Origin of the sequence: Virgibacillus sp. DJP39 (assembly GCF_049310925.1) — a bacterium.
GTDB lineage: Bacteria > Bacillota > Bacilli > Bacillales > Amphibacillaceae > Virgibacillus_F.
The window spans coordinates 1-57,671 of the sequence record NZ_JBMERP010000013.1 but is presented as its reverse complement, the minus strand read 5'-3'; the positions used below and the strand labels follow the sequence as shown (position 1 = coordinate 57,671).

Sequence of the window (57,671 nt, the reverse complement as noted above, 5' to 3'; positions counted from 1 at the left end):
TAAAAATCTCACAATAGATGTAAACATTGATAAGCAGAAATTTAATGTTGTAAATAAAATAAATTTGTCAGTTAAAAAGAAACAAAAGTACGGCATAGTTGGTGAGTCGGGAAGTGGCAAGAGTTTAACAGCCTTGTCCATCCTAGATTTACTCCCTGATGCATTAAGTGTTGGGAATGGAGAAATTTTTCTTAATGGCACGACTAATCTAACAAAGCTCTCAAAAAAGGAGATGCTAAAAATCAGAGGGAATGAAGTATCTATGATATTTCAAGAACCAATGACTGCGTTAGATCCCCTGTTTACAATTGAACACCAAATTGCAGAAGTATTGAAATTTCATGGACAATATACTAAGAAACAGACTCAGGGTCTGATAATTGATATGTTAGATAAGGTCGGCTTCGCTAGGCCTGAGAAATTATTAAAAAACTACCCACACGAACTATCGGGTGGAATGAGACAAAGAGTAATGATTGCAATGGCGCTTATCTGTAAACCAAAACTAATAATAGCAGATGAACCAACAACAGCTTTGGATGTAACTATTCAAGCACAAATTCTGGAACTAATGAATTCGTTAACCGAGGATTTTGACACTTCTATACTAATGATCACACACGATTTAGGGGTAATTGCGGACACCTGTGAGCGAGTAGCAGTAATGTACGCTGGGGAATTAGTAGAGGAAGCTTCAGTTATAGAATTATTCAAAAACCCGACTCACCCTTATTCAAAGGGGTTGTTAGATTCTGTAAAATCATTAGGCGATAGAACGACTAAGCTATACTCTATTCCGGGCAATGTTCCGACGCCAAAACAATTGAATAAGTCTGGTTGTCGTTTTGCTTCTCGATGTCCACATGTAATGGATATTTGTCACCAGGAAGACCCTCCATTATTCCCGATAGATGAAGACCATACAAGTAAATGTTGGCTTTATGCAACGGAGAGGCAGGTTAACACATATGAGTACAAGTAACGCAATACTAAAAGTAAAAGACTTAAAAAAACACTTTCCAAAAAAAGAAGGAATATTTAACAGAACTAAAAACTATGTTCGTGCGGTGGATGGCGTAAGCTTCGAAATAAATGAGGAGGAAACATTTTCACTAGTAGGTGAAAGTGGTTGTGGTAAATCTACAACTGGCCGTTCTATTCTAAGGCTACACGAACCTACATCAGGTGAAATTCTATATAGCGGGAAAAATATATTGGATTATACTAAAAGAGATTTCCGAAAGGTTAGAAAAGATCTCCAGATGATATTCCAGGATCCATATAGTTCATTAAATCCTAGAATGACGGTTAAAAATCTTTTGCTTGAACCGCTTCTAACTCATAATATTTGTTCGAAGAAGGAAGCAACAGAGAGAATTATAGATATTGCAGATAAAGTAGGGTTATCGAAAGAGCAAATTAACCGCCATCCTCATGAATTTAGTGGCGGCCAGCGTCAACGGATAGGAATTGCCAGAGCACTGATTTTAAAACCAAAGATTGTAATCCTTGATGAAGCTGTATCTGCTTTAGATGTTTCCATACAAGCGCAAATACTAAACCTCTTAATTGATCTTCAAAAGGATTTAAAGTTAACTTACGTGTTTATATCTCATGACTTAAATGTAGTAAAGCATGTGAGTGACCGTGTGGGGGTAATGTATCTTGGACAAATGATGGAGATGGCCAGCACGGCATCACTTTACAGTAATCCTTTACATCCGTATACAAAGTCACTTCTATCAGCAATACCATCAATAGATCCTACAGATAAAAGAGAACGAATTATTTTGCAAGGCGATGTTCCTGATCCATCTAACCCACCATCTGGCTGTCCGTTTAGACTTAGATGTCCAAACGCTTATGACCATTGTGCAATAGAGAAGCCAATTTACCGGGAAGTTGAATCAAATCATTGGGTGGCATGTCACTTATATAATTAAACCTAATATAGTTAAGTCATTTCAGGAATATTACGTAAATACTAAGCAATTTAGAATAAGTTATTTTAACTCCAATTATTTCATATGGAAACAAAGGAAATATGAGTAAATAAACTAATTAAAAGAGGTTTTATTAAAGGATAAATCAATAAAGGGTTAGTTGATGGTAATCCTTTTTAGAACGTTATTTAGCTTTCATTGTAGAACATTATCATTTTTGCAATGCAAATAAGTATTATGACGATAGACGATATATATAATTTTAAGTAAGGGGATTAACATGCTATGGAACTTTCGAGTTTAACTACTGAAAAGCGTAACGTTAATAGTATGGCATTGGATACAATGTCAACAATAGAGATTTTAACCACTATAAATCAGGAAGATAAAAAAGTAGCTGAGGCTGTAGAAAAAGTTCTCCCTAATATAAATGAATCTGTTGAACAAATTTGTAAAGCATTGAAAAAAGGAGGACGCCTTTTCTATGTAGGGGCTGGGACAAGTGGTCGACTTGGTGTAATTGATGCATCTGAATGCCCCCCTACTTTCATGACACCACCAGAGATGGTACAAACTGTTATGGCCGGGGGAAATGAAGCATTTTTCAATGCTGTTGAGGGATCGGAGGACGATGAAACTCAAGGCGCTAATGATATAAAAGCCAAAAACCTTTCTGACAAAGACGTTGTAATTGGTATTACCGCTAGCGGTCGAACACCATACCCGATTGGTGCATTGAAATACGCTAGTGAAATTGGCGCATACACAGTATCACTATCATGTAATGAAAATTCATTGATTAGTCAATTTGCCAATAGCGTAGTAGAAGTTGTGGTTGGCCCTGAAGTTCTAACAGGATCAACCCGGATGAAGGCAGCAACAGCTCATAAAATGATTTTGAATATGATTAGTACAACAACCATGATAAAGCTGGGCAAGGTTCATGAAAATTTGATGGTTGACGTACATGCTAGCAACTATAAACTTAAGGAGCGAGCAAAGAGTACTATCATTGACATCACTGGAGTTTCGTACGCTGAAGCTGAAAATACACTAAAATTAACAAATAACGAGGTTAAACCAGCAATTGTAATGATTAAAGGAGGCGTTACATACCAGGAGGCATTGGACGCAATTAGTTATAGTAATGGATATGTCCGGGAAGCTATTTACTATGCGATGAAACAATGTTTGAAGTAATCTCAATAATTTAATGATCTAATAAGCGTACTTTTGATTGAAGCACTACATAAGAAATGCCGGGAACATTAACTGACCCAATGATACGAGACAAAAAAAGGAAATAAGCTGCTTTCATCCTAAAATGTATAGGACAAAGGCAGCTTACTTTTTATAAGTATAATGAAAGTGTACGTACTATATTTTCTAGAACAATAGAATTTTTTAAACGTCCCCCGTTTGAGAGGAATTCTTTTGGCTCTACGTTGAAGAGTGGAAGAATTTGGTGACTGCATCTCTTTACGGGACATGCTTGTGATAATGCCTTATTCATCAGTTAACTGTTAATCATCGCCAGGAAGAAAAAGTCCCCTCATTCCACGTTCGCCATTCACCAATAATTCTGTATATTGTTGACTTTATTGGCGACTTCCCCAATGATTCTAAAAGACTATTATAGCTGACAAATCCTAAAACTAAGCCCCATTATTGATTCGGGTGAACAGCTTTGAAGCGCTATTCTATGTGGTCTTCTTAAGACTGCATTACACATACCTGTTTTACAACAGCCAAAGTCGGGAATAATAAAAGGAAAATAGGGTAAAGGAGAATGTTGTGATGCCACACGGAATTCATAAGCAGGAACTTGCTATCCCGATTGAAAATGTCTGGTCATTCGTCAGTGATATGAACAACTGGGCTCCCTTGGTTCCGGGCTATATAGACCATTCCATTTTAAATGAGAAACAATCGACGTGGAAATTCAAAGGGGAAATTGGAGTAATCCAGAAAACCATTAGTTTGAAAATTGATATCACGAAATGGCAGAAACCTAATCTGGTAACGTTTGATTTAACCGGCTTGAACGAAAATTTTAAAGGGGAAGGTTATTTCGAAGCCGAATCACTCGCAAACAGGCAATCTAACATCACAGGCTATCTGGACATCAAAGCAAGAGGAATGAAAGGTCCAATGATTAACCCTTTACTAAAATCATTCGTCCCAAAAACCACAACAGACTTAACGGCAGCCATTGCAGAAAAACTAAACCAATCAACTATACAGCAGGTAAATACAGATTAAAAAGAAGCGTCCAGAAGCATAACGGGTTCCGTTTCCTATCACTAAACTCAGATTTACACTTTAAAATGCATAACTAATTGTGCCGAATTTGTAGTGATATATGTAATTTAACATAAAAAATCTCAGTCCAGTGAACTGAGATTTTTCTTTTATTTATTTTCAATTGCCTCTTCAAATAATGGTCCGATTGTTTAAGTACATCCATCACAAACTCATTTAAATAATTGCAATAGCACTAAAGGTTTATAATTTTATTTTGTTCTTTCATTAAGAATTGACATATCGAGAAAAGTAGATATAATATAACTTATGGAACCTATCGATGTATTTAAAGTGTTATCTAACGAAACTCGACTCAACATTTTACAGTGGTTAAAAGAACCAGAGAAGCACTTCCCTAAACAAGGTGCTCACCTACCAAAGGAGGTTAGTTATAAAGGCGGAGTATGTGTTGGGGACATACATGAAAAAGCTAAGGCTTCTCAATCTACGGTATCTCACTACTTAAATTTGATGCAGAAAGCAGGTTTGCTCGAATCTGTTCGGTATGGTCAGTGGACTTATTATAGAAGAGATGAGGAAGCCATTCGTCAGTTTTCTGAATACTTTAGAACGGAAATCTAAGATATTCTGATTTCCGTTACTTTTTTCATAACTATATCGATATATCTAGATATATATATATAAAGGGTTGTTAGGAGGAGTTAAATCATGCGTTATATTGCATATATATTTGCATTATTAGCAGGAGTAGCCCTTAGTTTTGAAGGAGCTATTTATGGTGAACTAGGTAAGACAATAGGTCAGCTCGAAACCAGTTTTTATAATTTTTTTGTAGGTGCAATTATTCTTGGATTACTATGGTTATTTTTTGGTAAAGGCAAGATTTCACATGTGGTTGAAGCACCAAAGTGGACTCTCCTTGGAGGTGCTTTAGGAGTTGTATATTTAACAGCAATAGTTATTAGTGTTCCATTTGTCGGTGTTGGCATAACTATGGTTGCTGTAATTATTGGTCAACTAATAATGAGTATGGTTATTGAGCATTTTGGTTGGCTCGGAAGTAAGAAATCCAGAATCAATAAGGAAAAACTATTTGCTGTTATTTCAATGATAATGGCGCTTATTTTAGTTAACTAGGAGGGAAAACATGGGTATAATTATGATTTTATTCACTTTACTGGGTGGTATCGCATTAAGTACACAATCAGCTATAAATGGTACATTTAGTCGTAAGGCAGGAACAATTGAAACTACATTTTTAACCTTTATGACTGGCTCTATGTTTTTAGCTATAGTTATTCTCTTCTTTGGTCAAGGAGATATATTTGCCATCTTCAAAGTACCCGTTTGGCAATTAAGTGCGGTATTTTTAGGAGTACTATTTTTACTTTTTAACGTCTTTGCAGTTCCAAGAATTGGTGTTATTGCAACTAGTATTGCTGTTATCATTGGACAACTAGTTATTGGAGTGGTAATTGATCACTTTGGTTGGTTTAATAGTTTGGTTATCCCACTTGATGCCCAACGTTGGTTTGCTTTGCTTTTTATGATCATTGCTCTTTATTTTATCTATAAAGGAAATAAACGCTCTAATGAAGAAACATATGCAAACATAATTCACTAATTTAAAGTGCTCCAACTATTACTAACGTTGGAGCACTTTTTTAGTTGTATCCTTATCTAGCTAACGTCAGCAATAGGTAAGCATTTGAAGTTATCTCAAGCCTTTTGTCGGGTAGGTCATATCCCCTCCCCCCCTACGAACCGCAGTGTGCCTTTTGTACGTTTTTACCGTATAACTGCCGTGCTTTTCCGCTGATTTCCCTCTTCGAATCTTTACTGCTATCCTTTGAAATTGATTCAGGTAAAATTAGTATTAAATATAACATTCCATACCAAAACTAGTGACCAATTTAGATTTAGCATTCTTCTTATGTGATATAATAGATTTAAAATATAAACTATTTATGGGGTGCGGTTGTGACTATTCAAGAAGAGAGTAAAAAAATTAAAGAATCATTGGCAGAAGAACAACAAGATAAGTTGAAAATTGCTTTATTTGGACAACCTGGTGCAGGGAAATCGTCCATTATTAACAAACTTGTTGGAAAAAATGTAGCAGAAATTGGAGCTTCTACTGATGTAACAAAGGAAGCAAAAATACATGAATATAATGAGCTTTTGCTAGTGGATTTACCAGGATATGGTACATCGCAATTTCCTCCTAATGAATGGATGGAAAGTTTCAAACCAGAAGAATTTGACTTGTTTCTATGTGTTTTTTCAGGTAAGTTTCATGATTCTGATACTACCTTTTTTAAAGAATTGAAATCAAAAGGAAGAGTTTGTCTATTTGTGCGAAATAAATATGACGATATATGGGATCCCGCTAAATCTACAGAAGAATTACAAGAAGAAATTCTGGAAGATGTGCAAAAGCAGGTAGGTTCTCAAGAAAAGGTTTACTTTACAAGCTGCAGAAATTCTTTTGGATTCGACTTACTTCAAGAGGGAATTCGCAATGTGCTGGAACCTGCAAAGAAAGATAAATATATACGTGCAGCTAAAGCTTACACGATAAAACACCTTGAACAAAAAAGGCAAGAGTGTGAAGGGCTCGTTACCAGGTATGCGGGGTTAGCCGCTGCAAATGGAATTAACCCGGTTCCAGGTCTTGATGTAGGGGTAGATGTCTCGCTTATGTTAAAAATGTTTAAGGAAATTAGAGAGATTTACGGTATAGAACATAAAAAGTTTAAGAATCTTGGTCCAGCTTTACTGCCAGTTGCCAATAAAGTAATTGATTACGCTACAAAAGAAGGTGCGTTACTTTTGTTAAAGCATTATGCCACAAGAATTTCCGTTTCAAAGTTATCAAAATATGTTCCAATAGTAGGTCAGGCTATTGCAGCAACTGTTGGTTTTGCAATAACTAAATCTGCTGGTGATGCTTACCTGAAAGACTGTCATACTTTGGCAGAAGCAATCTTAAAGGAAGAACTCAATACTTACGATAGTGTTAGTCTTTAAAGGAGTGCTGTTAGATGTGGTGGGTCCCCGCAGTTGTTGTAAGTAGTTACATAGTTAAGAAAGTGGTAGACGCTAAGACTAGAAAGTCGTTCATACCTCCTAAAAGTACAGTAGAGAAAAACTTCGAGCGGTTGCATGAGAAACTATCTACTGACAGCTACAAAAAAATTACGATTATAGGCCAACCAGGAGCTGGTAAATCAACTTTAATTCACAAGGTCACCAATGGTAAGTGTATTCCTAAACCTACTATAGGGATAGGAACAGATGCTACAGATTGGAGTGATAATTTAGATGTCCCTTTGTATCATACTTATAAAGGTGTACGTTTTATCGATACTCCAGGATACAATACAGCAAAACACCCGGTAGCCAGTTTTGCCATCTTCTATCCGTTTGAAATGATGGACTATACTGTATTAGTGATAAATGGCAAAATCCATCAGGCAGATCAAGATATCTTTCAATCCTGTTATCATTCCATGTCCCAGGGTAAGCTGATTGTAATTCGTAGTTTTGTAGACAGCATGGAAGAAAGTGACCGGAAAACTATTAAAAAAGACTTTGAAGATAAATTTTCGTTAGCAGCATATAATATACCTTTGTTATTCATAAGCAACCGAACTAACGAAGGGATTGAACAGGTAAGGAAAGTACTGAAGTTGAACTGAAAACACCACTGATCAAAAGTTACTGGTCAGTGGTGTTTTCTAATGTCTGTATTAATCACGTTCAGGGGCTTTTAATAGATGATGCAGCTCGGCCGGTAAAGGTTTGCTAAAATGATAACCCTGGCCTTCATCACAAAATTCATCTTTAAGAAAAGATAATTGAACATCATCTTCTATCCCCTCAGCTATTACTCCCATTTTTAATTTATGGGCTAGTGAGATAATAGTTGATGTGATTGCCTTTCCATTTAGATCGCTACTAATATCGTTAATGAAACTTCTGTCAATTTTAACCCTATCAAATGAAAATTGTCTCAAGTAACTCAAGGAAGTATAACCAGTACCAAAGTCATCAATTGATATAGAAACGCCAATTGCTTTTAATCTATATAAACTGTCTTTGAGAGTTTCACTATTTTCCATAAGGATACTTTCCGTTACTTCCAGTTCTAACCACTTTGGATCAAGTCCTGTCTCTTGCAGTATGTCTCCCACTGTTTGAACAAAATTTTGGTGTTGCAGCTGAATAGTAGAAATGTTTACTGCTATTTTAAAAGGAGAATAACCTGAATCCTGCTAATATCGCAATGAGGGACATTATTCTGCCGCAAGCATTCCGTCGGATGATCCCGCCTTTGGGTAATGAATTGATTGCATTACTGAAAGACTCATCACTTGTCACTGTCATAGCAGCAAATGATTTGCTGTATGCAGGAAAAGTTGTTGCAGGTGCTTACTCACGGTTTTGGGAACCGTATATTACGGTTGCCATTTTATATCTGATTCTTACTTATTTATTTTCAAAAGTTATTAAGTACGCGGAAAATCGTTTCAGCAATAGTTATGTTCCATCGCCCAGAAAACGATTTCCCCCCGATGGCTCACGGTCGACAGGAAGGTGAATGAATGATTAAAATCCAAGGATTACACAAATCGTTTGGTGAACTGGAAGTATTAAAAGGGATTACCTATGAAATCAAAGAGAAGGAAGTCATTTGTGTCATCGGCCCAAGTGCCTCTGGTAAAAGTACATTACTCCGTTGCATTAACCTTCTGGAAGAAATTACAGCTGGGGAAGTTTTCATTGATGGTGTAAAAGTAAATGATGAAAAAACCGACATTAATGAAATTCGTACAGAAGTAGGCATGGTGTTTCAACAGTTTAATCTTTTTCCGCATAAACGCGTGCTGGCAAATATTACACACGCTCCAAGAAGGGTTCGAAAAATGACTGCTGCGGATGCCAACAAACTGGCCTATCATTTGCTGGATAAGGTCGGACTCAGTGATAAGGCCAATGCATTTCCTGAACAATTATCTGGTGGACAACAACAACGCGTCGCTATCGCCAGAGCACTTGCTATGCAACCGAAAATCATGCTATTTGATGAACCAACCTCAGCACTTGACCCGGAAATGGTAAAAGAAGTGCTCGATGTCATGAAACAACTCGTTGATGAGGGAATGACGATGGTCGTTGTCACACACGAGATGGGATTCGCCAGAGAAATGGGCGACCGCGTATTATTTATGGATGAAGGAGCTCTTGTTGAGGAAGGGCCACCAGAACAACTATTCAATAATCCCAGAAGTGAACGTACAAAAGCATTTTTAAGTCAGATACTATAGCTGGAAAATAAATACCATCCTAAAGTTGTGCCCTGGATGGTATTTATTTTGATTACTACTCAGTTTTTATTGTTTTATGGTAGGCTAATTGAACAGATACGTCCTTGCTATCCTCTGAGCTAGGAGGCGTCAGAGTAACAAAAATAAATACACTCTCTTCGGTTTTTTGCATTTTCAGTACAGTGGAGCCCATTGCTTTCTCTACAGAAATTTGTTCATACGCATTATCCTCCATGAAACCTTTGTACATTTCCAGTAGTTCTTCTGTGTTCGCTGTTTCAGTTAAAAATGAGACAGTAGACATCTCAATATCATTATCATTAATGTTTGTTGTATTGAGAATGAGATATTCTTCAGGTAGTGGAATTTCGTCAGGGAATTCCTCGGGTATATTTTGGGTTGTACCTATTGAGATCCCCTCCCCATCTTCATTTTTAGCATCTACTGTAACGCCTTCCTCTTCGTTCCCATCAATATCAACAGATATACTTTCTCCATTTTCTCCAACTGGAACGTTAATACCCTCATCCTCAGAGCAAGCAGTTAATAAAAGGATGGAAAAGAACAAACCAGTGAACAACAATACTTTATTTTTCATCATGTACTAGTCCTCCATTTTTGTATATATTTCTATTTATTGTATCGGATAGGACTAGCTGGCCGATATTATACCTAGGGATACACTTGAAAAAAGCTTCTGGAATTTGCGAATCGTAGTCTCTTCTGTTTACACATTTACGGGCCTGCTTGTATCTGGACTGGCCGTGCCGATCGTCCCTTCTCTCAACCGAGCGAAACTATCACCTATCCGATCCAACGACACTCCCAAGCGATCGCCTTTCCCATACAACCGAGCGAAACTCACGCCTATCCGATCCAACAAAACTCTCAACCGATCGCCCTCCCCATACAAACGATCCATCCCCACTGTTGACAGGCCCCAAATCCACCTAGAATCACAAAAAAAGCCGTCAGCTTCGGCAGCACATCAAAGTGCAACTAAAACTAACAGCCAGCAGTAACCTATTCAACTTTAACTTCTTATAATTCCAGCAATACACCTGTCTTATCATCTTTCTCCTTTAACCTTGGATAGATCTGACAGTCTGGATCTTCTGCTTCCCTCTTTTCAACTTCTTCTAGCAGACCATTCAAGCCCTGATTGAAGGCTATACGAGCCGATACATCCCATGCATTATCTTCTTCTCCATGTTTAGTGGGGAGAAGTAGTCCATCACTCAATAAAAGTATTTTCTTTACTCTTTTCAATGCTACTCTTCCAGATTCCAGGTGAAATAACGCTTCTTCACTGCCGTCGATAATCCCGTATCCTTTATTCGTGTTTAGTTTCCCACGGTTTTCCACCAAAATATGTTTTACTTTTTCTCTCAGTTCCTCTGCTCCCAGATTATAATTTCCATCTTGTTCTCTTAATCTAACCATTTCATTAATAGCCTCTTGGTCAAGATACTGAATAAGGTCATACGTTATAGTTCGAATATCGCTGTTTTCATATTGTAAAAAAAGCATGCAATCACCAGCATGAATATATTCAAAAAATAACTTTGCTTCATCTATTTGGATCGCAGACATTCCACTTGAACTTCTTTGCATTTTAGGTATCCCTTTGATTCCGGGAATACTCAACTTCTCAAAGTTCTTCCTATAGAATTCAATCATTTCTTCTTCCAGTCGTTTATTTGCAAAATCAACTCGATTGTAAAGACTACTATCTTTCATCGGCAGATACAGTTTTTCCTGAATAATTTGAGAAGCAATATGACCTGGAGCGCCATTCAATCCTGTCGCGCCGTCTATTGCTGCGTATATTAAATCCTCCTGGTTTATAACAAATGCATCTTCGTTAATATCTTTAAGTCCCTTTTTGTACACCTTCGATACTTTCAAACGAAACAACCTCCCCTAACCATCCTTGCTGATACGCAACAATAGATAGCACTATTATTATCGCTCCAACACCAAATACAACAAAGTTTTTTCTGGCGTTTTCATACGTACTGTTTGAGAACATAACATAACTAAATCCAGCATAGATTACTAGTAAAATACCAGCTAAGACAAGTAATAGTAATACAGCTGAAATAAAAGGCTGACTTTTGACAATTTGAATTGAACCTACAGTAAACGAAATAATAGCTGTGAAAAAACCAAGCATTTGTAAATTTTGCCTTTTCATTTCCTCTATCATTTGTTCTGTTTTGTAAATGTGATTTCCATATTCTTTTTCCTGCTCATTAATTTTAATATCCAAGGTAGAATTAGCTTTTTAATATTAGCATCCATCTCAGTATTATATTCCTTTTGTTCAATTTTATTTTTCATTAACTCTTCTTTAACTTGAACATAACTTAGCAATTGATAATATTTTGCGATCCTGAGCTGGTAATCACTGCCCTTTTTTTCTAGTTCTATTGCATGTTTCAATGCCAGCTTTGCCTCAGAAAATTGATTGCGATAACTTAAGAAACGTGCTTTTGTAGCATAAAACTTTGCATAACCCTGGTCTTCCCTTATAGCACACAGCAAATCCTCATATGCCTTCTTTTCCAGACTGTTCATAGGCGAAAAGTTAACTTCATCGCCATTTTCCAACAAAACAATTACAGACTCTGCGTAACTGTGTAAGATACCGCTATGGTCAGATAGAGTTGGGTTCTCCAATGCTTTTAATGAGTCAGCAATACTGTCACCCAGTTTTCCATTGGACTTATGCTTAAGAGCCCTATAGTGAAGGTATAACGGTTGACTCTTAAAATCACTTCCATACCTTTCAAACAATAAATTCAAATGTGAAATTTGTTCCAGCCTTCTGTTCAAAGTAGCCAAACAAATAAATGCAATATAATTATAAAATTTGTTATCTGATGTATTTAGAACTCTTTCAACATAATCTGTAAATAATGTTAGGTTTCCTTCTTCCTGTCTAATAACAAATTCAGTGACCATAAGCTCAAAGTCTCTATTTTGCTTATCTGGCAACTTTTTTATAAGTTGTTCAAAATCCGCTTCAATATTATACATATTTAAATACTCCCCGTATGTAATGGCATGCTTCAATTATATATAATCTATCGATTGACAACCACCTATTTGGAAAAAAATCTCAAATACACATGAACTTTCTACTTTATTTTCATAATCACATTTAGTGTTTCTCATCTCTATTTCTAAACATATTTGTATTCCCAAATAGAGTTATCTTCCATATATGGAAACAGGATGTACTTAAAAGAGGAACATGACAACAGAGAGCTTCAGTTGCAGAACTCGAACTGTTATCAAGGAGGTCGATGTATGGCATTAGCAATAGGTGATGGAGTTGAATGTGTTTATGTACCAAAGTTATCAATAACCTTGGAAATCTATCTTTACTAAAAGCAAAAAAAAAAAAAGCATTTCACCGACTGCTCCCCGAAAAATATATGTTCAGTGCCTTTAGTATCTTGCTCCGCTTCTGCTCTTAACGATCACTTCTCTATCTCCAACCCATTTTTCAATTGTTTTTGGTAAGGTATTTTGGTAGTCAATCCTGTTTGAGTAGTAGCTAACTTTATCACCATCTATTACTGCTGCATATATAAAATCTCCATCGTGTGAAAACATGATAATCGCTCCCATTATCCCCGCTAGCCCACGAACAAATCCTTGTTTTACAAGTTTTACATTCAAACCAAATTCATCTACACCCTTTTCATTTGAAATAAGCTGCATTGATTGTACAAATAAGTCGTAATCCTTACCAACTAAAGCACGAAACTTTTCATCCTGTTCCTTAGTTGATAATATACCTGATTTCAGTAAAGATAGTTCTGGTTGTTTCCCTGCACCAAATTCATAATCACCGTCAAACGTAATGCCTGCTCCACCATAACCTGAACAAAGATTTGTCTTTACAGAGATTACATTTTCATTTTTAGTAAAGGTTATCGAACATTCCCTTTCATCCTGAAAAACAGCCGTCTTATTTTGAATAGTTGCTTTCCCTTTTATTACACCACTATGTCCTCCAGATGAAACGTTCAGCTCAAAGAAAAATTGTCCATCAGTTGTGTCGCTAATGTTTAATGATCCTCCAGTATGTTGAGTATTTGTTGTCCACTTACCCTGCCACGATTCATCCCTGACCTCTTCCTCAATTTCGGCTCGGAGTATTTCGGTTAATCCATGCGTAATACCTTTACTATCTTCAAAACGGTATCTCACAGTAAAAGGTAGTTCATTTCCCTTAAATTCATCTGAAACACTGATTTTACCATTGTTGAAGATAATCTCATTATCATTTTCTGCAGTAATACTTACATCGTACAGATTCAGTTTTACTTTCTTAATTTCTGCATTTTCGATGTCCAGGTAATGATGATAAACACTAATTTCTTTTTCTTCCCCCTTTAAAAGTTTAAGAGGGTATGGTTCAATGGTTAACGTATTGTATTGCTTGCAGGTGTTGTATTGATCAAGAGGCATGTCGTCTCTTGCAAAATATTTGTTGTACAAATCTGTTATCCCAAGAGATACATTAAAATTTGCCTTGATGAATGTATTTGCATCAAGTCGGTTACAATTAATATTTGGAAATACTTCTGAAGTTAGGTCGATATATCCCGCTGAAAATTCAACCCCACCTTCTCCAGTTAACTCAACCCCTTTTATTCCAAATGCCTGCAGCGCAAATTCTTCTCCAACTCCAAGTTCAGCGGTTATTGTTCCAGAATTAGTCATTTCGCTATCCATCTTGGTATCAATAGATGCTATCTCAACTAAATCATCACTCTTTTTAACCAGTGAAAACTGTACTTCTTCAGCTGTAACGATATCATACGTTATTTCCCCTTTTGTATTAACGTCCAGTTTTAAATATGCCTCAAATTTCAGGTTAGGAAATGGACTTGACCCTGTTGGAAGCAGTATTGTTCCTAATGGGATTTTTTCTGATACATCCACAACACCCTTCAATGGTGCGTCGTATTTTAATGTTTGCTGTAATTCCATACTTGCATTTAAATTGAGTCGTTCAACTGACCCATTTTCATACTTAACGTCTAATGCAGCTACGGGGTTCTTGATTATAATTGTTCCATCGATAGTGGGTTGACCTGACCCATCAATTAAAGGAAGTTCCTTAATCGATAAAGTGATATCTTGATCACCAGCTGGATTCAGGGGAGAATTCAGTTTAGGTTCTAACTTTTGATCAAACGTAATATCGGTTCCATTTGGTGCATTAGTAGTCGTGCTGGCCATAAGGTTTGGATCAGATAGGGATGCGACATTCTTAATCATAATATGGTCGTTATCATCCGGAATAAATGTGTGTTCTGCTAAATTAAAAGATTCATAAACATCCATTTCCGGAATAATTTCCATAAATGCAGGAGGTTCTGTTGTAATTATTAGTTCCTCTCGTTCTTCTTTCACTTCTGTAACTTTATGCGCGAGACCTTCAGAATCTTCATGTGGCACAATAAGAATCTGTCCCTTTTTAATTTTATTACTTGATTCATCCTTTTTCAAAATAAGTTGGGTAGTTGATATTTCCTTTACGCTATCTTTTTGAATAGTAACTAAATCTTTATTTACTTTTACTTTATTTACCTTCTGGCGTTGAATAATAAAGTCCATTTTAATTGAGTTATGTTTGTCACTGCCTTCAACTAACGTCAATTCTTTTTCTATGTACAGTGTATATAGATCGCCTTCTTTATAACTTTGTTTTGGAGGATGTATGAGTAGAATTTCTCCATCTGCATCCAACCCCACCTGTTCTTTCTCTCCCGTTGAATTTAACACATAAACATTATCACTAGTAACTGAACTGGTATCAATTTTATCGGGATAATTAATCTTCCACACCTTATCGGAAGGGAGATCCATAGATGTAGCAAGTTCTTCATAAGAATTTCCAGTTAAATCAACATTCTTTGAAGCTAGCATTGGGTTAGTCGTTTCAGCTAAGGTTAATTTCCATACGAAAAAACCCACTAATAGTACAAGTATTATTCCCATTCCCCATAAATATTTCTTTTTCATATATTCCTCCAATGTTAATTTTTTATGAAAAGTACATAAACTCTATGTTATAGCTCTGAAATTTCTCTTTCTGACTAATTTTTATAAAATTAAATATATTACTTAGTATATATTATCTTATGTTCCAACGGGGATAAAATTAGGGATTAAAGACAAAGTCACCAAGTAAATTAATATTCAGTAGTTTCAACATATTTGTGTTTCCCTACAGAATAATCTAAAGTAAAAACAACAACAAAACTTAAGTCATCAGTATGTGTCCTAAAAGTCTCTACTAAGGAGGAGTTGTCACAATGATAGAACTTAAAAACATTCATCAGGCACAAGAACAAATCAAAGATATTATCAATGAAACACCAATCCTTACTTCCACTGAGTTATCTTCCATTTGTGGAAACAGGATGTTCTTAAAAGGAGAACATGTGCAGAAAACGGGGTCTTTTAAAATAAGAGGAGCTACCAATAAAGTAAAACAGGCCGTTAAGGAAGGAGCAACCTACGTGACGGCTGCTTCGTCTGGAAATCATGGGCAGGCAGTAGCTTATATTGCCAATGTACTCGGAGTGCCAGCGACAATTGTAGTTCCTGAAGATGCGTCTGTCAGTAAAATGAATGCCATCAAATCATACAAAGGTGAAATTGAAAAATGTGGAACGACATCTGCGGAAAGGTTGCCTAGAGCAGTAGATTTGGCAGAATCTAAGAATGGTGTATTTATTCCTCCATACGATGATCCGTATATCATTGCTGGGCAAGGTACAGTAGGGCTGGAGATTCTAAACCAGTTAGATGACGTGGATGCAATAGTTGTGCCGATTGGTGGAGGTGGTCTTATTTCTGGAATTTTAACCGCAATTAAGGAAACGAAGCCTCATGTCAAAGTAATTGGAGTCGAACCAGAAATTGCTCAGGATACATACCTGTCTTTAAGAAATGGAAAAATTACATCGATCGCTGGAACAAGAACAATTGCTGATGGGTTACGAACGAGCCAACCTGGTGACCTTACATTTCCAATTGTACAAAAATATTTGGATGACTTAGTGTTAGTAAGTGAAGCAGAGATTCGGCAAGCACTGTTTTTTGTTCTCGAACGAATGAAGCAGCTAATTGAACCTTCCAGCGCTGTGGCCGTAGCTGCTGCAATGTTCGATAAATTGGGAGTAAGAGACAAAAAGGTAGCATGTGTCATATCGGGCGGAAATCTGGATGTTCTTAAGTTAGGACAGCTGTTTCCTGAAGAAGTGATAGGTTAATGTTCATACACTATCCAGGACAAAGTTACTCCTATAAGTAATAGAAGAAGCGTCCACGAACCGAATTAGTTCATAGACGCTTCTTCTTATTTGTCCTCAAGCAAGCCTTTCCACGTTTCATTCAACCCAGCATCTCTTAACCTCTTCCGTGCCCGCTTCCCATGACTTTTTACGGCCTCAACCGTCATACCCTCTTGATCGGCAATTTCCTTCACAGACATGTTTAAAATAATGTAGTGATAAACCCACATCCATTGTGGCTCGGAAAGCAGCGACTTCACTTGCTGCCAGACATCTGAATTTTCACCGTCAACAGGTATCCCTGAGAAATCAGGAATTAGTGCATTATTTTTGCGGACGCGGTTACTGTTATAGGTTCTATTTCCAATTTCTTGAACACATATAGCCTCGTTGTTTTTTTCTCTTGTCCCCTTACGCAGCATATCGATTAAACGATTTTGGATTGTATAATTAAAGTAAGTCGACATCACACCTTTATCTGGCTCATATGTGGTATATGCATTCCACATTGCAAAAAGTGCTTCCTGATAAAATTCCTGATGCGGATCCTGAATACGCAACTTGTGGATATGGTAATGAATTCTCTTCTTATTCTGTTCAAAAATTTCATCAAACGTAACCTTCTGTTCCATATCGATCTTTCTCCTCCACCAAATGTTAGTAAACCAATCGGGCTTGTCTGGACAATCTCCCATACCTACAAAAAATTGCGCTAAATTCTGCACTCAATCTTTGGGCACGGTTTTACTGTCCTTCAAACTGCGATAAAAGTTCTTCTAACTCTATTATCGATAATAGTTGGAGTTTGGTGGCATCTATTTCGAAAAATTTTAGAAGAAATACCTAGTACTATTATTCAACATCGTGTACAAGGTATGACATGCATGAACCATTTTCTCAAAACACTAGAACTTTTTTATTTGAACGTTCTCAATATGCGCTTTTTTAACTGCTTCATCAACGCCTATATATTTCTGAAGATCAGAATATAATTGATCTACTTCTGCAATTTCCAACATGTTAATAGAAGTTTTAATGTCCTTTTTTATCGTTCTAATTAACGCATTTCTTTTAATCACTTTGACATTTTCAGAAGTAACATTTACTTTTTTAAGTGTACAACGCTTGCTAAATACAATGTAAGATTTAAAAAGTGTATCATTGTCCAATTCTATAGAGGACTTCAAAGCATTGATATGACCTTTATTCTGCCAAATTGGATTAAAAAATCGGTTTTTCTGTTTACTCGGAAAGGTTTGCATCCAATTCTTACTTTTCTCATCACCAAAAATCCAGCCACTATAGTTCTTCGATTCAAATACATATATTCCTGTTTGGGAAAGCATAATTAAATCAATCTCAGTTGTTGATCCATCTTTCTTTGGTATGTATAAATTTGTCATGAGATGATAATGACCCTTCAACTTTTCAAGGGATAAAAAAGTCAGGAATTCACCATAATTTCCTGTATTAAATATAGTTTTGAAAAAGCTATTTCCACTAATAGCTCCATAATTCGAGAAGTTGTACCTAGCATACTTAGGTAGTAAAATAATTGTAGCTCCTATTAAAAAAAATAAAACAAAACTAGTTATCAGAATTTCCAAGTCACCGTCGCCCCTTTTATCATAGTCCATATCAATTCAACATGACCTTTTCTTTTTTGTCACTTTTTAACCCTCACAGTTGATGAAAAGCGCGACGTAACTGCTGTATTGATTTCCTACCAACCTCTACTAAATTGATGCTGGTCCAGCGCTACGGAAAACACTCGCTTTCCAAGGGGAAGGCTTTAGCCTCCTGAGCTGAGCAAAAACTGCTCACTGCGGGGTCTTCAGACTGTTCCTTTCCCATTCAAGGAAAGCTTCTAGAAACACATCGCACGAAGAAAATGTGGTTTTCATTTTCGAGGAGTCTCGAATTTTTCCGCAGCTTAGATAGTTTTCTGTTCAAGGGTGCAGAAGTCCCATGAAAACTTAGGATTCCTACGGGAACAGCGCGAGTCCGAAGACCCCGGAAGAAGCGTTCTTTGCTTTTGAGGAGACTGAGGCCGTGCCCGTGGAAAGCGAAGTATTCTGCCGGAACGACGTCAAAGAAATTTTCACTATAGACTTTGCGTCAAAAACAACAATTTTTATAAAATAGCCCTTTTTAACATAAATGAATACACCATTCTACTACATTATTCAACAATAAACCCCAGAATACCTGCAAACAAAACACCCTTTTACATTTAATTCAATCTAATCCAAGGGTTAACAACAGCTTCAATAATTCCACAAAGCGCATTACTACAACACACTCCCCCATAAGTGCTACAATAAAATAAGAATAACAGTTATATCATTTTCGTTTGTATATCTTATTGCAAAACAGAAAATGCTAATACTAGCACTATGACTGTGGAGGAGTGGAAAATATGACAAATCAATTAGAAAAAATGAAAAACGAACAAGGATTTATCGCAGCACTGGATCAAAGTGGCGGTAGTACACCAAAAGCATTAGAATCCTATGGTGTTCCAGAAGATTCATATTCAGGTGAACAGGAAATGTATGACCTCGTTCATGAAATGAGAACACGTATTATTACCTCACCTGGTTTTGATTCTAAATATATTTTGGGCGCTATTCTCTTTGAACAGACGATGGACAGCAAGATTGAAGACCTTTTTACCGCAGATTATTTATGGGAAAAGAAAGGCATCGTTCCATTCTTAAAAATTGATAAAGGGCTCGCAGATGAAGCAGAGGGCGTTCAATTAATGAAACCCAATCCAGGCTTAGATAATTTGTTAAAGCGAGCGAACGAAAAAAATGTCTTTGGAACAAAAATGCGTTCTGTTGTTAAAGAAGCAAACCCTGAGGGGATTAAGAAAGTCGTTGAACAACAATTTGAAACAGGTAAACAAATTCTTGCTGCAGGTCTAGTTCCAATCATAGAGCCTGAAGTAGACATCAATAGTAAGGATAAAGAGAAGTCAGAGGAAATCTTAAAAGAAGAAATCTTAAACCAGCTGGGTACTTTAAATGAGGATCAAAACGTGATGTTAAAAGTCACTATCCCAACAGTAGATAACTTCTACAAAGAACTAATCGATCACCCAAATGTTGTACGAGTTGTTGCCCTTTCTGGTGGCTATCCACGCGAAGAAGCAATTGACAAGCTAGCAGCTAATAATGGCCTGATAGCCAGTTTCTCAAGAGCGTTATCAGAAGGTTTAAGTGCAAATCAAACGGACAAAGAGTTTAATACAATGATTGAAGACTCAATTAAGAAAATCTATACTGCATCATTAACCTAGTTTTTTTAAAATTAGATTGACCAAAAAAGTTTATAAAAGGATCAGGCACTGCATATACAAACATGCAGTGCCTGATCCTTTTATTTCGAATTCCCCTTAAAACTTACCTCGGCGTCATGAACAGTTGTGTCCAGAAGGTTCTATACGGTAGTCCGGCACCTTCCACATATCCAACACCGATATGCGTAAAACCATCCTTCATAATATTTTTCCGATGTCCTTCACTGTTCATCCAACCTTCCACAACCTGTTTAGGACTGCGTTGTCCTGCAGCAATATTTTCACCGGCCATTCGGTAAGTGAAGTCAAATTGGTCCATCATGTCAAAAGGCGAACCATACGTTGGTGATGTATGACTAAAGTAGTTATTAGCCGCCATATCCTGGGATTTATTTCGGGCAAGACTACTTAATCGATCATCTAGTTTAAGTGGTTCTAAGTTTTCTTTTGCCCGTTCTTGATTGACCAGTTTAACTACTTCTTTCTCATATTGGGAAGGTTCTCGTTCCTCCAATTCAGAAGTGGGATTTGCTTCTGACACATTCGGGTCAGACTTCTTCGTATCAGTCTCTCCACCTTCTGGAACTTCCTGCATACTAAATAATTGCACAAAGTTATCTTTAAATTCCTTAACAGTTATATCATGATCTGCGAGCCAATCCTGTATATTTATCGTCCATTTTTCAATAGTAGATGTTTCCGTCTGTACAGCCTTCCACGTTTCTTGAATTGTGGTCGGTGTTTTAATTGACACCATAAATAAGATAGCAACAAACACAAATAGCCATTTTAAGAACATCTGTGTTCACCCCTTCACTAGTCAGCTTTGTTTCACACTTAAACATATCATTCCCACTGACACCTGTCTATTTCATTAGTGTTGCCTATCCTCTGCGCTTAAATGCTTCTGGACTGTTAATTTCTCAACAGCTGACAGCTTTTAACATTTAAAATAATACTAATAAAAAAATTAGTCTGTAAAAGTCGCAGTTATCATATTATTAAATTGCACACGACCATCGGGATTGAAAAAAGACGGGAGATGTAATTAATGGAAAAAATCAAGAAACTATTCTTGAACAAGAAGGTGCAATTAGGTCTTATTATTTCCTTTGCCTTAATTATGGGTTATACCGTCGGAACAGTGACAGCTAAAGTCGAACTGGATGCAGGAAAGTTTTCATACGAGCAGCTACAACAAAAAATCGGCGACGAACAAGATAAGTTAAAAGAAATAAAAGGTGAAGTTGAAAAAGTCAGCGATAATCTATCAGACGAGGAATCTAAATTTGTTGAAAGGAAAAGTCAAATTGATGCTGAACTGGCTGAAAAGCAGGGGGAGATTGATAAAGTATTAGCTTTAGTTGATGACAAGGAGTCTATTGCAGACGAATTAACAGCAACAAAAAGTAAACTCGATAGTCAGCAATCAAAATTAGACAAGTTAAACAGTACCATAAAAGGAAAACAGGCAGAGTTGGATAAACTTGAAAAAGGTATTGCTAAAAAAGAGGGAGAACCAATTAATTTAATATCTGGAGAATTCATTGTTGGGAGAGACTTACCACCCGGTCGTTATCAGGCTACAAATGTTGGAGAAGGATCTAATTTCGTTGTGTATAGTTCTGATGGTTCCCTAAAAGTGAATACCATATTGGGTGAAAGTTTTGGTTACGGTGATTACGTGTTTTGGGCAGAAGATGGAGATTTAATAGAATCCGCGGCAAAAGTTAAATTAATACCAGTGCAGGAATGATTTACCTCATTTTATCCAACCAAAATGTATAAAATAGCCACTGATTAAAGCTAATTGTCAGTGGTTTTTTTAGTCTTATATTGTTATCCCACTATCCCCTTCAACCTCAATTATCTGGCTATTAAAGCCAAAGCTTACTGTTCTTTTCCACCTTCCCTAAAATCCACTCTACTGCTAAACTAATAGTAACGAAGAAAAAACAGGTGATTACATGATAAACGTTGTTAAAATATCGGTACGGCATTTGGTGGAATATGTATTTCGAAGTGGAAGTATTGAGTCCGGTGGTTTCCGTTCAGCAAATCCTCTTACAGATGGTACGAAGGCTCACCAGAAGATACAGAAAACGTATAAAAAAGATGATCAGAAGGAAGTCTATCTAAAAACAGAGATTCCCTATGAAACTATAAGAATTCATGTGGACGGACGCTGTGATGGATTGCTTTTTCAGGAGGACGGGTCGGTAATCGTCGATGAAATCAAGTCTACTTCACACGCGCTCGGTACTATTACAGAAGAGACTTACCCAGTACATTGGGCACAGGCTGTCTTCTATGCGTATATTTATGCGAAAGATCACGAGTTTGCGGAAATGACTATTCAGCTTACATATGTGCAAGTCAAAACGGAAGAGCAGAAACAGTTTCAACGTAATATGACCCTTATCGAGCTTGAAGACTTTATTATGGATGTGATTAGCCAGTACGCTGCATATGCCAAAGCTAAGACGCAGCATATAGCTGACAGAAATACCAGCAGCAAAGAGCTGACATTTCCTTATGGAGTCTATCGGGATGGACAGCGCAAGCTTGCGGGATCAGTCTACAAGACGGTCCTCGATAAAAAGGTTCTGTTTGCCAAAGCTTCCACTGGGATTGGTAAAACAATTTCCACTATTTTCCCTGCAGTTAAATCGATTGGGGAAGGTAACCTCCAGCGCATTTTTTACCTGACCGCAAAAACCATTACCAGAACAGCTGCCGAGGAAGCATTCCAGCTGTTGATTGAAAATGGGTTGGAGATTAAGGTTGTCACAATTACAGCTAAAGACAAGATCTGTTTTCAGGAGGAAACTATTTGTACTGCTGAGCATTGTCCGTTTGCTGAAGGTTATTATGACCGGATTAACGGTGCAATTCTGGATATTTTTGAAAATGAATCATTAATGAGCCGTACAGTGATTGAAGCCTATGCCCGCAAACATCGCGTTTGTCCATTTGAATTTTCACTTGACCTTGCTTACACAGCAGACGCTGTTGTTTGTGATTATAACTATATATTCGACCCTAGAGTATCCTTGAAACGCTTAATAGAAGATCAGAAAAAACAAGCCGTTTTGCTCGTAGATGAGGCGCATAACCTGGTTGATCGTGCGCGGGAAATGTACTCGGCGGTGTTGTTCAAATCAGCGTTTTTACAAGTACAAAAAGAATACAAAGATATAAATAGCGCTGTCGTTAAAGCTGCGAAGGCCGTCAATGTTTCTCTGGCAGAAAAGCGAACGCAGGAGAACATAGTAGAAAAACAACTGGATGAAGATCTGGCAGTTCTGGTGGAGAAGTTCACTGAAGTTGCAGAAGAAGAATTGGTTCAGAATGAGGAATCCAATCAAACCTTATTGGAAACTTATTTTGCTGCCAGTACCTTCGCAAAAATCTGCCGGCTCTATGATAAACGCTTCGTCTCTTATGTAGAAGTCGACAAGAACGAGGTAAAGATGAAGCTGCTTTGCCTGGATCCATCGCACCTTCTCAAGCATTTGGGAAAAGGTTTCCGTTCTAAAGTTTTCTTTTCGGCCACACTAACACCAGCCAATTACTATAAAAATCTATTAGGGGGAACTGAGGATGACTATGTGTTATCCATCCCCTCTCCGTTTGTCCATGAAAATGCAGAAATTCTGGTTCAGCCTTTGTCCACGCGCTATCGTGACCGTGAACAGACATTGTTGCCAATGGTCCAGTTTATGCTCGATGTCCTGAAAAAACATGAAGGGAATTTCATCATTTTTTTCCCGTCCTATGCTTATATGAATAAGGCTTTCGAAGCATTCAAAACAGAAGCACCAGCCATAAACACAATCGTCCAGGAATCAGGGATGTCGGAGGAATTACGGGAGGATTTCCTGACTGCCTTCAAAGCAAGCGCTAATGAAAGATTAGTAGGATTCGCGGTTCTTGGTGGCGTATTTTCAGAAGGAGTCGATTTAAAAGGTGATCGGCTTTGTGGAGTCATGGTCGTCGGGGTCGGGTTTCCGCAGATCGGATTCGAACGGGATATTATCAAAGATTATTTCAATAATGAAGGACATAATGGTTTTGATTACGCCTACGTCTATCCTGGAATGAATAAAGTGCTGCAAGCTGGAGGCAGACTGATAAGGTCTGAGAACGATCATGGGGCCATAGTACTAATAGATGACCGTTTTTTACAGGCAAAATATCAGAAATTGTTCCCAGAAGAGTGGCGTCATTATACGGTGGTGAATAATCAATAGGGGGTATTGCGTCGAAGAAAAAAATTATTGCATATAATCGTGTTGATAAGGTTGTACTGGAACAATTAAAGCAGGGATCCTATCCTAGCTGCTGGGCTTGATGTTTATGAACAGGAACCGGTTAAAGCAGATAATCCGCTTCTGAAGTTAAAAAATATTGTCACCACTCCACATATTGGCTCGTCGACGCACGAAACTGAACTGAAAATGTCGGAACTTGCTGCAAGCTAATCTTGATGCAGGATTAAATGGAGAACACCGCCTAATTTAATTGATTCTACTGTATGGAAAGGCAAGTAAACACACTAATTCGATAAGGTCTAAAACTATCAAGGTAATTAATCCGAAGCTTAGAGAAAAGAAATCCATGTTAAATACCAAAGAACCCCACCAAGTTTACTAACTTAGTGGGGTTCTCCATCTATCTATTTTCTTCCTAATCGCTATCAACAGCCTATAATCATTTAAACAGATTCATCAAGCGTGCCCAGAATCCTTTTTCTTCTTCTACTGGTTCTTCAATTGTCTCTGGTTCCTCTATTTCAATACTTTCTGTTTTAATTACAAATTGTACCGAATTTACTTTCTCGTTTTCAGCGGAAACAAAGGATTCAGCGTCGAAGTCAGATTTGTCAAATTCAGCAATCATCTGATCGACTTCCTTTTTCATTTGTTCAGGCATATCCTTTGTGGATTGATATAATGTATCTGTGCCTTCGTCAAGCTCATCTACTCCAGCTTCTAATTCGCCCGTTCCTCCTGAAAGTTCCACAATTCCAGCATGGACGTCATTATATGAACTCGATAATTGAGCCACACCAGCCGTATAGCTTGCTAGCCCACTGTGAAACTCTTTATAATTGGTCGACAATGTCGCCAATCCTCTTTGCAGCTCTCCTAAAGAGTCTGCCACATTCATACCTTCTAGTGAGGACGAAATATCAGTCGACATCTTATCCAGATTTTTTGCCATTTCCGTAACTGATCCATTAACTTCCAAAAGCGTTGGTTCAACTGCGTCAAAAGCTTTCTTTACAGCAGAATAGGTTCCTTTTGCAGAACGCGCGGCAGAATATGTCTCGACCAATTGATCAATGACATCACTGTCAGCACCACTGTTCTTTAAGGCTTTAATCTCTTCTTCCGTTATCTCATAGTCAGGGATTGCCACCATCGCTTTATCTAAAGAGTTGTAGGCACCCACGTAGTTTTCGTTTAGTTTTGTTAATCCAGCTGCAGTTTGACGTAATCCATCTGCTAATTGCGTAAGCCCTTCAGGTAGTTTTTTCAACGCTGTTAAATCCATCTTACCTGAGTTCTCACTTAGAGAATTACTCATTGAAGTGAGGCCTTGGTCAATCGATACCGAAGCATCAATAAGTTCACTCGATTTTCCATTTATATTCGAAATTCCATTCTGGTATTGACCAGAACCATCACGCAGACTCGCTACACCATTGTCTAATTCAGAAACGCCATTATTTAGTTCCCCTACGCCATTGCTGATTTTCTCAATCGCATCGGTTAAGGAATTCATCTCGCCAGTCATCTCTTTCATATCTGGCGCCTCGATCGACATCGATTGTGGGACAGCTGTTATTTGCATGCCCTGCAACTCGAAATCCACTACATTTGCTTCAACGCTAAGTTCCTCCGCCTGTTCTGGCATAACGGTAAACGTTACTTGCTTATTTTTACCTGCGTTTGCAACCATTCCACCTGTTTTAATGTTGTCAAAGATTGCAGGGTCCAGGTTAAGCGAGATTTGTAAGAGATAGTTTTCAAAAAATCCGAGATCGACATTTTCATTGGCAGACGTCTGAATTTTTATTTCTACATGACCGTCCTTGCCTGCCAGTTCCTCTGGGTCTATCTGCTTACCATCTAACAGATAAGAAATTGAAATATCCCACGGTAATGCTGCGTCATTCTTATCCCCTTGATAATAAAACTTACCCTTTGGTGCCGTGAATTCAACCTTATTTTCTTTTTGGTTGATGTCCGATAAATCGGTTAAGTTTTTTAGATTTGCATACGTACCATAATCGACGATCTTTCCTGCTTTAATTACGTCAAATACGTTTACGACATAAACTTCCTGCCGTTCTCCATTGGCATTTAGTGTTGCATATACTACTTCATCCTTGGAAGAATATTCACCGGCATTTTGTGATGCGCCTGTTGCCGCTGCCACATGATCGCTTGCGCCAGCAGGTACTAGAAATGACGGCACTACAAGGACAGTTGCCATTAAAACATGAAGGATCCGTTTCTTTCTCATCATCATTTCCCCTTTATTAATCTTGCCTGTTTATTTAAAAATTGTTGTTGATCGATAACTGCGACGTAACTGCTATGTTAATTTACTTCCTACCACTTTTAACTAGATTGGTGCCGGTCCATCGCTTCGGAAAAACACTCGCTTTCCATGGGGAACGCTTCAGCCTCCTTGCCCCGGCAAGGGGTATGCCGATGTTGTCCGCAAAGGACGGTCTTAGTCGGCCTTCATCATCTACCGCTCACTGCGGGGTCTTCAGACTGTTCCTTTCCCATAGGAGTCTCGCATTTTTCCGTAGCTTAGATAGCTTTCTGTTCAAGTGAGCAGAACATCTATGAAACACAGAATTCATCCGCGTTTTTCTATCATAGTGGAGAATAGGTGTAGACTACTCGCAGGAAACCGAGCTATGAATCTTCTGACACGTGTTGTTCCCATAGGACAAGGAAGACATCGCACGAAAAAATAGGACTGTATTTCGAGGAGGATTACCCCGCTCCTATCAATCAATTCATAAAAGATTGTCGTTTGTTTAGCACTATACCCAGCGGAGGAAATACACGAAGACTCCTGCGGGAGGAAAGGCATAGGTGAGACCCCGCAGTGCGTTAGCACGAGGAGGCTCACCAGCCTCCCGCGGAAAGCGTAGTGTATTTCCGCAGCGGTAATTACCGCCAGTTACAACTATGAAGCAATAAAACCTAACGAAAAAAGATTCTTAATTTTTAAGTCAGCGTGCCCTTGCTGAGCCCCACTTTGTTACTTTTTATAAAAACCCGCTTTCCAAGTTGTTTTATCAATCACCTTATCGAATACCAACAGTATCGCTGGGAGTAAGAAAATAACCATAATAAACGCCAGTAATGCTCCCCTTCCGAGCAGTAACCCGATCGAACCAACAATCGGATTGGTCGAAGTAATCCACAAAATAAAGCCAACACTCGATAAAATCGAAGCTGAAATTGCAATGGAGAATATTTTCTCATCAATTGTTTTCTTTATTGCCTTAAGCGCAGTCATATCCTTACGATTCTCCTTATAGGCTTCCATGAGCAGGATCGCATAATCAACCGTCGCCGCAAGCTGTACGGTACTGATAATCAAATATCCCACATAAACCAATGATGAATTACTGAAGTAAGGAACAGCCAGATTAATCCAGACAGAAGACTGAATCGTAAGCAACAACACCAACGGAATCGAAATGGATTTGAATGTAAGCATCAGAACAATTGCAATCGCAATGATTGTCAGCCAATTGACAAGCTTATTATCTTTTTGGACGACTTGTTTCATATCATACAAGGTCACGCTCTCCCCGAGGGAATAGGCGTCATCGCCATAATAAGCAGCAGCTTTATCCTGAACAGATTCGACCAACGAAAATGCCTCGTCACCCTCTGTTCCTGCATTCGTATGAAGAATAATCCGACTGTAGTTATCTGAATAAAATTGTTCCGTAATTGATTGATCAAGGTACTCTCGCGGAATTACCGCGCCGACTGTATTAACATAAGAAAGAACACTGGTCACAGGATCGAGATTTTCCAGTTCTTCAACCAGCTTTTCTTCTTTTGCGACATCCCCTTTTGGAACAAGTAACACCATTGGGGTATATTTTCCAAACGTATTTTCTATTTGGATTTTGTCACTGCCTGCCCGCGTATCCTCTGGTTGATCTCCGGTTCCGTAAGTGAAATCCGTGTTACTTTGTGCCAAAAACGCCGGAACGATAATGATGAATACAAGGATCAACATAGGTACTCTTACTTTAACAACACGACTGCCGATATTCTTGAAACTTGGCAGTAATTGTTTGTGCTGCGTTTTATCAATCCATTTATAAAATAAAAGCGTTAGCGCTGGTAAAAATACCATCACACTAATAAAGCTTAATACAATTCCTTTTACAAGATTGACCCCTAAGTCAGCACCAATCTCAAAATTCATGAATGTTAGTGCCATAAAACCAAAGAAGGTCGTCGCTGCACTAGCTGCGATAGCAGGGAATGATTTTTTAATTGCGAACTGCATTGCTTTTCCAGGATCCGCTACTTTTTGCCGGTATTCTGAAAAACTATGCAGTAGAAAAATCGCATAATCGAGTGATACCGCAAGCTGCAGGATTGGCGCAACCGATTGTGTAATGAACGATACTTCTCCTAAAAAAATGTTTGTTCCTAAATTGATCAGAACGGAAACTCCAATTGCGGTTAGGAAAAACACTGGTTCCAGCCAGGAAGTTGTCGAAACGATCAATATTAAAATGATAATTGGTACTAACAATGCGGCGGCATACATCGATTCCGATCCAGCCATTTTTTGCGATATAGCGGTATCGAGTGCCTCTCCCGCCATCGCATTCTCTTCGCCAATTAATTCATAGACTTCATTAGTTAATTCTACTTCTTTCCCTTCTTGAATACTGAAGGAAATGATTGCTTTGTTATCCTTATAATAGGTTTCCACTGTGTCCTGATCGGCTATTTCCAGTGGCGTCTTTGTGTCGATTGCATCATCTAACCACGTTACATCGTTCACGCCATCAATGGCAGCAAGTTTTTCTTTAACTTCAAGCGCTTCCTGAACGGTAACATCGTTGATCATGACTCGTGTGTTCGCAACAGATCCTTCAAACTCTTCTTCCATGATTTCCATTGCGGTTGTTGATTGTGCATCATCCGGCAAATAATCTGCCATATTGTAATTGACAGATACAAAAAATTGCGCGATTGCACTCAGTACGGCAACGATCATAAAAGCAATAACAACTGCTTTTTTATGTTTTAATATTCGTGCTGGTATGTTGATCGAAACCATCTCCTTCTTGCATCCTTTTCCTCATACAATTATAATGACACCGTGTTGGATAATCAACAAACAGTTTAGTATCAAATGTTTTTTCCCCAACACAAATGTATCTTTTGTCGGATATATATAAAAAGAAAGTGGTGTTAGCGCTTGCATTCTAAATTAGACAGACGAAAAAAATATACGAGAATGGTCTTAAAGGAAAGTTTGATGAAATTACTAAAAGATAAGTCTATTTCAACTGTAACAGTTAAGGAGATATGTGTATTTGCAGACATCAATAGGTCAACATTCTACTCGCACTACATGGATCAGTTTGACCTTCTCAATCAGATCGAGGAAGAAATTATTGAGGATATGAATGCAACCCTTACGGCATATAATCACAATCAGGATGACGAAGCGCTGCAAATGACAGAAAAAATAGTTGAGTATGTGGCACAGAACAGTGATGTGTGCGCAACACTGTTTAGTGAGCATGGGGATTCTAACTTTAAAAAGAGAGTGATGATGGTTGCGAGTGAGCATACGGTGGAAAATTGGTCATCGCTCTATCCAATCGATTCAGAAATCTCCGAGTATGTGAGCATATTTGCAGTCAGTGGCAGCATCCACGTGCTGGAAAACTGGCTCAAAAATGGGATGGACAAATCTCCAAAAGAAATAGCTGAGATTATTAATAACCTTACCAATAAAGGGCTAAGTTATTTGCAGTGAAGCAGGGGGAAACGGGGGGACGGTTCTTGTGCTTCCTAACTGAGAGCAAAAAGTTGCTATAGTTTTCCATATCTATTTCAGCATTTGTTACTAACTACTTGTTAATGACCATCGTTTCTCAAATTATGTCATGTATTGATTTTTTCTCACCATGGAAAGCAATCAAGAAGCCAATCTCTAAAGGGAGAGCAGACAAATCCTGTTTTTCTCATTAAGTGTTCTCACCACAACTAGTTTTGAGCAAAGAAATACTTTATAAGAAAGCAAATGAAACAGTAGAACCGTCCCCTTTTGCTATTTTTTGCTTCCAAAGCAAAATTAAAAGCCGCCAGCTCCGGTAGCACGTCCATAGCGCAACCAAAACTAACAGCTTACAATTTTTCCAATAATATTGTTCGACACCATCGCCAATTTCGGTGACAGGCATTGTAAACTATTTGGTTTTATAATAATCGTAAACACCTAGTAAATTTACTTTTAGAACTTTTCTGCTATCCCCTATGACACCTGAATAACTTCCACCTTGAGGTACTCTTTTACCAATAGACGCTCTAATACCAGCTTCTTCTAACCGCTCAATAATTTTTTGTTGCTCTTGCTGAAAAGTTTCGTTTTGTTTTTCATTATTGTTATACATTGTTAGAACACCTCGTTTAATTGTATTCCCAATGTATGATTATGTTATTCCAAATAAAAAAAGACCAATTCGGCCTCTTTAAACATTTAACACTCGCTTTTTTCTTTCACTTCCGATTATTCCAGAATACTTTCCGTTCTTGGGCGACTTTTTTCCTGGCAACACTTTTATACCTGCACTCTGTAAACGACTCATTACTTCAGTTTGTTTACTTTGATTCTTAGTTCCCATTCTAATCACCTACCCTCTCTATAGTTCTATTATATACGTTTTCTAAATCAATTAAAAGACTTTCAAAGCCATCCCCTATATCAACCATTATGTTATCATACCCTTCGTCATCTAAAACACTTGCATCCAATGCTATTAAGAACAGTGTTTCTTCGTTTCGGACTTTAACTAACCTAGTTAAATACTGTCTATTTAATTTTTCATTTTCTCTTGTATGTGTAAACGTATAAAAAGCATCGTTCATTAGCGCGCCTCTTAAAAGTCCTGTTCGGTAATCATTCAACAGATAATCAAACTTCTCCTCTTCATTTCCTAATGATTCAATTCCTAATTGGTAATCCTTCTCTAATATTTCAAGTCCAAGCACCATTAACGAACACAAGCATGCATCTTCCTCATTCATGGAAGATTTAGGCTTTTTACTTAACATACTATATGTATCTAATACGAAATCTAAAAGATAATTTGGATTTTCTTCTGTTATTAACATTCTATTTGCATTTCTAAATTCTCTTATGTACCTACTCTTTGACTTATAGTATAACTGGTGGATCGCATTAATATTAACATCTTCTACTACTGTTCCCTCAATAAAGTTTACTTTAAAAATAGTATTACGATTCAAATTTTGTTCAGAAAAATGATATAGCTGGACAGCAATGACATAAGGGTATTTATTCACAAATTGATCTAACAATTTTGAAAGGTTATCCTGTAAACGATAACTACTTAATTCCGTATTAGAATGTACCAATATTTCCATTTCAGATTCCAATTTCGTTCTTAAAACTTTTATCTCCTCATCTTTACTATTCAGCCAAAACCTAAATAAAATGATAAAAACTACTCCAGGTAACAATAACCAGACCATTGATATTTTACGTTCATCTATGAATGGCTTTAACCAATTTTCATAGAATAGTTGAGCTTGGTTTGAATTTTCTACCCATAATTCAAAGGTCAGAATGAAAATTAAACTTAATATTATATAAACATATTTCACTATCTCTCACCTTCCACTACTATATTAGCACATAACATAGTAAGCCCAAAAAGCTCCATAGATTTCATTGACTTTAATAAGGCATGTCTTAAATTTTGTCGGGTAGCTGCAGAATCAAAGGGCGGTTCTTATGCTTCCTAACTGTGAGCAAAAAGTTTCTATAGTTTTCCATATCAAATTTCCCATTTGTTACTACCTAAACTACTTATTAATGACCATCGTTTCACAAATCATGTCATGTAGTGATTTTTTCTTACCATGGAAAGCAATCATTAAGAAGCCAATCGCTAAAGGGATAGCAGACAGGATATAACCGAAATATCTTGCTAATCCCCTTAAAAAGGAAATACGATTTCCACTTTTGTCTACAACGATTGCACCTATCGCTATTTTTCCAATGGTTCCTTGTAGCGAGGACGAGGTCAAAATTGAAAAGTATAATATATTAATCAGTAGAAGAACCCAAAAGTTATCAACGGTATATAAAAAAATTCCTAATATTAAACTATCAACAATATACGCAAATAACCTTCTCCAGAATCCTACGTAATGTACGTGACCTACAGATACCGTATTATATCCATAAATATGGTCCCTTGATTCTGATACTGGAGTCAATTCCTGATTTTTATTATCCCTTCTTATTCCTCGTCTACCCTCTTCATGCTGCTGTAACCACTTATCCATTCGTGGATTGTTTGACATTCCACACCTTCCTTTCAGCCTCAACAGAAAATTAGTATGTCGTTTTTTATTCAGTACACTCTGAATTCGACATATTGCAGCCTCTTTCCTCCTAACTCTGCAAATTATTAGTAAATCTGAATTTTCAGTTATAATTCTGTCATCAATACTTTTGGATTGAATCATATGTTATGATCTTCTTGTTTTCCGCTATTTATCAGTAGAACTAAGCGGACGGCTCTTTTGCATCCTACTGTTTCCACCCTTGATAGATTACAAATCCTGTCTTTCTCATAATTGTTCACACAACATCTAGCTTTCAAGAAAAAATGCTCGATCTGTCCCCAAGCTTTTAACGGCCTAACCAACCGCCGTCGACAGCTAATAAATGGCCATGAATATAGGATGATGAATCTGAAGCAAGGAACACAATTGTGCCTTTAAAATCTTCCGGACTCCCCCAACGTGCTGCTGGTATTCTGTCCAGGATCTGCTTACTTCTAACTGGATCGTCAATTAATGCTGTATTCATATCTGTTGCAATATAGCCTGGCACAATTGCATTTACGTTTACGTTTTGCTTAGCCCACTCATTTGAAAGTGCTTTGGTTAACTGAGCAACTGCCCCTTTGGCTGCTGCATAAGCGGGTACGTTTATACCCCCTTGGAAAGAAAGTAAAGATGCTACATTAATTATCTTGCCACTCCCCTGCTCTACCATGGCTCGTCCGGCTTGTTGACATAAGATCCACACAGTTTTCAGATTAACATGTAACACATCGTCCCAATCTTCTTCTGTGAAATCAACAGCTGGTGATCGGCGTTGTATTCCCGCACTATTAACTAAAATATCGATTTTACCATAGTATTTAGTTACCTCTGGAATAGCATGTTTAACTTGTTCTATGTTATCTAAATCACAAGGAATTATTACACACTTTCGGCCAGTAGTTGCTTCAATTTCTTCTTTGACATCTGTTTGTTCCGGATTCCGGTTTAAAAGTGCTATGTCTGCTCCTGCTTCCGCTAAAGCCAAAGCCATTGATTTGCCAATTCCTCTTGTTGCCCCAGTTACAGCTGCAACTTTTCCGTTCAATTGAAATAAATTATTCATTTTAAAACTCCTCTCGATAATGTGTATCGTTTTATGTACTACTTTCGATTTTAATTACCACACTTGCTTATTCAATTTCTTCTGCTTCCCCCGCTTCTTTTGGAAGTACTTGTACGCTTCCTGATCCAGAAACAAAATTAAGTTGGTAGTTTAGCTTATCTGGGTAGGACACAAGCGGACCCACGTTCGAGGGACGCAACGGATTTACTACCCATTTAAGAGATACCGGCTCCCCTTCTTTAATGGTCATAGTTAAATGGGTGTCTTTTTGTTTACTGAGCAGTGTTCCCCGGAAATCGATAGCAGGAAAACGTTTAAAAGTTGCCTTGTAGATGACGCTATCCCCACTCTTATTTGTTATGAACTCATCCGCATGCTTTAGTAAATTAGCTATCCATTGAAACGGATTATCCAGCGGAGCTAATTCATGGGTAAAGCGGTGGGGTAACGTTACGAAAGACCATTGATCATTCGTATTTATGTATAATTTGTCCGTAAATAAGTAAGTTTCAAATGAAAACTCACTGCCGTCCGAAATTGGAGTCTTAATCTCGTAATAGGATCTTTGATTTGACCATATACCCTGACTCTTAGAGTACACTATATTGTCCCATTGGTAGATTGAATCAATCTGGTATGTATTTTCCTCATAGGTTTCCAGCATAGATATCCACTTATTGTAATCATGGTCTTCGTTGCTGGGGAACAATGCAAAGCCTAATCCTCCACCGATAATGATAGATAGTAAGGGAATCATCCATTTTTTAATAGGTTTATAAGTAGCCATTTAATTCGTAGTCCCCATTCGTTTGCCAGTAACCTTTTTCTCGTTGTGGTGTCATTTTAATTCTAGTAACCCATTTCACAGATTTATAACCGTACATGTCTGGATGATAAAGACGGCATGGGAAACCTTGTGATTTTTTTAATGGTAATCCGTCGAATTCAAATATAAGCATGGCATTTTCGTCAACTAATTGGGAAAGTGTAAAGGAGTCATAATAGATTTCGTCACCTGAATAAACAGTGAAACTTGCATCCATAGGTGTTTTTGTAAAATGCGTAGCTAAAACTTCTTTTAGATAAACCCCACGCATTTCCACAGCCCGAACACTCCATCCTGTTACACAGTGAAAGTCATCTACAATTGAATGCCAGGTTAACTTTCTCATATCCATCATAGTCAATTCCTGCTTAGATTGATGGGTGTCTTCCAAGGTAAGTATCCAGTCTTTTTCCTCATAACGGGGATAATCGTTCGTAACATTATAAATACGGAAATATCCTTGTCGTTTTTCTTCATTTTTCGGGATTGAAAGTATCGGGGAAATCCATTTAATCAACCCACCAAAAAGAATAAATAGACAAAATAACACGAGTGACTTGATAACATCCCGTCTGTCTAAGCTGTTTTCTGTTATCCAGACGGGAGCATCTTTACGACCTCTCCACCAATTCGGCCAGGGGATTTTCTTGTTAAAAAGGTTTCCTGTAACATGAAGAACAATCCAGGGAATAACGATCCATGTTGACCAGTCATGGATGACAACAGCATTGTTTCTCACCCATACTGGAACCAGATTTTGAAGATACATCACTGTTCCTGAACTAACCCAAAAGAAAAATAGAACAGTAAATAACCAAATATTAAACTTTTTAATCGGAGCACGTTTTTTACTATATTGAAAAATTTTAGATATGGAATATAGGACTATACCAATGTAAAAGATAGCGATCCATAAGTGAATCGCAACTAGAGGCACTTTCCACTCATTAAACATTGTCCGTAAGTAAGGGAAATATAGGCTAACACCGGAAATCAAAAGTAAACTAAGAATGGTTGCGTGTATATGATGGATCCAAACAAGTTTTAAACGGCCCATTTTATTTCCCCCATTTTAAAAATAAACATCAATTCATGTAAGGAATGGAACAACTTCATCAAGTGTAATCTGAAGATTTATTGTTTTTTTAAATATAGAATAATTGTATCATAAGTTTCAAACTATTATTTTAATAATTCCTGAATAATTACAAGTGCCTGTCATCCAAAACTATTCAGGATAGTTTCAGCTGACAGGCACCAGATCTACGACACCCTTTCGCCAAATATCAGTAAGTGACAACCGTTGGGGTTAAAGGTTAAAATCATTTTTTTCAACGCTTCCTATTAATCAATTGTGTACGAGGGATGATTTTTCAACTAAAGCATAGGATCTTTAAGGTTATTTCATATACAAATTAACCAGTTCATAGCTTCTCTCTTTGGTGAGTTGTGCTTTAGTGTCTATGAGCAATACTTCCGCCATTGTTCCTCCCTGAAATTCCAAAGAATTATTTTTTGCTGTTTCATCTCTATGTTTAATCCACTTTAATTGTTCTTGTTTTAATTCACTCATTTCATTCGGAGTAAGCTGCTTTTTCAATACACCATAAATTTCATTCAAAACATCATCCCATCTTGTATGTGTCTCGTATAGAGCACTAAGCATATCAACTGTAGTACCTGACTTATATAAATGTTTTAAATCCGATAAACCCTTTTCAATATCATTTAGTTTCTTAATAAATTCCTGTTTATTGGAAGCAGCGTGTACAGGTTCTGGCTTTTTCGTTTCTTTAGTTCTTTCTTCAACCTCACTCTCTTTTTGAGAATCTTGAGAAGTTTCTTCTTCATTTGGTTCGCTTAACATAACAATTGGCGCCCCTTCTTTTTCTTTGGTGATAGTAAAAGTTGCATATGGCATAGCTTGGTTTTGACCGTTTTGATCGAGAGCAACCCAAAACCCCAGTTCGAAAGCCGTGTTTTGGTTACTCCATTCTTGATGATTTCCCAAATCCACAGTGCTCTGTTGATTCGTTGGATCATAATCGCGAATAATTTGTTTATAAAGTTCTTTGTAACCTTTTTTTACAAGTTCCCGCTTGTTTAAGTCTTCTAGATTGCAGTCTTTGTTCAAATCTAACCCATACGTAATAGAATCCAGTTTGTTATTTTTAAAGGAAAAAAAGATAGTATCTTCTACAACACAAGATGTAGAAGCATATCTATTTTCCTTTAGTTTTATGTGCCGCGAACCACTTTGTTCTGTTGCTACAGTTGATTCAGGGAATATTTTTTTAACTTCGTTTAATTCCATGCCCCACGTTAATTTCAGAAGAGCATCTGAACTAGATTTTTTAGAAGATGGATCCGTCTTTCTATTCTCTTCAACGACCGTATCAGCCACCTTTTCCTTACTCGCTTCAACAATCATATCAACCATCTGTTCCTTATTCGCCTTTTCTTCACGTTCAAAACTTGCAACCAAAGCCTTAGAATACTCTGGATAATGAGTGGGCTCTTTGCCATCCAAAATACAGTAAACATCCCAAGCTAATTTTCTTAAATTTGCAGCGACACCAGCACCTAACTTATCGTTATTATCAGACGTTACAACAGGGGATTTAATAGTTGGAAAAGATTTAATTTGCTGACCGTTAAAATATTGAAATGTATAATAAGTTCTTGTAAAAAACGTATTTTTGTTTATATCATAGCCGTAATAAAACAACTCATTATTTCTCTTCTCTACCGACATTTGTATTCTGGGTTGTTCTATAAATCCCTTCCAAACACCAAAAGGAACCGTATCATAATAAGAATCGATAAAAGCATAGGTGAATACTTTAATGGTACGCTGGGTTATATCTTCATTGGATGTATAATAATCCAGAGTGTCTAATGCCCCATCCTTTATGTCTTCAACATCCTTTTTAGCATCTATTGTATCTTGAACTTCCTCAAATTTTTTGTAAAACCTCGATAATCCGAGTGTTGTTCCTTCCTTAATCGCTTCTTTAAAGGTTGTTAAGTCATCCTGTCCATACCAAATGTCATAAATTAAATCACCTGGAATTCCGAGATCATTTAATGCTTTTGCTCCAGCGTTTGTAAAGTATACTTCATTCTTTTTTATTTGCGCTATAGTCCAATCGTTTCTGCCTAAATAGGCTTCATTACCGCTTGGCCTTACCGCAATATTCATTTTTGTTGCCAACTCTTTAATTTCAATCTGCTCTTTATCAGAAGTAGTTGCTTTAGTACAACCGCTCATAATTAAAATAAAAAACAAAAAGAACACTACCCAAACTTTACCAAGCCTCATTTTCTTCCTCCTAATATAGAAAATACTACTAATACATATTCGACCATATAGGTTAAAATACCTATTCAAATGTAATGCGGTTGATAAGTAACTAAATCCACTAATCCGTTTGAAAATAACGTTAGTTTCTCATTTTCTAAGGCTCTCTTAACATATCTAATGTATTTTCGTAAACTCTTCAAGCCTTAAAAAAGTGCATCGGGGGACGGTTCTTGGGATTCACAACTGAGAGCAAAAAGCAGCTATAGTTTTCCATATACCATGGAAAGCAATCATTAAGAAGGCAATCGCTAAAAGGAGCAGACAGAATATAAATCCTATTTTTCTCAATAAGTTTTCTCACCACAACTAGCTTTTGAGCAAAGAAATGCTTGATAAGAAATGCAAATGAAGCAATAGAATTGTCCTCTTTTGCTTCCAAAGCAAAATTAAAAAGCCGCCAGCTCCAGTAGCACGTCCATAGCGCAACCAAAACTAACAGCCTACAATTTTTCTAATACCATTGACACCACTCGCCAATATCGGTGACAGGCATTTTAAACTATGGTTTTATAATAATCGTAAACATCTAGTAAATCTACATTTAGAACTTATCTATTATCCCTATGATACCTGAATAACTTCGACCTACTTCTTTACCAATAGACGCTCTAATACAGCTGCTTCTAACCGCTTAATAATTTTTTGTTGCTCTTGATGAAAAGTTTCGTTTTGCTTTTCATTATTATTATACATTGTTAGAACACCTCATTTGTATTCCCAATGTAGATGATGTTATTCCAAATAAAAAAAGACCAATTCGACCTCTTTAAACTTAACACTCGCTTTTTTCTTTCACTTCCAACTATTCCAGAATACTTTCCGTTCTTGGGCGATTTTTTTCTGGAAACACTTTTATACCTGCACTCTGTAAACGACTCATTACTTCAGTTTGTTTACTTTGATTCCTAGTTCCCATTCTAATCACCTACCCTCTCCATCAAAAAATTGTAATAACTATTATTTAAAAATTCCTGTTCCACACAATATAGGAAAGCTAGATATAAAAGGGTTCGCACCTCTTAACCTTGATTAGTAGGCCTAATTATCACTTCATTAACTGCAACGCTTGCTGGTTGTGACACAGCGTAATAAACAGCGTTTGCAATATCTTCGCCAGTAATAGAAGGTAAATTAGGGTCTTCAAATTTAGGTTTAATATCTTGGTCAGTGATGAAATCAGCTAACTCAGTTTCAACAACTCCCGGTGAAATGCTTGTTGTTTTGATATTGGTCTGGGCTAACTCTTTGCTTAATCCTTCCATAAATATGCGTGCAGCAAATTTAGTACCACAGTAAACAGTACCTGACGGAAATACACCATGCCCTGCAACGGAGGAAGTGGTGATGATATGACCACTATCTCGTTGTTGCATATATGGTAAAACCGCCGCGATACCATAAAGTACACCTTTGACATTTACATCAATCATTCGATCCCATTCATCAACTTTTAATTTATCCATGAAGGATAATGGCATAAGGCCTGCATTGTTGAACATCACATCAACTTGGCCATAGGTTTTAATCGTGAAGGTGGCCAATTCCTGCATGTCTTCATAGGAAGTCACGTCTGTTACTTTTATAACCGCTTCACCGCCTTCTTGTTCAATCTTTTGTTTTAATTGAATAAGTCGTTCTTCTCTACGAGCAGCAAGTACCACCTTAGCTCCTTCTCCTGCAAACTTCAGTGCGGTTGCTGCACCAATTCCACTTGATGCACCTGTGATAATAATGACCTTACCTTTAACTGTAGACATGTAAATTCCTCCTTTAAAATACTGATACCTGTAGCTAGCTACTATTTCAACAACGCTTCAGCTGTTCTAATCGCTTGTAACAATGTATACTCCACTTTATTTAACTGCCGTTTCAGTGCAGTTTGCCATTCATGAAATGCATCACTGCCTTCTTCCAAATCAGCCAAGATGGCAATATTCTTTAATAAAGGAATGGGTGGTTGGTTCATGGCTAAGTCGTGATCGTGCATATCTCCACTAACATAATTTAACGGAATTAAGGAATGCGATAATTCCAAAATGCCCTGATTAATTCGAAAAGCTTCTTGATTGGACCAACTCTTATTTTGAATCGTGCTATAAATTTCCTCCGCTAGCTCTTCTACTTTTTCAACCCTTTCAATTGCAATAGACAAGTCCATTCGGTTACCCGCCAATTTTGCGTAAGCCACAAGAGCATCTTTGAGTTCTATTGCCGCAGCTGCTTGATTTATTGGCAAAATGGTTCGTGTACATGCATCATAGATAACTGCTGTGTATACTTGGCAGTCCCGCTTCAAGTTATCTTTATCCAATTTATCTAACGTATCTTCAGTTGTATGCCACCACCAACCAAATCCCCCTGACTTTATGCCACCAAATAACTTAACTAATGTTTGGGATGCAACATCATCACTAATGGGCTGTTCAGATAGACCCATGAACAAAGCTGGAACTCCAACGCCCCAGAAGGATTGGTCCCCACCTCTGCCAAATCGCTTCCCAATAAACGTTTCACCTGTTAATTTCTCAACTAAAGACCCTCCAAAGTCTTTTGTTTCTACCATACAGTTACTTTCACCTAAAATAGATGCACCTTTTCCACCGACTGAGTCGATATAGACATGGAGCGTACAATTTTCACGGAGGTCTTCCCAATTTGTGTCACAGTAATAGGTTGAACCCGCGTATCTTCCGTGAGAATGGCCAGACCAAAAAGCGAGACGCAAACTCCTTCTCAACGGATTTTTTTGCTCGGTTATTACACGCGCTACCTCAAGCATTGTTGCATTTGCACTTCCGTTATCCATCGCACCATAATGCCAGGAGTCAATATGCCCACTAAATAGTACGAATTTGTCTGGTTCTACTTCACCTTTGATATCAGCAATCAAGGTTGGGATCTTTCTCCACCCTGTATCAACAATAGTCTTAAACCAAACGAGTATCTTTTCGGTAGTCTGGTAGAGTTTATTTTTCAACTGACTTCCTACTGTATCAGTAATAGAAATAACAGGAAGGGTTGGTAGTTGTTTTTTTGACTCTGGAGTCGGATTACCCCATACGCGTGAAACAATCATTTCATGAGTGATTGGTCCATTGATAAAAATAGCACCTAATGCTCCTGCATTTTCCAAAATTTCTACTGCACCTGGGGTAGCAATCCCTTCTGCTAATACAATCTTCCCAGAGACTTGAACCTCTTGATGTAGTTCTCTAACATAGACAAGTTCGCCATTCAATTCTGATTCTCCAGTTGATACTGACATGGAATGGGTGATACAAGGGTAATCTGTCCCATCTACTTGCAATGAAGCAGCTACCGGCAAACTGATGTAGCCATAATGGAAGCTAAGCTTTGTATCTATTCCAAAACCATCAAGCACATCTTTAGCGTATTGAAAAGCGTGAAGCTCTTCCTCCGATCCAGACATTCGCACTTCTTTTGAAATTTGTTCCGTATAGGACATCAGTTGATCTCCAGATACAGATTCAATTAACTGCTCATGGTCATGATTTAATACTGCTTTCATCCTAGTTAGCTCCCTTCTTAAAAAGCAACGGCCCCAATCAGAGACCGCTACTCTATCTTTGTTTCCCGTTGAAATCAGTATCGCTATAATATTCTTACAACACGTAGTCTTCTTTCGCTGTTTTGACGCATTCAAATGGTTTGAAATCGTTCCCAGTTAATTGACCGACAGCATCAATAAAGGTGTTCGTTGTATGTGGTGTATCGTATAAAATATTGAAAAAATCTTCTCTTTTCTCTTTTGAAACAGAATCATAAGCTTTACCTACCATCCAACGTCCATAGTAATAAGATGGATAGTACGTTTTTTGGACGGGGTCAGAGAAGAAGCGGAAGCAATTTTTTGCTTCAATATCCGTTAAGTTACCAATACGCACCATGTATTCTATCGATTCTTCCTTTGTCATATCACCATTATTAAATAAATAGCAAGCATTGGTCTGAGCCATTCGTTGCATATCAATATAATCGCGAGCTAACTTGTATTGCTGCTTCGCATCTGATGTAATTCCTTCTGTTTCTTGTTCATCACGATCCCAACCTAAGAAGTGAAGTGCACTTTCAGGTCCACCTTCAAACAAGGCATTAGTTGGGCTATTAATCAAATAGTATGATGCCTCAATTGGTAGCTTTCCTTGTTGATATAAATAGTCCCAACGGCAATAAAAAGCCTGATGCCCTGGATATCCTTCATGAGTCATGATTTGACCTAGGACCGGTTCTGTCCATGGACGGTCGATATTGAACGTTAGATTCCCACGAAAATCACCTACATATTTGGAATAACCACTCCAAAACACACCACGAGTTGACTTAATAGAATCAAGTCCATCCTGTTCAGGTAACCCAATCACTCGCTTCAATGTACCAGCCTTGCTTTTTTCCCTCATGGATTCTGCTACAGCGACAACCTGCTCAGGGTCTATAATCGTATCCTCATGCCATTTGTCTGCTTTTTCTTTCAACGTACCCTTATAGCCCAGCCTTGTTAACCCTTCTTCAACAACTGCTTTTTGTTGTAGAATTGTTTCTTCCGTAATTAGTGTCGATGGTAGCTCTTGAATATTTAAAATGTATTCTGAATAAGGAAGGCTATCCCCTTGGAGACTACGGCCATAATACCGATACGCATTAACCATAGAACGAAGATATCTACCCGGATGTCCTTTTACATCCTTGATTGCATGTTCCACTTCATCAATCTTCCGACCAATTTGATCAAAATTAGTTAATGAAGACTTGACATCACTGTAGCTAGCCGTTGCCACCTCCTGCCCATGTAGTTTTTTTGTCTGCTCATTTAAACTTAATACAATATCTACAATTCCTTCTCCAACCGGTTCAGAAGTCCAGCGTAATACCATATTATTTTCCTCCTTCGTTTTCTATGTCCCAAAGCTTTTCAATGTCCTTGAGTACCAGTTCTGTTAACATTTGATACAATTGTTCACCTTTTTCAGCTGTCGCTTTCCCGGCATTGCCAGAAAATGCTTTAGGATAAAGCGTCTTACCTCCATCTTTAAATCTGAAGCGCTTAGGCAGTGGAATTTCATGACTGCCAACGCCATCGGTATAAGCATAATTTTCATTAATAGCCAGCACTAATGATGTCTCATCTTCTCCCGCATGACCTGGGTCTGGCGCAATCTTTTTGATATCTTCCCGATAATCGATAAACCAATTTATCGTTAAAGTCCTTATCCCTATATCTGCAAGCTTTTCCGTTACAACATCCAAGCTTGAGATATTCCCACCATGGCCATTAAACAAGATGATATTTTCAAAGCCATTTTTGTAAAAACCTTTACAAATATCAAGGACATAATTTGAAAAAGCCTCAGACGATACATCAATGGTTCCGACAAATGGCGCAAGGCCCCATGAGTGACCATAGGTAACTTCTGGAGCCATCAAAATTCTATCTCCTACCGATTCTTCTAACCGTTTTACAAATTCTCTCGGGATCAGGACATCTGTACCCAATGCACAATGGGGGCCATGTGCCTCGATCATTCCAATCGGAACAAGAACGGTATTTATTTTTCCTTCAATTTCTTTGAACTGACTTAAATTTATCGTCATCATATCCATATGCTTTTAGCTCCTTAGCCAAGATTACGTTTAATTAATTCAGCAAGTAATGCAGCACGATAAGGCAAATTTTCCAATACCACATGCTCATTTTCTGCATGTGCACCATCTCCGACTGGACCAAGTCCATCAATGGTTGGAGTCTCAACACCAGCTGTCAGATTACCATCACTGGCACCACCTGACTTTCCTTGTTCAAGCTCATAGCCATGTTCAACTGCTATTTCCTTCAACTGTTCAAATAATTCTAATACCACTTCTGTCCGCTCAAGCGGGTAACGATTTATACCACCTTGCACCTCCACTGTGGTTCCTTCAACAAATTGAGGTCTGTTCAAAATAGCTACTTCAAGTGCTTCAGCTTGTGCTTTTGTTCGAACACGTAAATCAATAGCTGCTTCTGCATAACCAGCAACGACATTAGTCCGGGTCCCACCCGAAATGGTACCAATATTAATCGAAATACCTTCTTCTCTGTTATCCAGTTTTTTAATATCTGCAAGCTGAAGTGCTAATTCATCAACGGCACTTGCTCCTGACCACGGATCAATACCAGCATGTACTGACTTTCCATGAACGACAAGCTTATAGATGCCCATTCCTTTTCGGAAGGTTTTAACTCCTCCCGAAGGAGATATGCTCGATTCAGGCACAAACACATAGGAACTTTTCTTAGCTTCCTCGATAATCAACTCCCGAGAATGTTCACTACCAATCTCTTCATCTGAAGTAACTAAAAAAACAACCTTTCTTTTTCCGAAATAGCCAAGCTCCTTTAAGGCTCGAAGTGCCCAAAGCGTGATGGTTAATCCACCTTTCATATCAAACGTGCCGGGTCCAAATAACTTTCCGTTTTCCCTTTTAACGGGGATTGTACCTTGGTCCCAGACAGTATCATAGTGACCAATGATTAACAGTTGCTCATCTTCCGTTCCATTGCTGTATGTGAAACGATATTGATTACCTACTATTTCTTTTTCAATCGTTTCAACGCCGCCGCCAACAAGCTCTTCAAAGCTTTGTTTTAAAATAAGACCGCATTGATCCGTTAGCTGCTTATTTTTTGAAGGAGACTCCGCTTCAACTAATTGAAGCAAGGTCTCTTCGATGTTTTTTTGATTATTTTTTAAATAAGTTAGTATATCTGTCATATTTTATTAGCTCCCACTTTCGGTTATGACCGGTGGTAGTTTCTTAGATTGTGTTTGTTCTAATTGAAAGGCAGCTTGTAATAGCTCCATATCATGAAAATGCGGTGCTACTAGTTGCATTCCAACAGGAAGTCCTTTGTCGGTAAAACCCATATTCAGGGTGACTGCTGGGTGACCAGAAATATTAAAAGGACCAGTAAACATCATTTCATTTAATTCCTCACTACCAATCTCAGGATCCTCTGCTGGAGCAGAAAAGCCTACGGTCGGAGTTAAAATTACATCGATCTGTGTAAACAGGTCGGATACGCTATCAGTATAACGACTAAGGTCCTCCAACCCATTTAAATAATCGACTGCTTTATGCTGCATCCCTACCTCAATTTGTTTGAAAGTTAGATCAGCATACTCAGCTTTACGACCAATCCAATGCTGGTGAATCTGCGCTGCTTCTGGTAGCAAGACATTCATAATTATTTCTTCCGTACGATTCCAATTTTTTATATCTATTTCAACTAATTCCCATCCAAGGGATTGTACGATCTTTAATGTTTGATAATATACTTCGCTTACACTGGCTTCAAGACCAATCAACTTTTCATACGGCAAAATACCAACTCTTTTTGGGGTTTTGAATCTATCAAAATATTCGAAATCCAACTTACCTAGCTTTCCTTTTACGGAGTGTTGATCGTTAGGGTCATACCCAGCAATTACATCCAACACAACAGCCGCATCTTTAACATTTCTCGTGATGGGTCCAGCATGATCAAGTGACCATGATAAAGGGAATACACCATAGGTACTAACTAGTCCACGAGTTGGTTTCAGGCCTACAGTCCCACAATAGGAAGCAGGAATACGAATCGAACCACCTGTATCCGTTCCTAATGAAAAATAACCAATTCCACTACCTACGGCTGCTACGGAACCACTTGATGAACCACCTGATGTCTTGGTAACATCCCAAGGATTATTCGTTTGACCAAAATCAGGATGAACAATCCCATAGGCAAACTCCAGCATATTATTCTTTCCAAAAAGGATAGCGTTCGTTTTAGACAGCTTACTTAGTACGGTTGCTGTGTAGTCAGGTTTGTAGTTTTTTAAGATATTTGAGGCACAGGTTGTCAGCATATCTTTTGTATAAAATAAATCCTTTACTGCATATGGGATCCCCGCTAATACATGTAGACTCTGGTTATTTAAAAATTGCTTTTCTACAGTTTGTGCTTGTTTGATCGCATCTTCCTCCATAAGCGTAATAAAGGCATTAAGCTTTGGTTCAAGCTTTCTCTGTCGTTCAAATACTTTTTCTGTCACTTCAACAGGGGAAACTTCCTTTTGGCGATACAGTTCAGCTATTTCTACTAGCGATTTATCTAATAGATGAGTCATTTTATTAAGCCCCTACAGCTAATAGCGGATCGTTATCGTTAATAGCAAGTGATGTTACCAAAAACAACACAATGCCTTCTGTATCAGACGTAATTTCTTTAACCGTCTCACCAAACTCATTAGCTAGTCTTCCTAGATATTGTCCCTTGGTTACTGTATTGCCGATCTCAACGTCGGGATACCATAGTCCCTTTATATCTGAACGATACCAATCAAAAACAGAAATATAGGTTGATTCACTCTTATTTACTTCACCGTTTAGTAACCCTAGTGAAACCAGGATATTTTTTACACCATCTTGAAGATTAATAGAGTGTTTCTTACTCATAATGCCTTGCATACCTGCTTCAGCAATAATAGCAGGTATGCCTTGTTCAGCTGCACAGCCATATGTAGATCCTGGTACCTGACCACTGCTACCAATCACATAATCAATATCAAAAAGAGAGGCCATTTCCTTCGAAGTTTCTAATACTTTTTTGTCTTCTGTTATATGATAAATTGTGAATGGGACTAATGCCTCAATCATATCTCCACCATGAAGATCAATGACAAAATCAACTTGCTTAAAAATAGATTCATTTAGCCAGTACGCTAAGCGCTCCGCATCAGTTCCATCTTCTTTACCAGGAAACATCCGGTTTAAGTTTTTCTGATCTCTTGGGTGAACATAAATACTACGGGCATAAAATGAAGCTGGATTTGCAATAGGAAGAACAATCACTTTACCTTTAACTTGTGCTGGCTCTAGTTCTGCACCTACTTTTTGGGCTGCATCAATCGAGGTATATTCACAACCATGAATACCACCTAAAACTAATACCTTAGGTCCTGCTTCAGATCCGTTCACCACAAAGGCTGGAAGTTTTTCCTCAACGGTTGGAAGTTCTAAATAGTCCTTTACTTTATTACCTTCAGTAACAGATAAATTTCCAATTTCCCATACATTACCCATCTGAGTCATCCCTTCTTTATTTATAAAAATTGGAAGGCGGTTGTTAAATAAACCGCACTTCCGTATTTGATGATTATTCTTCTACTTTTGTAATTTTGTGGAAAGGTACATACCATGTATTCATTGGGTTAAGTTCATAGCCTTTCACCCAATTTCTCATAGCGGCTTGAAGATTCGGTTGAGCTACGAAAATGTAAGGAACTTCTTCAGCCATAATATCCTGAATTTCCTTATAGTTTTTTGCTCTAACGTCCTCATCCGTTTTCCTTCTTGCTTCTTCTAACAAAGCATCCACTTTACTATTTTCATAGAATGCAAGGTTGAACCCTGGGCCTTTACTAGATGAGTGTGCAAAGTACCATAGATTATAGTCTGGATCCGGATAATCTGGCGTCCATGATACTAGACCGAAATCATGCTCTCCATTTGTTACTAGATCCAAGAATGTTGGCCAAGCGTATGTCTTGATTTCTAGATTAATACCAACCTTAGATAAATCAGACTGTAAAAGTAATGCTGTATTACTACGCACTTCATTATTCTCTGAAATAGCAATTTCTAGATTGATCTCGCCTTCTTCATAACCTGCTTCATCCAACAATGCCTTCGCTTTATCTAAATCATAATCATAAAGCTTTGCATCAGGATTGTAACCAAACATACCAGCAGGAACTGCTCCACCAATACGCTCTGCTTTGCCTAAATAAACACTCTCAATTAACGCGTCATAGTTGATACTGTGAGCAATTGCTTTACGTACATTCACATCAGCTAATACACCACTTTCAATATTCATTGGCATGTAGTCAATTTGGTAGCCAGTAGAGTGTGCAATATTTATTCCGTCTGTTCCTTCCATCTGACTAAGTACTTCTGGCGAAATCATGGTGTTATCAAGTAAATCAACTTCACCTTTTTCTAACATTAGACGGGCGGTAGAAGGTTCTGAAACAAACTGAATGTTAACTGTTTCCATCGTAGGAGCTTCTCCCCAATAATCTGGGTTTGCTTTCATTACTAGTGATTCCCCTCGATCCCAGCTCTCAAGAATATAAGGGCCTGAACCTACTTCTTCTTCAGCAAGGAAGCTTTGTCCAAGATCATCCCCAGCATTTTCTTCTAGGTTAGGATTAAAAATGTTCGCATACACGGTTCCTAGTGTACTAACAAATGGCGCAAACGGCTTCTTCAAAGTGATTTTAATCGTATGCTCATCGATGATATCGAAGCTATTTTCATCAATTACCTTGTTAAAAATACCTGCAGCAGATTTACCAACATTGATTGCACGAATATAGGAGTACTTTACTGCTTCTGCTGTGACAGGTGAACCATCATGGAATGTAGCATCCTCAACTAAATGGAATGTATATTCTAAACCATCATCTGAAATATCCCATGTTTTTGCTAACATTGGTTGTGGCTCTGTTGACGTTCCTTCATACGTTACTAAGCGGTCATACAACATATAAGTCACACGGAATGACGTGTTTGCCGCAGAACCATGTGGGTCAAGGTGTGGTAAATCTTGGTTTGTTGCAAAGTTAAATACTTCTTCATTAAAGTTTTCGTTGCCGGCTGGTTCATCTACATCATTTGAATCCTTATTGTCTGTTTGATCACTTGTTGAATCTGCGTCCCCATTTGTATTTTCATCACCATAATTCTGACAACCTACAAGCGCAACTGTAACTACGAAAAGAAGTAAAACCAATTTAAACCAATGGACTTTAACTTTCATTTTGTTTCCCCCTCGTTTTAGTGAAAATATGAAATGAACCGATAAACGCGATCCCCCTTTCAAGTAGGCTATCTATGAATTCATAGAGTGTTAACGTTGCTTAGGGTCTAACACATCATTCAAGCCATCTCCCAGTAAATTGAAGCCTAATACGGTAATTAAAATAGCAACACCGGGGAAGGTGGCTGCCCACCATGCATCTCTCAATATTTCACGGCTGTTCGATAGCATCGCGCCCCATTCGGGAGAAGGTGGTTGTGCACCAAGGCCGATAAAGCTTAAGCCTGCTGCAGCTAAAATAACCATTCCTAAATCTAGTGAAGCTTGAATCGTAGCTGGTGCAATCGAATTCGGGATTATTTCTTTAAAAAGGATTCGAAAGGGATTAGCACCTAAGGCTCGGGATGCCTCAATAAATTCTAAATTTTTCAATGATAGTACCGATGATCGGACAATCCTTGTGTACCACGGCCACCAAGTTGCGGCTAAGGCGAGCAACACGTTCTCTATCGACGGCCCTAAGGCTGCTGCAATTGACATTGCCAAGATAATGCCTGGAAAGGACAAGAATATATCTGTTATTCGCATAATAAATTGGTCAACTCGTCCACCGATGTAACCTGCAATTGCACCTAGAATGGTTCCAATCGGGAATGAAATTAACACAACTAACAAACCAATACGCAAAGAAATTCTTGTTCCATAGACAATTCTGCTATAAATATCTCTTCCTACTTCATCAGTCCCGAAATAATGTTCAGCACTAGGTGGTTGTAATTTATCAAGTATTGCTGGTTCACTCGGGTCATGAGTAGCAATTAACGGAGCAAATGCAGCAGTTAATAGGATGATTAAAACGATAATGATCCCGATCATTGTTAAAGGACTACTAGTAACTCTACGTATCAATTTACCTCACTCCCCCTTAGTTATGTTTCAAACGTGGATCAATAAAGAAATACAATGTATCAATAATAAGATTTACAAGAATAAACATGACAGCAATCAGCAAGGTAACCCCCATAACTGCTGGAAAATCTAAATAGTTTATAGCATTTACTGCATATTTACCAAGCCCTGGCCAAGAAAAAACTGATTCAACTAGTACACTTCCTCCTAACGCATGCCCAAATGCCATTCCTAATAAAGTAATAACTGGCATTACACCGTTTCTTAAAGCGTGACCATACAAGACTCTATTTTCCGAACCTCCTTTAGCATGCGCGGTTCGAATGTAATCACTTGATAACACCTCAAGCATACTTGAGCGTGTCATACGAGTAATCATCCCTATCGTAATTGCTGCTTGAGTGATCCCTGGCAAAATCAAATGCATCACTGCTGCTTTAAAGACTGTCCAGTTCCCTGTAAGTAAAGCATCGATTGTGTACATTCCAGTAATATGGTCTGGAGGTGACATGCCCATGTCTAATCTTCCTGATCCTGGGAATACTCCAAGCTTCAAATAAAAGAATAGTAAGAACAGTAACCCTAACCAGAAGGCGGGCATGGCCACCCCCATCAGTGCTAATATCCTTGTAAATTGATCGGCCAATTTATCTTTCCTACTTGCACTTATAATCCCAAATGGAATCCCAATCAGTACAGTTAGTACCATGGCAAACATCGTCAGTTCAAATGTTGCTGGAAAATATCTGACTAAATCGTCTACTACTGGACGTTGGGAATACGTGCTTTCCCCTAAGTCCCCCTGGGAAATCCCTACCATATACCTACCATATTGAACATAGAGCGGATCATTTAATCCCATTTCCTCTTGAAGCTCCGCTAAGCCCTCTGGTGTAGCCTTTGGTCCTAAAATGAGTCGGGCAGGATCTCCAGGAATGGTATTAGAGATAGTAAATGTTAAGATACTAATCCCAATTAAAATGGGGATCATTAATAGCAATCGTTTGGCTACAAATCGTAAGGCATCCATCCATCTGTACTCCCTTCCATGAGTTCATCCACTTTCTGCTGTCTATACATGAATACAAGCTGCAAAATGGTCGGTTGACTTTTCTTCCAGATTTGGAACTATTTCTGCACATTCCTTCGTTGCGATTGGACACCTTGTATGAAATGGACAACCAGATGGTGGGTTCGCTGGGCTTGGCAGATCTCCTTCTAAGATAATTCGATCCCTTTTTTGCGTGGGATCTGGTATCGGCAATGCAGATAAAAGCGCTTGTGTATAAGGATGCATCGGGTGCTTGTAGAGGTTTTCTACATCTGCAATCTCAACAACCTTTCCTAAATACATAACTGCAACCTTATCGGATATATGCTGTACAACCGATAAATCGTGCGATATGAACATGTAACTTAAATTCATGTCTTGTTGTAAATCAAGCATCAAGTTTAATACTTGAGATTGCACGGATACATCTAGAGCCGAAACCGGCTCATCTGCAACAATTAGTTTTGGATTTAAAGTTAATGCTCTAGCGATGCCAATCCGCTGCATTTGACCCCCTGAAAATTCATGAGGATAATTACTGAGTTGTTCCTTTCTCAATCCAATTTTGTCAATCAGATTCTCGACGATATCTCTTTTATCTTTCCTCGACCCTATTTTATGGATAATTAAAGGCGCCTCAAGTATTTGACGAACAGTATTCCTTGGATTAAGTGATGCATACGGATCTTGAAAAACGATCTGCATCTCTTTTCTTAACTCCTTCATTTGTTTGGGAGTCATATCCGTGACTTCTTGGCCTTTGAATTTGACGTTTCCTTCAGTTGGATTAACTAAGCGCAAGACGGAGCGACCAAGAGTAGATTTCCCACAACCAGATTCGCCAACTATTCCTAATGTTTGCCCTTCTTCAATCTCTAGAGTTACACCATCAACTGCTTTTATAATTGTTTTTTCACTTAGAAATCCTTTTTTAGTGATGAAGTGCTGTTTCAGGTTTTTCACTTCGAGTAGTGCCATTCTTGTTCCCCCCCTCGTCATAGAGCCAACATGCTGTCTGATGATTTTCCTTTATTTGAGTCATTTGAGGTGAAGTCGTTTTACATATATCCATCGCATGTTCACATCGATCAGCAAAACGACAACCCTTAGGCATGTTTTCAGGCGTGGGCACTGTTCCAGGAATAGATCCAAGTTGAAGCTTCCGTTTTCCAAGCTTGGGTATTGAGTTAAGCAGTCCTCTAGTATATGGGTGCTTCGGATTTTCAAATAATTCGACTACTGGTGCTTCTTCAACAACTCTGCCAGCGTACATAACAATAACTCGGTCACACACCTCGGCAACGACACCCATGTCATGGGTAATCATAATAATACCCATTTGAGTTTCTTCTTTAATTTTGTTCATTAATTCTAAAATTTGTGCTTGTATCGTAACATCCAATGCTGTCGTTGGCTCATCACAAATGAGTAACTGAGGTGCACAGGCCATCGCGATTGCAATCATAATTCTCTGCCTCATTCCACCTGACAGTTGATGCGGGTACTCGTCAATTAATTCGTCCGCTCGAGGTAAACCAACTTCATCTAATAGCTGAATTACTCTAGCTCTTCGTTCCCTTTTACTCATATTTGTGTGTAAAATTAAAGACTCCTCAATTTGCCTTCCAACCGTTTGAAGTGGATTGAGAGAAGTAAGTGGATTCTGAAAGATCATCGACATCTGATTTCCACGGGATTTTTGCAGCTTGCGCTTAGAAAAATCATTTATTTTTTCTCCTTCTAGTTCTACAGTCCCTTCCAATCGAGCCTTATCAGGAAGTAACCGCATAAGAGATAAGGCGGTCATACTTTTTCCGCATCCTGACTCCCCTACGATTCCTACGGTTTCACCTTTGTCTATTTTGAAGGAGATTTGATCAAGTATTTTCGAGTATTTACCTTCTCTTTTTAAAGATAAGGACAAGTCCTTTACTTCTAAAAGCATAATTACACCACCTTTTTATTCTTGAAGTTGAGCAACTCCGGATAGATCTTTCAACGCTGTCGTATAATGTTCAGAAAATGCCTCTTTTATCTTCTTTTGATTTTTAGTTCGTAATGCATCTAGTAATACTCTGTGATTTTCTACCACCTGGTCTACTCGCATGGGTACTTGATTTGCAACAGTTAAATACATGGCACCTACTTGAGTATCTAGATGCTTATGAATGTTTATTAAACGGGTATGTCTCGACGCTGCAACAATAGTGCTATGAAAAAGGATGTCACATTGGGCCTGACTCTCTAAATCCTGTTCTTTCATTGAATGATAGAACTGATCAATAAGTCCTTCTAATTTCGCGAAATCCACTTCTGTTAGATGGGTAAGAGCAAGTTGAGCAGCTTCTCCTTCTAATAGCGCTCTTAACGTGTAAATTTCAAAAGCATCTTGTTTGGAAAGTGTTGCAACAAATGTTCCCCTGTTTGTTTCATGTTTAATTAATCCTTCATTTTCGAGTAACTTCAAGGCTTCACGAATAGGTCCTCTGGAAATACTAAATTTATCCGCTAGTTGTGCTTGATTAATTCTTCCCCCAGGATTTAATTCTCCATTTAGTATCATTTTTCTAATAATTGTTGCTACATCGTCAGATAACGATCTATGATCAAGAATCATCTCTCAATACAACTCCCATTCAACTTACTTTATTAGGTAAAGATTGATAGATTTTCTTAAGCTCATAAAGATTATCCCAACTCATTTGCTTTGTACCATCTTCAATCTCTTTAATAGTAGTTACCAAAGCTGAAAGAAGTGGTGTATCCAGCCGATGATTTTTAGCGATTTCTAAAATGGGCACAAGCTGTGCATCAACCTCTGTCTTCCTTTTACGGACTGCTAAGTCTCTCCAAATGCCACTTTTGGTTTTCTTATTTGATGCCATTCTATTTGTTAGTTTTTTTAACTGTAAATCCAGCTTTTCTTTGTCACGCTTTTGTCTCGGGTATACGAGTGATGGCTCCCAATCGTCAAAGCCTAGTGGTGAAACTGATTCTTTGTCTGCTGTTTCCAAAATCTCTGAACACAATTCCATTAAGGTTTCTCTTAACTCTTGTTTTTGTACAACCCCTGCCATTGTTTCATCAACTAAAGCCGTACTATATAGTAAACCAGCATATGACATTTTCCCCCAAAGATAGCCCCAAATATTATCCGTTACTTGCACGGGCCCCCAGCATTGAAGTTTTTCTTTTAAATTGAGAATTCTTGGGGTGATTTCACCATTTAATTCACCAAGATATAACGACGCAACTCCACCATATAGAATTCGACCTGGTTCCAAATAATCAGCTGAAAAGTTAACAAAGCAGCCAATTGTTCGTTTGGCTCCTATTAAATTTGAAATTTGTCGTTCACACAAGCCATTTTGTAGGGAAACAACTTGCGAGTTTTTATCTAATAATGCCAGAAAAGGTCTTAATGCTTCTTCAGTATGATGTGCTTTCACGCAAAGGAATACGGTATCCAAAATTTGATTCTTTTTAGCTAATTCTTCTGGAGTATAGGCTGTTCCTCTCACAGTGAAAATTTCGTCAGGCCCTTCAATGGTGAGCCCTTCATTATTTATTTTTTCTACATGTTCTTCAACAATGTCACAAAAGATTACCTTGTTACCTCCTCGAACTAAGTGAGCTCCAAGAACTCCACCTATTGCACCTGATCCAATAATTGTGATTGTCATGTGTTTCCTCCTAAAAAAGTTGTAAGCCGCCATCTGCTGAGATTACTTGACCACTTACATAACTTGCAAAGTCTGATGCGAAAAATAGTACTGGATGAGCAATATCCTCAGGAACACCTAACCTTTTTACTGAGATCGAATCTACTAATTTCAATTGTTGTTCTTCCGTCATTGCATCCCACTGTTTTTGTGTTGATGGATTAGATAACACGAAACCAGGTGCGACATTGTTAACGGTGATCCCATACTTGCCAAGCTCACGTGCCATTTGTCTAGTAAAACCAATTTGTCCAGCCTTAGCGCTGGTATAGGCTTGAATTCCTGTTAGGCTACTACTTCTTCCAGCCCCACTTGATATATTAACAATTCTTCCATACTTATTTTTTTTCATATATGGTGTAACCGAACGAACCATGTAAAATGCAGATTTCAAATTTACATCTATGACTTTTTCCCACTCTTCATCTGATACAAGTTCGATAGGTTTATGAACTTGACCAACAACCCCACCAGCAACATTAACCAATATATCTATTCTTCCAAAGTCATTCATAACTTCTTCTACTAAACTATTCACATCTTCTGAATTGCACACATCACAAATGTATGCACTTATTTTACCGATGGATCCTGTTGCCTTAATATTACTTTCTACTTCATTTTTAGATTCAGTTAACGGTGTCTCAAGTATGTCTGTAGCAGCTACATTCGCACCTCGGATAGCGAATTCATTAGATATTGACCTTCCTATACCATGTGCTGCACCTGTAACAACAACCACCTTATTTTCAAAAGTTAACTGTAAACTGTTAACACTTTGTCCCAAAGTAACTTCCCCTTTGCTTAATTTTTTTAATTATAATTCTAATTTGTCAAAATTGCAACAATTTTTTAACTATTTATAAATTTATATTCACTTATTAATCTTTACTAGAGCCAACAACCTTTTCTGTAACTGGTGAACTACTATATGACTGCCTGTGCTGCTGATTAATTTAAGTAAGCTTCTCTACCTTGGACTAAAATACTAGTTTTCAAATTATAAGACGTTATTGACGTATGTTCTCATAGATGCGAAGTATTACTTCTGCCTCTCTACATGCCAGCGGTACGCATCATTAATGATGTATTCGTATTTCGTTCGACATCAAATTATTACTACGCTATCATGGGTGGGTTTTCTTCAACGAATGCAGTTGTCTTAGATGAAGCTGACTTCCAGGAAAATGGTTTTAGAAAAATTGCTGGTGTATATGACGAACTTTTCTTTGATAATGAGCAAATCAAGCTGGACAATCTGTTGTGAAGAAGAATTACGTTGCGACAGAAGAAGGACAAGGATTTTTAGGTAACCCGAAAAATCTGTAAGCTGGTAAGGTTATGAAGTTAATGATGGAGAACGAATCATTTATCAACCAAATGAAACGCATCCATGGAACCATTTTTTACAAACATGCTTATGGAATGAGATTAAGCCAAGTCGTTGATATTTCTATTACTATGAATACTGTGGGAGAGAAGTTTAACGGACTTAAAGGAAATATCGCTTCCATTTTATATTTCGTAGGCGGGTTAGTTCTTTACTTGGCTTATCACTATGGACTACTGTTTATAGCAGGATATCCCTCAGAATCGCTATCGTCTATCATCGTAATCGGTTTAGTACCTGTATTAGCAATCGCTGCTATCTTCAATACATTCCTATTTAGAAAAACTGGAAATGTATATGTTGCAGCATTCCTAAATACGATCCTAATGACCATGATTAAACTAGCAAATACAGCGCTTTATCCTGTACTGTAATAACTATGAAAAAAATCTATAACTTATAACTAAGAGCAAAGGGCTATAAGGCCCTTTGCTCTTTTGTTTTAGTCTTTTAACTATCGTCTATCCTTAACTGTTGCGTTTTCAGCACGACAAGGAAAACTCGACCCCACGTAGCAAATAAACTTTTTATGAAAAGTATACATAGTATAAATTTAGCCACATTAGTTATTATAAGTTCATCCCATTGTTATATGTACAATACAAAATTAACCAACCTGTTCTATTATAGGAAGGGAATGTAGAGCAATGACAAATGATTATGTGTTCCAAAACTTAAGTCAAGAAAGTATGTCTCTTGATCAAGTATTTCATAACATTGTTCGGTATATGAAAAAGGATGTAACAGGGAATTACCGCTTAATCTTTGGAACTGACTCACAAGTCCATTCCGATCACACCCTTTTCATCACGGGAACTGTAATCCACCGCGAGAGCAAAGGCGCATGGGCTTGTATACGTAAGGTAAAAGTACCAAGAAAGATGACCAACCTTTATGAGCGTATATCCTATGAGACAACATTAACTGAAGAGGTAGTATCCCTGTTTTCAGAAGAAAGAAAACAACAACTTATTGATATCGTGTTACCTCATATTTATAAGGGGGCGTCCTTTACCATCGAAGGGCATATCGATATCGGTTCTGGCAGTAGAAATAAAACCCGGGTGTTTGTGAACGAAATGGTTTCACGAATGGAATCGTTAGGACTGGAGCCGAAAATTAAACCTGAAGCTGTCGTAGCTAGTAGTTATGCTAATCGGTTTACCAAGTAGATCTGCTGGAAGATAGGGAGAGTTCTGATATAACATTTCAATTCATGAGGGGCATGGATTAGATATGAGAGTTTGATATGACAATTATGATGAGAAATGACCTACAGAAATTCGAGTAGACAACTAGCTCTTACCCGGTGGGAATCACATATAATAAAGGGGATATTGTATTGGTAGAAATTAAAAGAGATTGGATCGTTAAGAAATTAAAGGTAGGAAAAAGTCTGTTGAATTTCAGGATATACGCTATACATTTTATAAATTGCCTCCCGATTAGAACTAGTTATTTGGATAATTTCACTATATCGTTCATCAAATTTACTGCTAAAATGAAGACGAAAAATTCATATATGGATTTGAGGTTATCAACCCTTCTATATATAGCACTACATCCTTTTTAACGATTAACATCAACCTTCAGCTTTAAAATAATGGCCAAAAAACATTGACCAGGTATCCTTCTTTATAAATATTTTAA

The 57,671-nt window shown here is 37.8% G+C and carries 52 protein-coding genes and 2 pseudogenes (1 of these 54 running past the window's edge); 20 read left to right on the top strand and 34 right to left on the bottom strand.

Translation table 11 applies throughout. The annotated features are described in order from the left end of the window. The 9 genes from ACOI1D_RS06775 to ACOI1D_RS06735 all read left to right on the top strand — a co-directional run. Window positions 1-982: the 3' portion of an ABC transporter ATP-binding protein gene (locus tag ACOI1D_RS06775; protein ID WP_422500290.1), read on the top strand. Its footprint begins 20 nt before the window's first position; the window shows 982 of its 1,002 coding nt (coding positions 21-1,002); the start codon falls outside the window, past its left edge; its stop codon occupies window positions 980-982. Further along, window positions 969-1,943, top strand: a complete 975-nt coding sequence (locus ACOI1D_RS06770) for an ABC transporter ATP-binding protein (protein WP_422500288.1) — start codon at window positions 969-971, stop codon at window positions 1,941-1,943. Before ACOI1D_RS06775 ends, ACOI1D_RS06770 begins: the two co-directional genes overlap by 14 nt. 285 nt (window positions 1,944-2,228) lie before the next feature. Then, on the top strand, window positions 2,229-3,143 hold the full coding sequence (gene murQ, locus ACOI1D_RS06765) for an N-acetylmuramic acid 6-phosphate etherase (RefSeq protein ID WP_422500286.1): 915 nt from the start codon (window positions 2,229-2,231) through the stop codon (window positions 3,141-3,143). 597 nt (window positions 3,144-3,740) lie between these two features. After that, entirely contained in the window at window positions 3,741-4,205 is a 465-nt protein-coding gene (locus ACOI1D_RS06760; protein ID WP_422500284.1) for a CoxG family protein, read from the top strand. Between the two features lie 309 nt (window positions 4,206-4,514). Beyond that, the gene (locus ACOI1D_RS06755; protein ID WP_422500283.1) at window positions 4,515-4,829 is read left to right on the top strand and encodes an ArsR/SmtB family transcription factor; all 315 of its coding nucleotides are present in this window, start codon (window positions 4,515-4,517) and stop codon (window positions 4,827-4,829) included. An 87-nt stretch (window positions 4,830-4,916) separates the two neighbouring features. Beyond that, window positions 4,917-5,345, top strand: a complete 429-nt coding sequence (locus ACOI1D_RS06750; RefSeq protein WP_422500282.1) for a DMT family transporter — start codon at window positions 4,917-4,919, stop codon at window positions 5,343-5,345. A gap of 10 nt (window positions 5,346-5,355) precedes the next feature. After that, on the top strand, window positions 5,356-5,832 hold the full coding sequence (locus ACOI1D_RS06745) for a DMT family transporter (RefSeq protein WP_422500281.1): 477 nt from the start codon (window positions 5,356-5,358) through the stop codon (window positions 5,830-5,832). 356 nt (window positions 5,833-6,188) lie between these two features. Continuing rightward, on the top strand, window positions 6,189-7,238 hold the full coding sequence (locus ACOI1D_RS06740; protein WP_422500280.1) for a GTPase: 1,050 nt from the start codon (window positions 6,189-6,191) through the stop codon (window positions 7,236-7,238). A 14-nt stretch (window positions 7,239-7,252) separates the two neighbouring features. After that, window positions 7,253-7,909 (top strand): GTPase, encoded by a 657-nt coding sequence (locus ACOI1D_RS06735; RefSeq protein WP_422500279.1) that lies wholly within the window; start codon window positions 7,253-7,255, stop codon window positions 7,907-7,909. A gap of 51 nt (window positions 7,910-7,960) precedes the next feature. Here the strand turns inward: ACOI1D_RS06735 and ACOI1D_RS06730 are convergent, their stop codons facing one another. After that, the gene (locus tag ACOI1D_RS06730) at window positions 7,961-8,458 is read right to left on the bottom strand and encodes an EAL domain-containing protein (RefSeq protein ID WP_422500302.1); all 498 of its coding nucleotides are present in this window, start codon (window positions 8,456-8,458) and stop codon (window positions 7,961-7,963) included. Window positions 8,459-8,487: 29 nt separating this feature from the next. Between ACOI1D_RS06730 and ACOI1D_RS06725 the strand changes: the two are divergent. Both ACOI1D_RS06725 and ACOI1D_RS06720 read left to right on the top strand, forming a co-directional pair. Further along, a pseudogene (locus ACOI1D_RS06725) lies at window positions 8,488-8,811 on the top strand (hypothetical protein); the annotation flags it as partial. Window positions 8,812-8,815: 4 nt separating this feature from the next. Further along, the gene (locus ACOI1D_RS06720) at window positions 8,816-9,538 is read left to right on the top strand and encodes an amino acid ABC transporter ATP-binding protein (protein WP_422500278.1); all 723 of its coding nucleotides are present in this window, start codon (window positions 8,816-8,818) and stop codon (window positions 9,536-9,538) included. A 55-nt stretch (window positions 9,539-9,593) separates the two neighbouring features. Here the strand turns inward: ACOI1D_RS06720 and ACOI1D_RS06715 are convergent, their stop codons facing one another. From ACOI1D_RS06715 to ACOI1D_RS06695, 5 genes are all read right to left on the bottom strand, one after another. After that, window positions 9,594-10,139 carry a hypothetical protein gene (locus ACOI1D_RS06715; RefSeq protein ID WP_422500276.1) on the bottom strand — a complete coding sequence of 182 codons (546 nt, stop codon included), beginning with the start codon at window positions 10,137-10,139 and terminating at the stop codon, window positions 9,594-9,596. Window positions 10,140-10,579: 440 nt separating this feature from the next. Continuing rightward, window positions 10,580-11,446 carry a hypothetical protein gene (locus tag ACOI1D_RS06710; protein ID WP_422500275.1) on the bottom strand — a complete coding sequence of 289 codons (867 nt, stop codon included), beginning with the start codon at window positions 11,444-11,446 and terminating at the stop codon, window positions 10,580-10,582. Next, complete coding sequence (locus tag ACOI1D_RS06705) at window positions 11,412-11,810, bottom strand: hypothetical protein (protein WP_422500273.1); 399 nt, start codon at window positions 11,808-11,810, stop codon at window positions 11,412-11,414. Before ACOI1D_RS06705 ends, ACOI1D_RS06710 begins: the two co-directional genes overlap by 35 nt. Then, window positions 11,744-12,580 (bottom strand): hypothetical protein, encoded by an 837-nt coding sequence (locus tag ACOI1D_RS06700; protein ID WP_422500272.1) that lies wholly within the window; start codon window positions 12,578-12,580, stop codon window positions 11,744-11,746. Before ACOI1D_RS06700 ends, ACOI1D_RS06705 begins: the two co-directional genes overlap by 67 nt. Window positions 12,581-12,994: 414 nt before the next feature. Continuing rightward, the gene (locus tag ACOI1D_RS06695) at window positions 12,995-15,586 is read right to left on the bottom strand and encodes a hypothetical protein (protein WP_422500271.1); all 2,592 of its coding nucleotides are present in this window, start codon (window positions 15,584-15,586) and stop codon (window positions 12,995-12,997) included. Window positions 15,587-15,879: 293 nt separating this feature from the next. Between ACOI1D_RS06695 and ACOI1D_RS06690 the strand changes: the two genes are divergently transcribed. Beyond that, complete coding sequence (locus ACOI1D_RS06690; RefSeq protein WP_422500270.1) at window positions 15,880-16,842, top strand: threonine/serine dehydratase; 963 nt, start codon at window positions 15,880-15,882, stop codon at window positions 16,840-16,842. 86 nt (window positions 16,843-16,928) lie between these two features. On the opposite strand, the gene ACOI1D_RS06685 is transcribed toward ACOI1D_RS06690, so the two are convergent. Then, complete coding sequence (locus ACOI1D_RS06685; protein WP_422500268.1) at window positions 16,929-17,495, bottom strand: sigma-70 family RNA polymerase sigma factor; 567 nt, start codon at window positions 17,493-17,495, stop codon at window positions 16,929-16,931. Window positions 17,496-17,768: 273 nt separating this feature from the next. Further along, a complete protein-coding gene (locus tag ACOI1D_RS06680; protein WP_422500267.1) occupies window positions 17,769-18,470 on the bottom strand; it encodes a nuclease-related domain-containing protein in 702 nt (233 codons plus the stop codon). 812 nt (window positions 18,471-19,282) lie between these two features. On the opposite strand from ACOI1D_RS06680, the gene ACOI1D_RS06675 reads away from it, so the two are divergent. Beyond that, on the top strand, window positions 19,283-20,167 hold the full coding sequence (locus ACOI1D_RS06675; RefSeq protein ID WP_422500266.1) for a fructose bisphosphate aldolase: 885 nt from the start codon (window positions 19,283-19,285) through the stop codon (window positions 20,165-20,167). Window positions 20,168-20,270: 103 nt separating this feature from the next. Here ACOI1D_RS06675 and ACOI1D_RS06670 read toward each other — a convergent pair whose 3' ends face one another. Then, window positions 20,271-20,966, bottom strand: a complete 696-nt coding sequence (locus ACOI1D_RS06670; protein ID WP_422500265.1) for a CAP domain-containing protein — start codon at window positions 20,964-20,966, stop codon at window positions 20,271-20,273. Between the two features lie 252 nt (window positions 20,967-21,218). Here ACOI1D_RS06670 and ACOI1D_RS06665 point away from each other — a divergent pair, with 252 nt between their 5' ends. The 3 genes and pseudogenes from ACOI1D_RS06665 to ACOI1D_RS06655 form a co-directional block, all read left to right on the top strand. Then, window positions 21,219-21,923 (top strand): hypothetical protein, encoded by a 705-nt coding sequence (locus tag ACOI1D_RS06665; RefSeq protein ID WP_422500264.1) that lies wholly within the window; start codon window positions 21,219-21,221, stop codon window positions 21,921-21,923. 211 nt (window positions 21,924-22,134) lie between these two features. After that, window positions 22,135-24,420 carry an ATP-dependent DNA helicase gene (locus ACOI1D_RS06660; protein WP_422500262.1) on the top strand — a complete coding sequence of 762 codons (2,286 nt, stop codon included), beginning with the start codon at window positions 22,135-22,137 and terminating at the stop codon, window positions 24,418-24,420. Window positions 24,421-24,501: 81 nt separating this feature from the next. Continuing rightward, window positions 24,502-24,720, top strand: a pseudogene (locus tag ACOI1D_RS06655) (NAD(P)-dependent oxidoreductase); the annotation flags it as partial. Window positions 24,721-24,880: 160 nt separating this feature from the next. Here ACOI1D_RS06655 and ACOI1D_RS06650 read toward each other — a convergent pair. Both ACOI1D_RS06650 and ACOI1D_RS06645 read right to left on the bottom strand, forming a co-directional pair. Further along, complete coding sequence (locus ACOI1D_RS06650; RefSeq protein ID WP_422500260.1) at window positions 24,881-26,701, bottom strand: YhgE/Pip domain-containing protein; 1,821 nt, start codon at window positions 26,699-26,701, stop codon at window positions 24,881-24,883. 756 nt (window positions 26,702-27,457) lie between these two features. Further along, window positions 27,458-29,518: an efflux RND transporter permease subunit gene (locus tag ACOI1D_RS06645; RefSeq protein ID WP_422500258.1), complete on the bottom strand. Its 2,061-nt coding sequence runs from the start codon at window positions 29,516-29,518 to the stop codon at window positions 27,458-27,460. 141 nt (window positions 29,519-29,659) lie between these two features. Here ACOI1D_RS06645 and ACOI1D_RS06640 point away from each other — a divergent pair, with 141 nt between their 5' ends. Continuing rightward, window positions 29,660-30,226: a TetR/AcrR family transcriptional regulator gene (locus tag ACOI1D_RS06640; RefSeq protein WP_422500256.1), complete on the top strand. Its 567-nt coding sequence runs from the start codon at window positions 29,660-29,662 to the stop codon at window positions 30,224-30,226. Window positions 30,227-30,659: 433 nt separating this feature from the next. On the opposite strand, the gene ACOI1D_RS06635 is transcribed toward ACOI1D_RS06640, so the two are convergent. The 23 genes from ACOI1D_RS06635 to ACOI1D_RS06525 form a co-directional block, all read right to left on the bottom strand. Then, on the bottom strand, window positions 30,660-30,863 hold the full coding sequence (locus tag ACOI1D_RS06635; RefSeq protein ID WP_422500255.1) for a hypothetical protein: 204 nt from the start codon (window positions 30,861-30,863) through the stop codon (window positions 30,660-30,662). A 78-nt stretch (window positions 30,864-30,941) separates the two neighbouring features. Continuing rightward, the gene (locus ACOI1D_RS06630; RefSeq protein ID WP_422500254.1) at window positions 30,942-31,094 is read right to left on the bottom strand and encodes a hypothetical protein; all 153 of its coding nucleotides are present in this window, start codon (window positions 31,092-31,094) and stop codon (window positions 30,942-30,944) included. 1 nt (window position 31,095) lies between these two features. Then, window positions 31,096-31,965 carry a hypothetical protein gene (locus ACOI1D_RS06625; protein WP_422500253.1) on the bottom strand — a complete coding sequence of 290 codons (870 nt, stop codon included), beginning with the start codon at window positions 31,963-31,965 and terminating at the stop codon, window positions 31,096-31,098. A gap of 333 nt (window positions 31,966-32,298) precedes the next feature. After that, window positions 32,299-32,802, bottom strand: a complete 504-nt coding sequence (locus tag ACOI1D_RS06620) for an RDD family protein (protein ID WP_422500251.1) — start codon at window positions 32,800-32,802, stop codon at window positions 32,299-32,301. Window positions 32,803-33,133: 331 nt separating this feature from the next. Next, on the bottom strand, window positions 33,134-33,895 hold the full coding sequence (locus ACOI1D_RS06615) for a glucose 1-dehydrogenase (protein WP_422500249.1): 762 nt from the start codon (window positions 33,893-33,895) through the stop codon (window positions 33,134-33,136). Between the two features lie 67 nt (window positions 33,896-33,962). Continuing rightward, the gene (locus ACOI1D_RS06610; RefSeq protein ID WP_422500247.1) at window positions 33,963-34,682 is read right to left on the bottom strand and encodes a hypothetical protein; all 720 of its coding nucleotides are present in this window, start codon (window positions 34,680-34,682) and stop codon (window positions 33,963-33,965) included. Further along, complete coding sequence (locus ACOI1D_RS06605; protein WP_422500245.1) at window positions 34,669-35,778, bottom strand: molybdopterin-dependent oxidoreductase; 1,110 nt, start codon at window positions 35,776-35,778, stop codon at window positions 34,669-34,671. Before ACOI1D_RS06605 ends, ACOI1D_RS06610 begins: the two co-directional genes overlap by 14 nt. Window positions 35,779-36,120: 342 nt before the next feature. Then, the gene (locus tag ACOI1D_RS06600; protein ID WP_422500243.1) at window positions 36,121-38,043 is read right to left on the bottom strand and encodes a lysozyme inhibitor LprI family protein; all 1,923 of its coding nucleotides are present in this window, start codon (window positions 38,041-38,043) and stop codon (window positions 36,121-36,123) included. A 1,061-nt stretch (window positions 38,044-39,104) separates the two neighbouring features. Beyond that, entirely contained in the window at window positions 39,105-39,842 is a 738-nt protein-coding gene (locus ACOI1D_RS06595; protein ID WP_422500241.1) for an SDR family oxidoreductase, read from the bottom strand. A gap of 41 nt (window positions 39,843-39,883) precedes the next feature. Next, window positions 39,884-41,614 (bottom strand): M28 family peptidase, encoded by a 1,731-nt coding sequence (locus ACOI1D_RS06590; protein ID WP_422500239.1) that lies wholly within the window; start codon window positions 41,612-41,614, stop codon window positions 39,884-39,886. A 94-nt stretch (window positions 41,615-41,708) separates the two neighbouring features. Beyond that, window positions 41,709-42,977 (bottom strand): hypothetical protein, encoded by a 1,269-nt coding sequence (locus tag ACOI1D_RS06585; RefSeq protein ID WP_422500237.1) that lies wholly within the window; start codon window positions 42,975-42,977, stop codon window positions 41,709-41,711. 1 nt (window position 42,978) lies between these two features. Then, window positions 42,979-43,704: a creatininase family protein gene (locus ACOI1D_RS06580; protein ID WP_422500235.1), complete on the bottom strand. Its 726-nt coding sequence runs from the start codon at window positions 43,702-43,704 to the stop codon at window positions 42,979-42,981. A 14-nt stretch (window positions 43,705-43,718) separates the two neighbouring features. Continuing rightward, window positions 43,719-44,855 carry a M20 family metallopeptidase gene (locus ACOI1D_RS06575; RefSeq protein WP_422500233.1) on the bottom strand — a complete coding sequence of 379 codons (1,137 nt, stop codon included), beginning with the start codon at window positions 44,853-44,855 and terminating at the stop codon, window positions 43,719-43,721. A gap of 6 nt (window positions 44,856-44,861) precedes the next feature. Further along, complete coding sequence (locus tag ACOI1D_RS06570; protein WP_422500231.1) at window positions 44,862-46,253, bottom strand: amidase; 1,392 nt, start codon at window positions 46,251-46,253, stop codon at window positions 44,862-44,864. Between the two features lie 4 nt (window positions 46,254-46,257). Beyond that, entirely contained in the window at window positions 46,258-47,208 is a 951-nt protein-coding gene (locus ACOI1D_RS06565; RefSeq protein ID WP_422500229.1) for a M14 family metallopeptidase, read from the bottom strand. 73 nt (window positions 47,209-47,281) lie between these two features. Then, a complete protein-coding gene (locus tag ACOI1D_RS06560; RefSeq protein ID WP_422500227.1) occupies window positions 47,282-48,949 on the bottom strand; it encodes an ABC transporter substrate-binding protein in 1,668 nt (555 codons plus the stop codon). Between the two features lie 90 nt (window positions 48,950-49,039). Then, window positions 49,040-49,858, bottom strand: a complete 819-nt coding sequence (gene nikC / locus ACOI1D_RS06555; RefSeq protein WP_422500225.1) for a nickel transporter permease — start codon at window positions 49,856-49,858, stop codon at window positions 49,040-49,042. 16 nt (window positions 49,859-49,874) lie between these two features. Continuing rightward, window positions 49,875-50,888 (bottom strand): ABC transporter permease, encoded by a 1,014-nt coding sequence (locus ACOI1D_RS06550; protein WP_422500223.1) that lies wholly within the window; start codon window positions 50,886-50,888, stop codon window positions 49,875-49,877. A gap of 42 nt (window positions 50,889-50,930) precedes the next feature. Next, on the bottom strand, window positions 50,931-51,887 hold the full coding sequence (locus tag ACOI1D_RS06545; protein WP_422500221.1) for an ABC transporter ATP-binding protein: 957 nt from the start codon (window positions 51,885-51,887) through the stop codon (window positions 50,931-50,933). After that, the gene (locus ACOI1D_RS06540) at window positions 51,841-52,854 is read right to left on the bottom strand and encodes an ABC transporter ATP-binding protein (protein ID WP_422500219.1); all 1,014 of its coding nucleotides are present in this window, start codon (window positions 52,852-52,854) and stop codon (window positions 51,841-51,843) included. The genes ACOI1D_RS06545 and ACOI1D_RS06540 overlap by 47 nt, the downstream gene beginning before the upstream one ends. A 15-nt stretch (window positions 52,855-52,869) precedes the next feature. Beyond that, window positions 52,870-53,526, bottom strand: coding sequence for a GntR family transcriptional regulator (locus tag ACOI1D_RS06535; protein WP_422500217.1), 657 nt, complete (start codon window positions 53,524-53,526; stop codon window positions 52,870-52,872). Between the two features lie 19 nt (window positions 53,527-53,545). Continuing rightward, window positions 53,546-54,592 (bottom strand): ketopantoate reductase family protein, encoded by a 1,047-nt coding sequence (locus tag ACOI1D_RS06530; protein ID WP_422500215.1) that lies wholly within the window; start codon window positions 54,590-54,592, stop codon window positions 53,546-53,548. 10 nt (window positions 54,593-54,602) lie between these two features. Further along, the gene (locus ACOI1D_RS06525) at window positions 54,603-55,418 is read right to left on the bottom strand and encodes an SDR family NAD(P)-dependent oxidoreductase (protein ID WP_422500213.1); all 816 of its coding nucleotides are present in this window, start codon (window positions 55,416-55,418) and stop codon (window positions 54,603-54,605) included. A gap of 273 nt (window positions 55,419-55,691) precedes the next feature. Between ACOI1D_RS06525 and ACOI1D_RS06520 the strand changes: the two genes are divergently transcribed. From ACOI1D_RS06520 to ACOI1D_RS06510, 3 genes are all read left to right on the top strand, one after another. Next, window positions 55,692-55,898, top strand: a complete 207-nt coding sequence (locus ACOI1D_RS06520) for a hypothetical protein (RefSeq protein WP_422500211.1) — start codon at window positions 55,692-55,694, stop codon at window positions 55,896-55,898. 74 nt (window positions 55,899-55,972) lie between these two features. Then, a complete protein-coding gene (locus ACOI1D_RS06515; protein ID WP_422500209.1) occupies window positions 55,973-56,395 on the top strand; it encodes a hypothetical protein in 423 nt (140 codons plus the stop codon). Window positions 56,396-56,668: 273 nt separating this feature from the next. Continuing rightward, on the top strand, window positions 56,669-57,193 hold the full coding sequence (locus ACOI1D_RS06510) for a ribonuclease H-like YkuK family protein (RefSeq protein ID WP_422500207.1): 525 nt from the start codon (window positions 56,669-56,671) through the stop codon (window positions 57,191-57,193). Window positions 57,194-57,671 lie beyond the last annotated feature (478 nt).

Coding starts and splice junctions, on each gene's coding strand:
- ACOI1D_RS06770 (WP_422500288.1), top strand. CDS start 969: ATGAGTACAAGTAACGCAATACTAAAAGTAAAAGACTTAAAAAAACAC.
- murQ (WP_422500286.1), top strand. CDS start 2,229: ATGGAACTTTCGAGTTTAACTACTGAAAAGCGTAACGTTAATAGTATG.
- ACOI1D_RS06760 (WP_422500284.1), top strand. CDS start 3,741: ATGCCACACGGAATTCATAAGCAGGAACTTGCTATCCCGATTGAAAAT.
- ACOI1D_RS06755 (WP_422500283.1), top strand. CDS start 4,515: ATGGAACCTATCGATGTATTTAAAGTGTTATCTAACGAAACTCGACTC.
- ACOI1D_RS06750 (WP_422500282.1), top strand. CDS start 4,917: ATGCGTTATATTGCATATATATTTGCATTATTAGCAGGAGTAGCCCTT.
- ACOI1D_RS06745 (WP_422500281.1), top strand. CDS start 5,356: ATGGGTATAATTATGATTTTATTCACTTTACTGGGTGGTATCGCATTA.
- ACOI1D_RS06735 (WP_422500279.1), top strand. CDS start 7,253: ATGTGGTGGGTCCCCGCAGTTGTTGTAAGTAGTTACATAGTTAAGAAA.
- ACOI1D_RS06720 (WP_422500278.1), top strand. CDS start 8,816: ATGATTAAAATCCAAGGATTACACAAATCGTTTGGTGAACTGGAAGTA.
- ACOI1D_RS06715 (WP_422500276.1), bottom strand. CDS start 10,139: ATGATGAAAAATAAAGTATTGTTGTTCACTGGTTTGTTCTTTTCCATC.
- ACOI1D_RS06700 (WP_422500272.1), bottom strand. CDS start 12,580: ATGTATAATATTGAAGCGGATTTTGAACAACTTATAAAAAAGTTGCCA.
- ACOI1D_RS06695 (WP_422500271.1), bottom strand. CDS start 15,586: ATGAAAAAGAAATATTTATGGGGAATGGGAATAATACTTGTACTATTA.
- ACOI1D_RS06690 (WP_422500270.1), top strand. CDS start 15,880: ATGATAGAACTTAAAAACATTCATCAGGCACAAGAACAAATCAAAGAT.
- ACOI1D_RS06685 (WP_422500268.1), bottom strand. CDS start 17,495: ATGGAACAGAAGGTTACGTTTGATGAAATTTTTGAACAGAATAAGAAG.
- ACOI1D_RS06675 (WP_422500266.1), top strand. CDS start 19,283: ATGACAAATCAATTAGAAAAAATGAAAAACGAACAAGGATTTATCGCA.
- ACOI1D_RS06670 (WP_422500265.1), bottom strand. CDS start 20,966: ATGTTCTTAAAATGGCTATTTGTGTTTGTTGCTATCTTATTTATGGTG.
- ACOI1D_RS06665 (WP_422500264.1), top strand. CDS start 21,219: ATGGAAAAAATCAAGAAACTATTCTTGAACAAGAAGGTGCAATTAGGT.
- ACOI1D_RS06660 (WP_422500262.1), top strand. CDS start 22,135: ATGATAAACGTTGTTAAAATATCGGTACGGCATTTGGTGGAATATGTA.
- ACOI1D_RS06650 (WP_422500260.1), bottom strand. CDS start 26,701: ATGAGAAAGAAACGGATCCTTCATGTTTTAATGGCAACTGTCCTTGTA.
- ACOI1D_RS06645 (WP_422500258.1), bottom strand. CDS start 29,518: ATGGTTTCGATCAACATACCAGCACGAATATTAAAACATAAAAAAGCA.
- ACOI1D_RS06635 (WP_422500255.1), bottom strand. CDS start 30,863: ATGTATAACAATAATGAAAAACAAAACGAAACTTTTCAGCAAGAGCAA.
- ACOI1D_RS06630 (WP_422500254.1), bottom strand. CDS start 31,094: ATGGGAACTAAGAATCAAAGTAAACAAACTGAAGTAATGAGTCGTTTA.
- ACOI1D_RS06625 (WP_422500253.1), bottom strand. CDS start 31,965: ATGGTCTGGTTATTGTTACCTGGAGTAGTTTTTATCATTTTATTTAGG.
- ACOI1D_RS06620 (WP_422500251.1), bottom strand. CDS start 32,802: ATGTCAAACAATCCACGAATGGATAAGTGGTTACAGCAGCATGAAGAG.
- ACOI1D_RS06615 (WP_422500249.1), bottom strand. CDS start 33,895: ATGAATAATTTATTTCAATTGAACGGAAAAGTTGCAGCTGTAACTGGG.
- ACOI1D_RS06610 (WP_422500247.1), bottom strand. CDS start 34,682: ATGGCTACTTATAAACCTATTAAAAAATGGATGATTCCCTTACTATCT.
- ACOI1D_RS06605 (WP_422500245.1), bottom strand. CDS start 35,778: ATGGGCCGTTTAAAACTTGTTTGGATCCATCATATACACGCAACCATT.
- ACOI1D_RS06600 (WP_422500243.1), bottom strand. CDS start 38,043: ATGAGGCTTGGTAAAGTTTGGGTAGTGTTCTTTTTGTTTTTTATTTTA.
- ACOI1D_RS06595 (WP_422500241.1), bottom strand. CDS start 39,842: ATGTCTACAGTTAAAGGTAAGGTCATTATTATCACAGGTGCATCAAGT.
- ACOI1D_RS06590 (WP_422500239.1), bottom strand. CDS start 41,614: ATGAAAGCAGTATTAAATCATGACCATGAGCAGTTAATTGAATCTGTA.
- ACOI1D_RS06585 (WP_422500237.1), bottom strand. CDS start 42,977: ATGGTATTACGCTGGACTTCTGAACCGGTTGGAGAAGGAATTGTAGAT.
- ACOI1D_RS06580 (WP_422500235.1), bottom strand. CDS start 43,704: ATGGATATGATGACGATAAATTTAAGTCAGTTCAAAGAAATTGAAGGA.
- ACOI1D_RS06575 (WP_422500233.1), bottom strand. CDS start 44,855: ATGACAGATATACTAACTTATTTAAAAAATAATCAAAAAAACATCGAA.
- ACOI1D_RS06570 (WP_422500231.1), bottom strand. CDS start 46,253: ATGACTCATCTATTAGATAAATCGCTAGTAGAAATAGCTGAACTGTAT.
- ACOI1D_RS06565 (WP_422500229.1), bottom strand. CDS start 47,208: ATGGGTAATGTATGGGAAATTGGAAATTTATCTGTTACTGAAGGTAAT.
- ACOI1D_RS06560 (WP_422500227.1), bottom strand. CDS start 48,949: ATGAAAGTTAAAGTCCATTGGTTTAAATTGGTTTTACTTCTTTTCGTA.
- ACOI1D_RS06550 (WP_422500223.1), bottom strand. CDS start 50,888: ATGGATGCCTTACGATTTGTAGCCAAACGATTGCTATTAATGATCCCC.
- ACOI1D_RS06545 (WP_422500221.1), bottom strand. CDS start 51,887: ATGGCACTACTCGAAGTGAAAAACCTGAAACAGCACTTCATCACTAAA.
- ACOI1D_RS06540 (WP_422500219.1), bottom strand. CDS start 52,854: ATGCTTTTAGAAGTAAAGGACTTGTCCTTATCTTTAAAAAGAGAAGGT.
- ACOI1D_RS06535 (WP_422500217.1), bottom strand. CDS start 53,526: ATGATTCTTGATCATAGATCGTTATCTGACGATGTAGCAACAATTATT.
- ACOI1D_RS06530 (WP_422500215.1), bottom strand. CDS start 54,592: ATGACAATCACAATTATTGGATCAGGTGCAATAGGTGGAGTTCTTGGA.
- ACOI1D_RS06520 (WP_422500211.1), top strand. CDS start 55,692: ATGCCAGCGGTACGCATCATTAATGATGTATTCGTATTTCGTTCGACA.
- ACOI1D_RS06515 (WP_422500209.1), top strand. CDS start 55,973: ATGAAGTTAATGATGGAGAACGAATCATTTATCAACCAAATGAAACGC.
- ACOI1D_RS06510 (WP_422500207.1), top strand. CDS start 56,669: ATGACAAATGATTATGTGTTCCAAAACTTAAGTCAAGAAAGTATGTCT.